Source organism: Kitasatospora sp. NPDC089509 (assembly GCF_044749365.1).
GTDB lineage: Bacteria > Actinomycetota > Actinomycetes > Streptomycetales > Streptomycetaceae > Kitasatospora.
The window spans coordinates 659,803-716,146 of sequence record NZ_JBIVHS010000001.1; the positions used below are offsets into that span (position 1 = coordinate 659,803).

General features: G+C 71.1%; 56 protein-coding genes and 1 pseudogene (2 of these 57 running past the window's edge). 40 read left to right on the forward strand and 17 right to left on the reverse strand.

The genetic code is table 11. The features are described 5' to 3' along the window. On the forward strand, positions 1 to 133 hold the end of the coding sequence (locus tag ACIP4P_RS02510; RefSeq protein WP_400914422.1) for a rhodanese-like domain-containing protein. 209 nt of this gene lie to the left of the window's left edge; 133 of the gene's 342 nt are visible here — the last part of the coding sequence; its start codon lies beyond the left edge, outside the window; its stop codon occupies positions 131 to 133. A gap of 249 nt (positions 134 to 382) precedes the next feature. Here the strand turns inward: ACIP4P_RS02510 and ACIP4P_RS02515 are convergent, their stop codons facing one another. Then, positions 383 to 574 carry a hypothetical protein gene (locus ACIP4P_RS02515; protein ID WP_400913923.1) on the reverse strand — a complete coding sequence of 64 codons (192 nt, stop codon included), beginning with the start codon at positions 572 to 574 and terminating at the stop codon, positions 383 to 385. Positions 575 to 642: 68 nt separating this feature from the next. Beyond that, a pseudogene (locus tag ACIP4P_RS02520) lies at positions 643 to 1,512 on the reverse strand (IS481 family transposase); the annotation flags it as partial. 311 nt (positions 1,513 to 1,823) lie between these two features. Here ACIP4P_RS02520 and ACIP4P_RS02525 point away from each other — a divergent pair. Then, positions 1,824 to 2,069, forward strand: a complete 246-nt coding sequence (locus ACIP4P_RS02525; RefSeq protein ID WP_400913924.1) for a DUF397 domain-containing protein — start codon at positions 1,824 to 1,826, stop codon at positions 2,067 to 2,069. Between the two features lie 206 nt (positions 2,070 to 2,275). Further along, entirely contained in the window at positions 2,276 to 3,118 is an 843-nt protein-coding gene (locus tag ACIP4P_RS02530) for a DUF5753 domain-containing protein (protein ID WP_400913925.1), read from the forward strand. Positions 3,119 to 3,130: 12 nt separating this feature from the next. Here the strand turns inward: ACIP4P_RS02530 and ACIP4P_RS02535 are convergent, their stop codons facing one another. Both ACIP4P_RS02535 and ACIP4P_RS02540 read right to left on the reverse strand, forming a co-directional pair. Beyond that, on the reverse strand, positions 3,131 to 3,952 hold the full coding sequence (locus ACIP4P_RS02535; protein ID WP_400913927.1) for an SAM-dependent methyltransferase: 822 nt from the start codon (positions 3,950 to 3,952) through the stop codon (positions 3,131 to 3,133). A 228-nt stretch (positions 3,953 to 4,180) separates the two neighbouring features. Next, positions 4,181 to 4,549, reverse strand: coding sequence for a hypothetical protein (locus ACIP4P_RS02540; protein ID WP_400913928.1), 369 nt, complete (start codon positions 4,547 to 4,549; stop codon positions 4,181 to 4,183). A gap of 906 nt (positions 4,550 to 5,455) precedes the next feature. On the opposite strand from ACIP4P_RS02540, the gene ACIP4P_RS02545 reads away from it, so the two are divergent. Then, positions 5,456 to 7,129 (forward strand): hypothetical protein, encoded by a 1,674-nt coding sequence (locus tag ACIP4P_RS02545; protein ID WP_400913930.1) that lies wholly within the window; start codon positions 5,456 to 5,458, stop codon positions 7,127 to 7,129. Positions 7,130 to 7,416: 287 nt separating this feature from the next. On the opposite strand, the gene ACIP4P_RS02550 is transcribed toward ACIP4P_RS02545, so the two are convergent. Beyond that, positions 7,417 to 7,641 carry a helix-turn-helix domain-containing protein gene (locus tag ACIP4P_RS02550; protein ID WP_400913933.1) on the reverse strand — a complete coding sequence of 75 codons (225 nt, stop codon included), beginning with the start codon at positions 7,639 to 7,641 and terminating at the stop codon, positions 7,417 to 7,419. Between the two features lie 196 nt (positions 7,642 to 7,837). On the opposite strand from ACIP4P_RS02550, the gene ACIP4P_RS02555 reads away from it, so the two are divergent. From ACIP4P_RS02555 to ACIP4P_RS02565, 3 genes are all read left to right on the forward strand, one after another. Beyond that, positions 7,838 to 9,118 (forward strand): IS110 family transposase, encoded by a 1,281-nt coding sequence (locus tag ACIP4P_RS02555; RefSeq protein WP_400913935.1) that lies wholly within the window; start codon positions 7,838 to 7,840, stop codon positions 9,116 to 9,118. Positions 9,119 to 10,040: 922 nt separating this feature from the next. After that, positions 10,041 to 11,774 (forward strand): phosphatidylinositol-specific phospholipase C domain-containing protein, encoded by a 1,734-nt coding sequence (locus tag ACIP4P_RS02560; RefSeq protein ID WP_400913938.1) that lies wholly within the window; start codon positions 10,041 to 10,043, stop codon positions 11,772 to 11,774. 345 nt (positions 11,775 to 12,119) lie between these two features. Further along, complete coding sequence (locus ACIP4P_RS02565; RefSeq protein WP_400913940.1) at positions 12,120 to 12,548, forward strand: BrxA/BrxB family bacilliredoxin; 429 nt, start codon at positions 12,120 to 12,122, stop codon at positions 12,546 to 12,548. 221 nt (positions 12,549 to 12,769) lie between these two features. On the opposite strand, the gene ACIP4P_RS02570 is transcribed toward ACIP4P_RS02565, so the two are convergent. Next, on the reverse strand, positions 12,770 to 13,198 hold the full coding sequence (locus tag ACIP4P_RS02570) for a hypothetical protein (RefSeq protein ID WP_400913942.1): 429 nt from the start codon (positions 13,196 to 13,198) through the stop codon (positions 12,770 to 12,772). A 586-nt stretch (positions 13,199 to 13,784) separates the two neighbouring features. On the opposite strand from ACIP4P_RS02570, the gene ACIP4P_RS02575 reads away from it, so the two are divergent. Both ACIP4P_RS02575 and ACIP4P_RS02580 read left to right on the forward strand, forming a co-directional pair. Continuing rightward, positions 13,785 to 14,117 carry a hypothetical protein gene (locus ACIP4P_RS02575; RefSeq protein ID WP_400913944.1) on the forward strand — a complete coding sequence of 111 codons (333 nt, stop codon included), beginning with the start codon at positions 13,785 to 13,787 and terminating at the stop codon, positions 14,115 to 14,117. Then, positions 14,114 to 14,353, forward strand: a complete 240-nt coding sequence (locus ACIP4P_RS02580) for a hypothetical protein (RefSeq protein ID WP_400913945.1) — start codon at positions 14,114 to 14,116, stop codon at positions 14,351 to 14,353. The genes ACIP4P_RS02575 and ACIP4P_RS02580 overlap by 4 nt, the downstream gene beginning before the upstream one ends. A 24-nt stretch (positions 14,354 to 14,377) precedes the next feature. Here the strand turns inward: ACIP4P_RS02580 and ACIP4P_RS02585 are convergent, their stop codons facing one another. The 5 genes from ACIP4P_RS02585 to ACIP4P_RS02605 all read right to left on the reverse strand — a co-directional run bounded on the left by ACIP4P_RS02585 (position 14,378) and on the right by ACIP4P_RS02605 (position 21,501). Next, complete coding sequence (locus tag ACIP4P_RS02585) at positions 14,378 to 15,451, reverse strand: terpene synthase family protein (protein WP_400913947.1); 1,074 nt, start codon at positions 15,449 to 15,451, stop codon at positions 14,378 to 14,380. Between the two features lie 173 nt (positions 15,452 to 15,624). After that, a complete protein-coding gene (locus ACIP4P_RS02590; protein ID WP_400913948.1) occupies positions 15,625 to 16,059 on the reverse strand; it encodes a hypothetical protein in 435 nt (144 codons plus the stop codon). Further along, positions 16,056 to 18,173, reverse strand: coding sequence for an integrase (locus ACIP4P_RS02595; protein WP_400913950.1), 2,118 nt, complete (start codon positions 18,171 to 18,173; stop codon positions 16,056 to 16,058). The genes ACIP4P_RS02590 and ACIP4P_RS02595 overlap by 4 nt, the downstream gene beginning before the upstream one ends. Continuing rightward, positions 18,170 to 19,924, reverse strand: coding sequence for a hypothetical protein (locus tag ACIP4P_RS02600; protein ID WP_400913952.1), 1,755 nt, complete (start codon positions 19,922 to 19,924; stop codon positions 18,170 to 18,172). The genes ACIP4P_RS02595 and ACIP4P_RS02600 overlap by 4 nt, the downstream gene beginning before the upstream one ends. Continuing rightward, on the reverse strand, positions 19,921 to 21,501 hold the full coding sequence (locus ACIP4P_RS02605) for an integrase (protein ID WP_400913954.1): 1,581 nt from the start codon (positions 21,499 to 21,501) through the stop codon (positions 19,921 to 19,923). Before ACIP4P_RS02605 ends, ACIP4P_RS02600 begins: the two co-directional genes overlap by 4 nt. A gap of 112 nt (positions 21,502 to 21,613) precedes the next feature. On the opposite strand from ACIP4P_RS02605, the gene ACIP4P_RS02610 reads away from it, so the two are divergent. The 7 genes from ACIP4P_RS02610 (at position 21,614) to ACIP4P_RS02640 (ending at position 26,265) form a co-directional block, all read left to right on the forward strand. Further along, entirely contained in the window at positions 21,614 to 22,027 is a 414-nt protein-coding gene (locus ACIP4P_RS02610) for a hypothetical protein (protein ID WP_400913955.1), read from the forward strand. Positions 22,028 to 22,126: 99 nt separating this feature from the next. Then, entirely contained in the window at positions 22,127 to 22,753 is a 627-nt protein-coding gene (locus ACIP4P_RS02615; protein ID WP_400913956.1) for a hypothetical protein, read from the forward strand. A 126-nt stretch (positions 22,754 to 22,879) separates the two neighbouring features. Beyond that, positions 22,880 to 23,302: a head decoration protein gene (locus tag ACIP4P_RS02620; protein ID WP_400913957.1), complete on the forward strand. Its 423-nt coding sequence runs from the start codon at positions 22,880 to 22,882 to the stop codon at positions 23,300 to 23,302. Positions 23,303 to 23,316: 14 nt separating this feature from the next. Next, a complete protein-coding gene (locus tag ACIP4P_RS02625; RefSeq protein ID WP_400913959.1) occupies positions 23,317 to 24,366 on the forward strand; it encodes a major capsid protein in 1,050 nt (349 codons plus the stop codon). Continuing rightward, positions 24,366 to 24,596: a hypothetical protein gene (locus tag ACIP4P_RS02630; RefSeq protein WP_400913960.1), complete on the forward strand. Its 231-nt coding sequence runs from the start codon at positions 24,366 to 24,368 to the stop codon at positions 24,594 to 24,596. The genes ACIP4P_RS02625 and ACIP4P_RS02630 overlap by 1 nt, the downstream gene beginning before the upstream one ends. A gap of 74 nt (positions 24,597 to 24,670) precedes the next feature. Beyond that, positions 24,671 to 25,000 carry a hypothetical protein gene (locus tag ACIP4P_RS02635; protein WP_400913961.1) on the forward strand — a complete coding sequence of 110 codons (330 nt, stop codon included), beginning with the start codon at positions 24,671 to 24,673 and terminating at the stop codon, positions 24,998 to 25,000. A gap of 242 nt (positions 25,001 to 25,242) precedes the next feature. Continuing rightward, the gene (locus ACIP4P_RS02640; protein WP_400913962.1) at positions 25,243 to 26,265 is read left to right on the forward strand and encodes an NAD-dependent epimerase/dehydratase family protein; all 1,023 of its coding nucleotides are present in this window, start codon (positions 25,243 to 25,245) and stop codon (positions 26,263 to 26,265) included. On the opposite strand, the gene ACIP4P_RS02645 is transcribed toward ACIP4P_RS02640, so the two are convergent. Then, complete coding sequence (locus ACIP4P_RS02645; protein ID WP_400913963.1) at positions 26,266 to 27,603, reverse strand: hypothetical protein; 1,338 nt, start codon at positions 27,601 to 27,603, stop codon at positions 26,266 to 26,268. A 302-nt stretch (positions 27,604 to 27,905) separates the two neighbouring features. Between ACIP4P_RS02645 and ACIP4P_RS02650 the strand changes: the two genes are divergently transcribed. From ACIP4P_RS02650 to ACIP4P_RS02685, 8 genes are all read left to right on the forward strand, one after another. After that, positions 27,906 to 28,502, forward strand: coding sequence for an ATP-binding protein (locus ACIP4P_RS02650; protein ID WP_400913964.1), 597 nt, complete (start codon positions 27,906 to 27,908; stop codon positions 28,500 to 28,502). A gap of 193 nt (positions 28,503 to 28,695) precedes the next feature. Then, positions 28,696 to 29,229 (forward strand): hypothetical protein, encoded by a 534-nt coding sequence (locus ACIP4P_RS02655; protein ID WP_400913966.1) that lies wholly within the window; start codon positions 28,696 to 28,698, stop codon positions 29,227 to 29,229. A 17-nt stretch (positions 29,230 to 29,246) separates the two neighbouring features. Next, positions 29,247 to 29,735 carry a hypothetical protein gene (locus ACIP4P_RS02660; RefSeq protein WP_400913967.1) on the forward strand — a complete coding sequence of 163 codons (489 nt, stop codon included), beginning with the start codon at positions 29,247 to 29,249 and terminating at the stop codon, positions 29,733 to 29,735. Between the two features lie 153 nt (positions 29,736 to 29,888). Next, positions 29,889 to 31,373, forward strand: coding sequence for a Scr1 family TA system antitoxin-like transcriptional regulator (locus tag ACIP4P_RS02665; protein ID WP_400913969.1), 1,485 nt, complete (start codon positions 29,889 to 29,891; stop codon positions 31,371 to 31,373). Continuing rightward, positions 31,370 to 33,436 carry a hypothetical protein gene (locus tag ACIP4P_RS02670; RefSeq protein WP_400913971.1) on the forward strand — a complete coding sequence of 689 codons (2,067 nt, stop codon included), beginning with the start codon at positions 31,370 to 31,372 and terminating at the stop codon, positions 33,434 to 33,436. Before ACIP4P_RS02665 ends, ACIP4P_RS02670 begins: the two co-directional genes overlap by 4 nt. A gap of 145 nt (positions 33,437 to 33,581) precedes the next feature. Beyond that, on the forward strand, positions 33,582 to 34,532 hold the full coding sequence (locus ACIP4P_RS02675) for a phosphotransferase family protein (RefSeq protein ID WP_400913973.1): 951 nt from the start codon (positions 33,582 to 33,584) through the stop codon (positions 34,530 to 34,532). Continuing rightward, the gene (locus ACIP4P_RS02680; RefSeq protein WP_400913975.1) at positions 34,529 to 34,996 is read left to right on the forward strand and encodes a hypothetical protein; all 468 of its coding nucleotides are present in this window, start codon (positions 34,529 to 34,531) and stop codon (positions 34,994 to 34,996) included. The genes ACIP4P_RS02675 and ACIP4P_RS02680 overlap by 4 nt, the downstream gene beginning before the upstream one ends. A gap of 37 nt (positions 34,997 to 35,033) precedes the next feature. After that, positions 35,034 to 35,921, forward strand: coding sequence for a hypothetical protein (locus tag ACIP4P_RS02685; RefSeq protein ID WP_400913977.1), 888 nt, complete (start codon positions 35,034 to 35,036; stop codon positions 35,919 to 35,921). A gap of 169 nt (positions 35,922 to 36,090) precedes the next feature. Here ACIP4P_RS02685 and ACIP4P_RS02690 read toward each other — a convergent pair whose 3' ends face one another. Then, a complete protein-coding gene (locus ACIP4P_RS02690) occupies positions 36,091 to 37,236 on the reverse strand; it encodes a helix-turn-helix domain-containing protein (protein ID WP_400913978.1) in 1,146 nt (381 codons plus the stop codon). A 3-nt stretch (positions 37,237 to 37,239) separates the two neighbouring features. Continuing rightward, the gene (locus tag ACIP4P_RS02695) at positions 37,240 to 37,668 is read right to left on the reverse strand and encodes an NUDIX domain-containing protein (RefSeq protein WP_400913980.1); all 429 of its coding nucleotides are present in this window, start codon (positions 37,666 to 37,668) and stop codon (positions 37,240 to 37,242) included. A 174-nt stretch (positions 37,669 to 37,842) separates the two neighbouring features. On the opposite strand from ACIP4P_RS02695, the gene ACIP4P_RS02700 reads away from it, so the two are divergent. The 8 genes from ACIP4P_RS02700 to ACIP4P_RS02735 all read left to right on the forward strand — a co-directional run bounded on the left by ACIP4P_RS02700 (position 37,843) and on the right by ACIP4P_RS02735 (position 46,207). Further along, entirely contained in the window at positions 37,843 to 38,685 is an 843-nt protein-coding gene (locus ACIP4P_RS02700) for a TauD/TfdA family dioxygenase (protein WP_400913983.1), read from the forward strand. Between the two features lie 162 nt (positions 38,686 to 38,847). Further along, positions 38,848 to 40,065, forward strand: a complete 1,218-nt coding sequence (locus ACIP4P_RS02705) for a radical SAM protein (RefSeq protein ID WP_400913985.1) — start codon at positions 38,848 to 38,850, stop codon at positions 40,063 to 40,065. Positions 40,066 to 40,095: 30 nt separating this feature from the next. Then, positions 40,096 to 41,298, forward strand: a complete 1,203-nt coding sequence (locus ACIP4P_RS02710) for a radical SAM protein (RefSeq protein ID WP_400913987.1) — start codon at positions 40,096 to 40,098, stop codon at positions 41,296 to 41,298. Next, a complete protein-coding gene (locus ACIP4P_RS02715) occupies positions 41,286 to 42,458 on the forward strand; it encodes a UDP-galactopyranose mutase (RefSeq protein ID WP_400913990.1) in 1,173 nt (390 codons plus the stop codon). Before ACIP4P_RS02710 ends, ACIP4P_RS02715 begins: the two co-directional genes overlap by 13 nt. Positions 42,459 to 42,483: 25 nt before the next feature. Beyond that, a complete protein-coding gene (locus ACIP4P_RS02720) occupies positions 42,484 to 43,191 on the forward strand; it encodes a WbqC family protein (RefSeq protein WP_400913991.1) in 708 nt (235 codons plus the stop codon). Beyond that, positions 43,188 to 44,309 (forward strand): DegT/DnrJ/EryC1/StrS family aminotransferase, encoded by a 1,122-nt coding sequence (locus ACIP4P_RS02725; protein ID WP_400913993.1) that lies wholly within the window; start codon positions 43,188 to 43,190, stop codon positions 44,307 to 44,309. The genes ACIP4P_RS02720 and ACIP4P_RS02725 overlap by 4 nt, the downstream gene beginning before the upstream one ends. Beyond that, the gene (locus ACIP4P_RS02730; protein ID WP_400913995.1) at positions 44,309 to 45,028 is read left to right on the forward strand and encodes an NTP transferase domain-containing protein; all 720 of its coding nucleotides are present in this window, start codon (positions 44,309 to 44,311) and stop codon (positions 45,026 to 45,028) included. Before ACIP4P_RS02725 ends, ACIP4P_RS02730 begins: the two co-directional genes overlap by 1 nt. A gap of 18 nt (positions 45,029 to 45,046) precedes the next feature. Then, on the forward strand, positions 45,047 to 46,207 hold the full coding sequence (locus tag ACIP4P_RS02735; RefSeq protein ID WP_400913996.1) for a UDP-N-acetylglucosamine--N-acetylmuramyl-(pentapeptide) pyrophosphoryl-undecaprenol N-acetylglucosamine transferase: 1,161 nt from the start codon (positions 45,047 to 45,049) through the stop codon (positions 46,205 to 46,207). A 13-nt stretch (positions 46,208 to 46,220) separates the two neighbouring features. On the opposite strand, the gene ACIP4P_RS02740 is transcribed toward ACIP4P_RS02735, so the two are convergent. Next, the gene (locus ACIP4P_RS02740) at positions 46,221 to 46,739 is read right to left on the reverse strand and encodes an NUDIX domain-containing protein (RefSeq protein ID WP_400913998.1); all 519 of its coding nucleotides are present in this window, start codon (positions 46,737 to 46,739) and stop codon (positions 46,221 to 46,223) included. Positions 46,740 to 47,216: 477 nt separating this feature from the next. Between ACIP4P_RS02740 and ACIP4P_RS02745 the strand changes: the two genes are divergently transcribed. Further along, positions 47,217 to 48,632, forward strand: a complete 1,416-nt coding sequence (locus ACIP4P_RS02745; protein ID WP_400914000.1) for a hypothetical protein — start codon at positions 47,217 to 47,219, stop codon at positions 48,630 to 48,632. Here ACIP4P_RS02745 and ACIP4P_RS02750 read toward each other — a convergent pair. Beyond that, entirely contained in the window at positions 48,624 to 49,487 is an 864-nt protein-coding gene (locus ACIP4P_RS02750; protein WP_400914002.1) for an IclR family transcriptional regulator, read from the reverse strand. The two genes, ACIP4P_RS02745 and ACIP4P_RS02750, sit on opposite strands and share 9 nt — an antisense overlap. Before the next feature lie 105 nt (positions 49,488 to 49,592). Next, positions 49,593 to 50,540 carry a zinc-binding alcohol dehydrogenase family protein gene (locus tag ACIP4P_RS02755; protein ID WP_400914004.1) on the reverse strand — a complete coding sequence of 316 codons (948 nt, stop codon included), beginning with the start codon at positions 50,538 to 50,540 and terminating at the stop codon, positions 49,593 to 49,595. Positions 50,541 to 51,340: 800 nt separating this feature from the next. On the opposite strand from ACIP4P_RS02755, the gene ACIP4P_RS02760 reads away from it, so the two are divergent. The 7 genes from ACIP4P_RS02760 to ACIP4P_RS02790 form a co-directional block, all read left to right on the forward strand. Continuing rightward, positions 51,341 to 52,390: a hypothetical protein gene (locus ACIP4P_RS02760; RefSeq protein ID WP_400914006.1), complete on the forward strand. Its 1,050-nt coding sequence runs from the start codon at positions 51,341 to 51,343 to the stop codon at positions 52,388 to 52,390. Continuing rightward, complete coding sequence (locus ACIP4P_RS02765) at positions 52,390 to 53,097, forward strand: ATP-binding protein (protein WP_400914008.1); 708 nt, start codon at positions 52,390 to 52,392, stop codon at positions 53,095 to 53,097. The genes ACIP4P_RS02760 and ACIP4P_RS02765 overlap by 1 nt, the downstream gene beginning before the upstream one ends. Before the next feature lie 109 nt (positions 53,098 to 53,206). Continuing rightward, entirely contained in the window at positions 53,207 to 53,779 is a 573-nt protein-coding gene (locus ACIP4P_RS02770) for a WhiB family transcriptional regulator (RefSeq protein ID WP_400914009.1), read from the forward strand. After that, positions 53,776 to 54,768, forward strand: coding sequence for a DUF2637 domain-containing protein (locus tag ACIP4P_RS02775; RefSeq protein WP_400914011.1), 993 nt, complete (start codon positions 53,776 to 53,778; stop codon positions 54,766 to 54,768). Before ACIP4P_RS02770 ends, ACIP4P_RS02775 begins: the two co-directional genes overlap by 4 nt. Before the next feature lie 85 nt (positions 54,769 to 54,853). Further along, the gene (locus ACIP4P_RS02780; RefSeq protein ID WP_400914014.1) at positions 54,854 to 55,078 is read left to right on the forward strand and encodes a hypothetical protein; all 225 of its coding nucleotides are present in this window, start codon (positions 54,854 to 54,856) and stop codon (positions 55,076 to 55,078) included. 179 nt (positions 55,079 to 55,257) lie between these two features. Then, positions 55,258 to 55,683 (forward strand): MobC family plasmid mobilization relaxosome protein, encoded by a 426-nt coding sequence (locus ACIP4P_RS02785; protein ID WP_400914017.1) that lies wholly within the window; start codon positions 55,258 to 55,260, stop codon positions 55,681 to 55,683. Continuing rightward, positions 55,680 to 56,344, forward strand: the beginning of a protein-coding gene (locus tag ACIP4P_RS02790; RefSeq protein WP_400914020.1) for a mobilization protein. 1,081 nt of this gene lie beyond the right edge of the window; only the first 665 of its 1,746 coding nucleotides appear in the window; its start codon is at positions 55,680 to 55,682; the stop codon falls past the right edge of the window. Before ACIP4P_RS02785 ends, ACIP4P_RS02790 begins: the two co-directional genes overlap by 4 nt.

Sequence of the window (56,344 nt, forward strand, 5' to 3'; positions counted from 1 at the left end):
CGTCCACTGCGCCGGCGGCCACCGCTCCTCCATCGCCGCCAGCCTGCTCTGCCACCACGGCCACCCCGACGTCTCCGACCTCCTGGGCGGCTACGCCGCCTGGCACACCCTCACCCACCCTGCCCGCGACTGACCCCAGCACCCTCCACCCAGGCTTCGGGCCCTCCCGGAGACTACGCCCCGGCCTTGGAGTGACGTGTCGATCGAGCGTCGTTCACCACGTCGGAGGGGCTGGCAGGAGAGCTGTCCCGGCCCAGTCCGGCAGCCATCGCTCGGAGTGGGACCCCGGCAGCTTCTTCGACGGCGAGCGCACCGGGCGCCGCCCAGTCGCCCGCCGGAGGCAGAGGGACTCAGGTGAGGGCGACGGACAGCTGGCCGGGCATCAGCGGGCGAGGGCGTCCTCGACGGCCGCGAGCGCGGCGTCCCACGGGTATGCCTCCGGTCGTCCCTGCCCGGGGGCGTTGGGGACGAAGCCGCCCTCGCCGAGCAGCACCTGGACGCCGGCGTCGCGCAGGGTGGCGACGCTCTGGGGGAACTGGGGGTGCCCGGTGAGCGAGGTGTTCGTGCAGGGCATGACGGTCAGGGGGATGCCCTTGCCGATGGCCTCGGCCGCGAACCCTATGACCCAGGAGGTCGTGAGCCCTAGGTGTTCTGTCCCGTGAGGTTGGGGACGCGGCTGGCGGGTGGCGTGCCTGCGAGTGCGGTGTGTCCGCGGTGGTGATTGTAGGTGTGGAGCCAGTCGGGGTAGGCGTCGCGGCGTTCCTGGTCGGTTCTGTAGGGCCTGGCGTAGGCCCATTCGTCGAGCAGGGTGCGGTTGAAGCGTTCGACCTTGCCGTTGGTTTGGGGTCGGTAGGGACGGGTGCGCTTGTGCGTGATGCCCTCGGCTGCAAGGGCATCACGCCAGGGGTGGGAGCGGTAGGCGCCGTTGTCGGTCAGCACGCGTTGGACGGTGATCCCGGCGCGGGCGAAGAAGGCGTTCGCCCGGGCCCAGAAGGCTGCTGCGGTCTCCTTGCGTTCGTCGGGCAGGATCTCGCTGTAGGCGAGGCGGGAGTGGTCGTCGACGGCGTTGTGCAGGTAGCTGTAGCCCGCGCCGGATCGGGTCCTGCGGCCCGCTTCGCGGCCCAGGGCGTGGTGGCCGCCGCCGTCGGGGATGTTGCCGAGTTTCTTGATGTCGACGTGGACCAACTCGCCCGGTGCGGCGCGTTCGTAGCGCCGCACCGGGCGTCCGGTGGAGCGGTCGAGGTGTGCGAGGCGGGCAAGCCGGTAACGGGTCAGGACCCGGTGCACCGTGGCCGGGTTCAGGCGGAGCAGGTAAGCGATGCGGGCCGGGCCCCACCGCCGCAGGACGCGGACCTTGATGATCCGCCGCTCGGTGCGGACAGGCAGCCTGCGCGGGCTGTGGTGGGGCCGGCTGGAGAGGTCGCTCATGCCGGACTCGCCGAGGCCCAGGTAGCGGCCGGCCCAGCGCTTGGCCGTGGTGGGCGAGACCTGGAAGCGTTCGGCGGCCCGCCGGGCGGCGTCCTCTCAGTCAGGACTCCCGCGTGGACCGGCAGGAACAGCGACAACACCGTGGGCATGGTCACGTCCACCGTCCCTAGACCGGTTCGCCCCCTACCTCTCGCTCCTGCCTTCTCGCACTCGTGGTGATATCACCACAGTATTTCACTCACCCGTTTGGCGGGTCCGGCGTTCGAATTTCGGTGACTACGCTTCATTCTCACGCCCAGGAAATTTCCTGCGGGAAATTTCCCGACGCGCCCACCTGCACCTCCGGGGTTGCGGTCGTATTTTATCGGGCCCCAGTAAATCGAACGCTAGAGAGGATGGTCGAAATGACGGACTACTGGAACGGCATGCCGGCGAGTTCGATCGACGCCGTCTGGATCAAGAGCAGCGAGAGCGAAGCGAACGGGCAGTGCGTGGAGCTCGCGCTCACCGAGGACGGGGAGATCGCCGTCCGGAACTCCCGCGATGCGCAGGGCCCGGCGCTGCTCTTCACGACCGGAGAGTGGAAGGCGCTGCTGGCTGGCGCCAAGGGCGGGGAATTCGACTACCTGATCACCGCCTAGCAGGCGGGCGGAAATACTAGAAGTAAACGCGCGGGCCTCGATTGTGGGACCATGGGACCGTTTAACATCCGGTCCGTCTCGCCATTGGGGCCCGTGTGTCGATTTTTGATGGTTCTGGAAGTTTGCCCCATTTTGCTTCTAGTGGTCGCCCAGGGGCAGACCCCGAGCAGAACCCCGCTGTTGCGGCCGTACTACTCGGCGCGACCATGCTCGCACTGCGCCTCGACCTCGGCATGAAGCAGAACGAAGCCGCGGCACAAGCCTCCATGTCCGCTTCAAGGCTTTGCAAGCTTGAGCACGGAGACCTCCTCCCTCAGCAAAGGGACATTGAGATCCTCGCTGACCTCTACAGGGCCCTCCCCCGCGAGAGGACGTGGCTCCTGATGCTCACTACACTGGCCCACCAGCCGGCGCAGTGGAAACGGGAGGGCCTGACCCTCTCCGTTCCCTCCATGTCCCAGCTAGTGGGCCTGGAACCCGCCGCAGAGAGGCTGTGGACCTATGAGGCCAAGCTGATCTCCGGCCTTCTCCAGACCGAGGCCTACATGTGGGCCGTCATGCGTGGGAGCCAGCCACCGCTCGAGGCCGACGAGGCGGAGGAGCGAGTCGCCCTTCGCATGTACCGGCAGCGGAAGCTGTTCGGCAACCTCCCAGAGTGCGTTTTCATCCTCGATGAGAGCATGCTGCTCCGCCGCATCGGCGGCCGCGAGACGATGATCGGGCAGCTGGACCGTCTGATCGACATCGCGGGACATCCCCTGGTCCATATCCGCATCATCCCCCTGGACGGCAACCAGGTCCTAAGTGGAATGAGCTCCCTGACACAGCTTGACTTCGGCATGGTCACGACGAAATTGCCGTCCATGATCTACCTGGAGACCAGCGAGAAGGGCAAGTACTTCATCAAGGGCCCTGAGGAGCCGAAGGAAAAGAGCAAGCCGTCGTTCGACCGCCTCAGCACCACCATGACGATGCTTCTCAGCGAGGCTGCCGACCGTGACGAGAGCCTGGCGATGATGCAGCAGGCTCGCCAGCGGTTTGCCCGCTGACGGGCCCCGTCCTCACGGGATTCGGGCGACACCTCCGAACTCCACCCACTCGTGGGTTTGCTGAGCTCGGCGCTGGCGGAGTTCGTTGTCCGGTCGCCAATGGGTCACGTCGATCAAGTACGGTTCGAGAACGGTCAGACCGTCGAAGTATCGTCGCACATCCCGCTTCTCGCGGACCCGGCCCCACTGGTCGCCGGTGCCGTCCTTCATCAGCCTGGTGACTTCGTCCCTGACCGTCCTGTCGTCGCTCACGAGTTGGCAGATGACCATGTAGCTTCCGGGGGCAAGGCGCTCCCGCATGCGCCGGATCATCTCCTCGGGCCTCTCCGCGTCTTTCAGGCAGTGGATCACCGAGACATAGAGGGCGGCAACGGGCTGGGCGAAGTCTATGAAGCCGCCGCCGGAGGCCTGCTCGACGATCCGTTCGGTGTCGGTCATGCTGGCCTCAATGAAACGCGTGCCGCTGTTCACGTCCAGCGAGGTGCGGCCATGCGCGATCACGATCGGGTCGATGTCTATGTAGGCGACCCGGGCGTCCTTCGGGTGGACGTCCTGCACGATCTGGTGCACGTTGGGTCTGGTCGGCAGCCCGGAGCCGTGGTCGACAAACTGGGTGATCCCGCATTCGCGGGCGAGGAATCGGACTACGCGTTCCAGGAACCACCTGTTGTTCACGGCTAGTTCGCGACTGCTGGGAGCGATCCTCAGGAGGTCCTGGCAGGCCCTGCGGTCCGCTTCGAAATTGAGCTCTCCGCCCAGTAGCCAGTCGTACATGCGTGCTGCACTTGGGATCGAAGTGTCAATGGCATGCGCATGCCCATCCTCGGCATCCACGGCGCCCCTTCCGTGGTCGGACAACCCAGGGGGTTCCCCGGGGAGTTGGACACCAATCGTAGGGAGCCGCACACGGCTACGCCATGACGCCAACCGGGTGAGAGATGCACCTGGTGGCACGCCATAGCGAACAAGGCGCGAAAGCGCGCAGGTCGCACGCCACCCCGCCCCCAATGAGCATGTCTGATGGATCGTTAGAATCTTAGCGATGCCAGTCGGGACTGCGTGTCATGTCCGGGCAAGCATGCGAAGTGCCGCGCGCAGATCAACCTCCATGACGCCCTCGCGCACCCCCATAAGGTGCGCAGCATCTGAGAGTTCGAACCCCAGTCTGTACCGCAGAAGGACCGCGTCCGCGGCGGGCGCGGGCAGTACGGTGTGTAACCAATCACTGCCGCGCTGGCTCGGCGCGCTGAGCCGCGTCACCGCCTCACGCAGCAGAGCCCAGCTCACCGCCGTCGGCTCGGGGCTGGCCAGCACCGTGTCCCAGTCGGCCTCGACATAGCCCAGAGTCCAGGCCACCGCCTGCGCACCGAGCTCCGCGTCGTCCAGGCGGGCTCGCGCATACCGGCCATAGAGCTGGCCGTACAGCTGCACGAAGCCCTCGAAGCCGCTGCGTGCTCGGGAACTCCGTGCGCCCCCCTCGGGCGCCTGCGGGCAGCCCGACGACCTGGTCCATGGATACGTCCGCATGCCCTCCACCTCGCCGCTCCTCGATGACCCCGTGCATGCCGGCGGGGCGGCCCTCCCGTCTGGAGAAGGACCGCCCCTTCGGAACTCAGATCACCCGTACACGCCGGACTCGGACCACCACTTCCCGGGTGCACCGCAACAGGCACAGGAGCAGGGCGGCGCGGGAGGCGGCGACGGGGCCGTCGCCCAGGGCAACCCAGGCGAGCAACGGGACCGCAAGCACGCCGCTTAAACGTGCGGCAACGTCAATTACTTCGATCGAGCGCAGGGCCCGGCTGGGAAGGAAATTGCTGCTAGCTTGGGAGGAATCGGGACACGGCAGGTTGCGCTGCCGCCCGCCGTGAAATCGATCGAGCATGTCTATTCTCGTCGTTCTTGATCGAATCGGTGGGGACCCCGGGCGTGGTGGGGCAACCACGCCCGGGGCCATGCCGGTTGGCCGGCATGAACATCAACCTACCGGCGATTCGAGGCCTCAAGGCTCTTGAGGGCCTGACGCGCAATTTCCGATTGAGCTAGGGCTGCTGACCGATCGGGGAAGCCTGGCATCTGCCCGAAAGCGGGGCGTTCTGAATAGATCTGATCGCTTGCGTGCTCGGTTGCGCCATTCTGGATCGATGACTTCCGATTGTGTCCCCGCAGTGGGTTCCTCGGCTCGGCCAGAACGGTTTATGAGGAAGTGACGGCACAGGTGATGGCGTGGGCCGTAGGCTGGTGGCTGGCGTGGGGCCTGGTCGTGTTGGAGTGCGCTCTGTGGGTCTTCGCCAAGTTGTGATCGACGGTTGGTCGTGGCTGAACTACAAGCCGGCGATGGCTACTCCGCCGCGTCGCGGGTCCGGGCCGTTCGCCGAGCTGGCATCGGGCTGGGTACCGGACGATGACCTGCGGCGGCTCCAGGCGTACAAGCTGCTCGCGGCCTACGACAACAACCAGGCCGGGCAGCTGGCTGTGGCGAGCGGGGACGAGACCGGTCTCGATCGCCGTGAACTCGGCGACGCGTCGAAGGTCATCGAGTCGGCGCTCGGCTACCTCCTCGGCGCCGAGCAGACGATCGTCGTGCCCGGCGCGGAGCAGAAGGACGGCGCAGCACCCGACGTCGTGCGCAACGCCGCCGACGTACAGCAGCGCCTCAGGACGTGGGCCGAGCGGGAGCTGCTGCCGTTCCGGATGCAGCAGGCCGAGCGGTCGGCCATCCGTAGTGGGGACGCCGTGTACACCCTGGCGTGGGAGCCGTCCAAGGGCCGCCCGGTGCTCCGCACGATCGACGCCGGGTTCTACTTCCCGGAGATCACGGACGAGGACGTCGACACCGCCGAGTACCCGACGCGTGTGCACCTGGCGTGGGAGATCCCTGAGGACGAGCGCCGCGGGCTCAAGGCGAGGCTTCGCCGCATCACCTACGAGCTCGGGCCGATCGGCACCGAGAGTGCCCCGGGGCGGTCGAAGGACGGTTTCCCGGTGCGGGAGCCGATCACGGGATCGGACGGCGGCCCGGTCCTGATCGTCGGGGATACCGTCGACCCGGGGACCGGCGTGATCGTGCGCACCTACCCGTGGGCCCCGGGCCGGCCGTCCGCCGTCACCTGCTACCTCACCGACGCCGAATGGCTGCTCGACGACCTCAAGGCGGCCCACGACATCCACAACCTGCCGATGAACAAGGCCCGCTACCGGGTCCGCTCGGACGGCCAAACCCTCCAGGCCCTCGACCTGATGATCGACTTCCTGCCGGTCATCCATCTCACCAACACCATCCCGGACAGCGGCGAGCACTGGGGGCAGCCGTTGATCGCCAAGGTCATGCAGGTCTTGGACGAGCTCTCCGCGACCGACTCCGACTCGGCCGCCGCGAGCGACACCACCGGCTCGCCGATCATCGGCCTGTCCGGCATCCGGCTGCCCAAGGACCGCAAGACCGGGGTCACGCTGCCGCTCCAGGTGCGCGGCGGTACCGTCTGGGAGCTGTCCAAGGGCGGCTCCATGGACACCCTGGACACGTCTGCCCAGCTCGCCGAACTTCGGGCCCGCACCGATCACCTCCTCGACCGGCTGGCCGGCAACAGCAGGCTCACCTCCTCCGGGCTGGGCACCATCAACCCCGCCGCGGCCCCCTCCGGCTACGCCCTCCAGCTGGCCCTGGGTCCGCTGGACTCGCTGGTCGCCGCAATGCGCCTCGCCCGCGCCCACAAGTACGCGCTGCTGCTCAGGATGGTCCAGCGCCTCTACCAGGCCGGGCGCGCCGAAGGCTGGCCCGAGGGCGAGACGCTGCCGGTCCGGCTGGCCTGGGGGCCGCACACCCCGACCGACCGCGCCGGCGTACTCAACGAGGTCGTGAAGGGCTACACCGCGGGTGTCCTGTCGCTGGAGACCAGCGTGCGGATGCTGGCGGCCGCGGGGTACCCGATCGACGATGCCATCCAGGAGATCGACCGGATCACGGCCGCCGCGTCGAGGGTGCGGCCGGGCCCTGCCGTGGCTGCCTGATCCGTTGCGGACCGTTCGGGTTCCCTCGGGGAAACCCATGTCCACCGGGGCTTGCGTTCCCCCGGGGGAACCCAGAAGTTTCCCCGGGGGAACCCAGCACGTTTCGCCGGGGGAACCCTGTCCTTCCTTTGTCCCTTCCTACCTACTTCCTTCACCCCCCTACCCCCACGGCTGCGCCGCAGGGGAGAGCCCGCCCGAAGTCCTACAAGCCTGTCAGTGGGAGGCAGAGCAGGGTGATCCTGTCGCCCGAGGCGATGGCGACGGTCGTGATGGGCCGGACAGTGCCGCTACAGCTGCCTGTCGTCGCCCTGGGACAGCAGGGTCCGATGCCGGTCCGACGGCAGCAGGTCGGCGCACAGGGATGCCTCAAGGCGGGCGAGCGTCGAGACGTCGGGGTACACCTCGCCCCGCACGATCCGGCCCACTGCTGCCGGACCGAGTCCCGCGTTCGCGGAAACGGCCCGGTGGGACAGGCCCCGCTGGTCGGCGAGGTCATCGAGTTCGCGGGCCATGGCGAGTGCGTAGTGGACGCCGGGAGGTGCCTGAGGCAGCGGTCGTGCCCGGTGCGGCCAGTCACCGGCGGTGTAAGTGTTCGGGGCCCTGTCGCCGCGCACGCCGCCCCCTGGGACCGTCCTGATCACCGATGTCCCCTTCATGATTCCCCACCGGGCCCGCCGCAGCCGGGCACCCTCCAGGTATGATTCATATATGAATCACCAGGTGGGGGAGGGGCGGCGGATGCGCGGGCGCCGGTGGTGGGCGGGGATCGACTGGTCGGCCGACAGCCAGCACGTCGTGATCGTCGACGACGACGGTGCGATCGTCACGCACCTGGTCGTCGAGGAGTCCAAGAAGGGCGTCGACGAGATCCTCGCCGCCCTGCGAGCCCTCAACCCCACCTCGCACACTTTTTCGCGCCGACAGGTGCCCATCGCGATCGAGGACGGCAACCGCCTCCTGGTCGCCGAACTGCGTCGCCGCAACCAGCCGGTGGTGCTCGTCCCGCCCACAGTCACCGCCCGGTACCGGGGCCGCCACGCGGCCGCCGTCTCCAAGAGCGACCGAGGCGACGCCGCACTGCTGGCCAACATCCTGCGCCAGACCCCCGGCCGCCGCACCCCGCTGCCCGACACCACCGACGAGGCCGCCGCCATAGCCGTCCTCGCCCGCGCCCAGTGCACAGCAGCCGCCGACGCCCGCGAACTCGCAACACGCCTACGCTCCCACCTCGCGCTCTACTACCCGGCCGCCGCGCACGCTTGGGCGCAGATGGACCACGGCCTGCGCCGCCCCGAAGCCCTCGCCGTACTCGCACTCGCCCCCACCCCGCGGCAGGCAGCAGCCCTGACCAAGCGCAAGATCTACGACACCCTCGCCACGGCCGGACGCATCCGCCTCCTCGACAGCGAGGCCGAACGGCTGCGCGACCTGTTCCAGAAGCCCCAGCTACGGCAGCGGCCCGCGACCGAGACGGTGATGGGCGAGCGCACCCGCCTGCACGTCACCGAACTCCAGCTCGCCCGCCACCACGCCGAGCAGCTCGCCGAGCTCACCGACCGCGCCTTCGCCCAGCACCCGCACTACCCGACCTACCGCAGCTTCCCCGGCGCCGGACCGCTCCTCGCCGCCCGAATCTTCGCCGAACTCGGCGACGATCCAGCCCGGTTCACCACCGCCCGCGCCCTGCGCTCCTACGCCGGCACCGCCCCCATCACCTGGTCCTCCGGCACCAGCCACACCGTCGTCCACCGCAAGGTCTGCAACCGAGCCCTGAAAACCGCCGTTCACCGCTGGGCGTTCAGCACCCTCACCCGCTCGCCCGGCTGCCGCGCCCTGTACGACGCACGCCGCGAACGAGGCGACCGCCACGCGGCCGCGCTGCGCCACGTCGGCAACCGCCTCCTCAGCGGGCTGCATCACTGCCTGCGCACCAACGAGCCCTACCAGGAGGACGGGATGTTCCCCGCTCCCGAGCAGGGGACGGACTGAGGGGCGGCCGGGACGCCTTCGTTCGCCTGGGGCCGTGAGCCCTTACGCGGAAGCGGTGCCCGGCCCACTCTCCACCCCATCGCCCGCCCCGGCCGAGCGGGTCGACGGGCTGTCGGAACCAACGCCTGACACGAACCCCTGGGCCGCGAGCCCTTTCGCGGGAACGGCGCCGACAGCCTCTCCGCCCGCTCGGCCAGACCGGCTGTGCCGAACCCTGGCAGCTGTCACCGGAAGTGCCAACTGACCTGGGCGAACCTGCCGGGCGGGTCGCGTTAGTTGTCACCGGCGGCTCGCGCTAGTTGTCACCAGCGCGGGGTTCTCACGCTTGTTGTCACTGTCTGGACCATGAGCGCCCCGAACACCCAGCCAAGCTCGACGGACCGTAACGAAACATGGAAGTTGGGAAGTTAGGACAAGTCCTGCCGCCCGTGGATACCTTGATTATCCGACCTTTTTGAGTTCGGAATCGCTGAGGGTACTTCAGCGGGAACTCAGGGGTCGTATTGGCCGCCGATCAGGTGTGATGTTCTGGGGTTCGCTTGCTGGTCGGTGGGGTCGTAGAGGAGTCGGTGGGCAAGCTCTGTGACCTCACGGCGGTGCTCGGGGAGAGGTCGAGGAGCACGGTCAGGTGTAGGGGGGTCGGCTCCGGTGGCCAGGGCCTCGCCCAGTACCCGGTCGGCGCGAACGCGCTGCAGGCTGACCCCGTGGTGGGTGCGGGCCTGCTGCCCGGCTGCGTTTCCCGATTGCTGGGTGGGGCTGTTTCCCGATGGGTCGGAGGGGGCGGGATGGTCCGCCATTGCTGGCGGCCGGTTGCTGCGGTTGTTCACACCATTGGGTTCTGAGCCGGGCGGGACCCCGTGTCCGGGGAATGCCTGTGTGTACTGCCCGGCGGCGTGGCCGGGCCTGGGACGAAGGATTGACGATGTCCAAGGATGGGACGACGGCGAGCAGTGCGGCGGGCGAGCAGGCTGGGACGCAGGCACGGGCCGACGGAGCAGGGGCGGAGTCCGCGGGGCTCTTCGCGGCAGACGTCCTCGCGTTCAACCAGCAGCCGCTTGTGAACTGGATGGGCCGGGTTCCGGACAACACCAGGCTCAGTGACATGTCGATCCCCGGTACTCACCAGTCCTGCACGCGCCACGACGGTGTCAGCTTCGGCTACACCCGTTGTCAGGACGGTGAACGGACGCTCTACGACCAGCTCGCCTGCGGAACCCGCTACGTGGACATCCGGTGCCGTGTCGCAGGGTTCGGGTCCAACTGGAGCTGGGCCATCCATCACGGTCCCGTGTACCAGGAGATGATGTTCGGTGACGCCGTGGGCAGCTGCAGGCTTTTCCTCAGCAACCACCCCAGCGAGACCATCGTGATGCGCATTCAGTCGAACGATGGCGACCACCCGCGTTACCGGGAGATCTGGAACAGTTACAAGGAGGACCTGTTCTACATCGCCACCAGCCCGACCGGTATCCCGACCCTGGGGCAGGTACGCGGAAAGATCGTGCTGATCTCGGGCAATCCCTACCTGGGTGAGGGCCTCCACTGGCCGAACGCCCTCGACGTCCAGGACAACTACAGCAAGCCCAGCATGGACTCGAAGAAGTCGTCCATCCTGAACCATCTCAACAAGGCCATCAACGCCGGCCCCTCGAAGTCGCGCCTGTTCGTGAACCACATCAGCGCCAACGGGCAGGGCAACGGCACCACCCCGTGGGGCTACGCCGACGCCCTCAATCCCTACACCCGCAACCGGCTCAACGACCTGTACGCCCCGGGCAAGAGCGTGGGCGTGATCGCCATGGACTACTGGAACCGCCCCTACGGAGACGTCACCAGCGCCCGGTACGTGGCCAACGCCTACGCCGTGGTGATCTCCAACCCGCGCAAGCCGGCGGCCGGCGTCCACGACGGCCGGTCGTACCTGATCTGGAACAAGGGCAACGGGAAAGCCCTGAACCCGACCGGCTCCGGCGTGAACGCGCTGCACCCCCAGGCCGGACATCAGCGTTGGACCGTCTCCGGCTCCAAACTCATCGCCGGGAGCAAGCAACTGCGGGTATCGGGCAACCAGCTGAGCCTGGTCAGCAGCGGCGGCACCGACTGGGCGTTCCACCCCGTCGCGAACGGCACGTTCAGGATCACGCCCCTCTCCAGCGGCACCAACGGGGCCGGCCTCTACAGCAACGGCCGCGTGGACGGCGTCGCGGTGACCATGAGCACGTCCACAGACCACTTCTCGGAGTGGTACTTCGACCCGTACGCGCCCGGGGTACTGGCCGAGGACATCGAGGAACAGACGGTCCGAGCGTGCGCGGAGATCCTCTCCGTCGACGATGCGGACAACCACACCGTCCAGGTGACCGTCACCAACAACACCGCCGGCCCGGTCACGCACTGGTCCGTGTTCGCGGTCCTCCCCGAGGGCGTCACCCTCGACCCCCACGCCACCCGCACCGCGGATGCCGGCACCACGATCACCGCTGACATCTTCCCCGCCGACACCGGGTCCCCCTCCGTCGTCTTCGCCCCCGCCCCCGGTACGCCGCCGCTGCAGCCCGGGGACAGCGCCGGCTTCACCTACACCGGCCACGCCCCCTCACGTGAGGTCGAACCCATCCCCATCGTCAGCGTCGACATCAAGACCACCACACCGTAGCCACCGCGGCCTTCCCATCGCGTGCGTTCTACGGTGACCGGGGTGTCCGGGTGGCGGCCCTACCACGGGGCCCTACCACGGGGCCCTGGCCGGGCCCGGCCAGGCCCGTGGCCGCGTGTGGGGTCGGGCCCGCGCCTCCTCGCGGAGGCGAGCGCGCAGTCAGCCAAAGTCGGCCCCGGGATCCCCGGGGCCGACTGCCTGGTCCTGTGCCCCGCCCGCGCCGCCGGTGGGCAGGCTGGGGCGGCGTACGACTCCGACACGTCGATGTGTGAGGAGGCGGAGCGCACCACCTTCCCTGGAACTACTCTTCGTATGCAAGATCTTCCGCTGAGTGAAGGAGTCGATGTGCCGTACAGCCCGCTGCTGGTGCGCCCGCTGAAGGAAGAGCTGACCAAGGTCGGGTTCAGGGACTTGCAGACCGCCGCCGAGGTGGATGCCGCCATGAAGGAAGCCGCGAGCGGCCTGACCCTGGTGGTCGTCAACGCCGCAGACGGGGAAGCAGCCAGGGTTGCCCGTCCCGCGGCCAGGAAGATCGTCGAGAACGCATCCCCCCGCTTCGACCTGCTGCTCACCGTCTTCGCGGGGCATGACGAGGAGGCGACCGCCCAGATGCTCGTCGGCTACACGGACGACATCCTCAAGGAAGGGCCCGCGTTCGCCGTGTTCAAGGACGGCGAACTCCTCTACGCCATGCCGCGCTACTACATGAGCGACAGGAGCGCAGAGTGGGCGGTCACCGAGGTCACGGAGAGGCTCCAAAAGGCTCTTGGCTAGTCGCCGACCTGCTGCCTCCCCGGAAGCCCCGCCCCGCCGGGTGGTGACCGGGCGTCGTCATTCCGGCCACCTGACGCTGCACACCGACGGCGTGACGGGTAGTCCGCTGCATGGGTGGCCGGTGGCCCCGCTTCGCGGCGCCACCGGCCAGGAGGAGGAGCGAGCAGGAGGGAGGGTGGCCGGGACGTCCGGCGGGCCGCCTTGTGGCTCCCGCTCGTCGCCTACAGCTCCGTCCAGCCGCACGCCCGCCCACCATGAGCACCGAGCGGGTGCCAGACTGGGGCGGCCGGGCCGCGCTGGATGAGGCCCTCGATCCGGGCGGCGCCGGCCGGGATGGCGGTGAGCATCTTGGCGACGGCCGGGTTCTCCTCGGCGGCCAGCCGCAGGTCCGCCACCGCCGACCGCACTGCGGCCGCGCCGGTACCGACCAGGACGACCAGCAGCCGGGGGAAGGAGCGCCAGCGCCGTTCCCACGCCCGGCTCGCCCCGTCCTCGCCCGCCTGCTCCCACACCCAGGCGCAGGCCGCCAGCTGCGCCGCGGTCTGCTCGTCGCCGGTGCCGGGGCGGTGGCGTGCGATGAACGCGCGAAGCCGGTGCCGGTCGTCGCCGGTGCCGGCGGTGTAGGCGAGGTGGGCGGCGGGCCGGTACATCTCGGCGCCGCCGGCGGGCAGCTCCGGGTGGGGCAGGAGGTCGAGCGGGCCGCTCGCCGCGGGTGTGGGCGTCGGTGACGAAGGCGGCGTGGATCCGGCCGACGTCGAGCAGGTGCTCGCGTCCGTGCCGCACCGCCGGCTTCGCCGAGCCCGGCACCGGGACGCCCGGGCGCAGGGCCTCGGGGAAGGTGGCGGTGACGGCGGAGTCGGCCGTGGTGAGGTGCCAGGCCTTCGCCCGGCCGACCTGCGGCAGGGGCACGAACTTGGCCAGGCCCTCAGTGTGCAGGCGGGCCATGCGCTTCTGGGCCTGCTTGATCCCGGCTGCGCCGCCGTGGAGCTGGTGGAGCTGCTCGGCGGTCGCCAGTGTGAAGCGGTGGAGCGTCACCAGGACGTCATGGTCAGTCTCCAGATCCCCGTGCACGAATGTGCTCCCTCATTCCGAGGACGCTCTGCAGGCACAGCGACGATCTTGGTGACAGTCTGCGTGGCGAGGTGACAACTAGCGCGGCTCGGCACACCGGCTGTGCCGAGCCGGGAACAACACCCGACGTTGCAAGAAATCGTACACACGTTCGACAATGGAGAGGTGAGCACCACCGCACCGCCCCGACGCATGCCTGCGCCCCGCCCCGCCGGGGCCCTGCCGACCCTGCTGCGCAGTGCGGCCCCGGTGCCGTCGGAGATGCTGCTCGGACCCGGCCGGACCTGGGCCGCGGAAGCGCGCTGGGCCCAGGTCGAGGTCCTCCTCGACGGCCAGTGGCTGCCCGCCCGGGTAGAGCGGTGGCACCTGCGCCAGGGCGACCTGCGGTGGATGGCCCAGATCAGGTGGGCGCCCGACGCCGATGCCCACGCCTGGGTGTTCTACGAGCCCAGCGCCGTCCGGCAGGCACTCGCACGTCCCGGCCAGCCACCGCGGTGACCCGGCCCACCCTCGAACAGCTCCTCGACGCGACGTCGCCCGAGACCCGGGCGCGCGAGCGCGCGGCGACGACCGCGCCGGTGCCGGAGCCGCTCGTCCGACTCCTGCCCGACAGAGGTCTGCCACTCGGCGCGGTCGCCAACGTCGCGGACCTCGGGCTCCTGATCCAGCTCGGTGCCCGACTCGCAGCCTCCGAGTGGGCGGCGGTCGTCTTCCCCGTCAAGTTGGCGTGTTGAGTGTTGCTGGCAGGGGCCGACGGGTCAGGGGGAGGTGGGAGGAAAGAGCTCCTCAAGGTAGGCAGGGGCGGCACCGGGAGCGGTGTACTCGATCTTGTGATAGCGGACGTTGTCCTGGTACCAGCGGGGACAGCCGGCGAGCCACAGTTTCATGGTGGCGATGTTGCTGTGCAGGATCGCCCGCTCGTCGGTGGTCACGGCAAGCGAGTCGGGCAGGGTGGAGAGTGCCCGTTCGGCCGTCAGGAGGTCCTCGCAGCGGGAGAGGATCATGTGCTGGGTGCGGGCGGCGCAGGCTGTCCACGATTCGTCGCTGTCGTGGCGCAGGATGTACACGATGTTGTGCACGTCGCCGCGGGCGTCTTCCTTTCCGGCGGAGACCATGTCGTTGGTCCAGTTGGTGATGTCGTTGGTCGCGGTGCGCAGGGCCTGATACTGGGGGCTCGCGTAGATCTCCGGGCGGATCGTGTAGCCGCCGCCGAACTCCATCAGGTCGAGGCAGACGTCCGATGCCGATGCGTCGCGGCGGAGCTCGATGTAGTGGTCGAGGTCGGGCACCTGGGCGTCGTGGCGGTGCAGTACTTCCTGGTAGTAGCCGTTGAGGTAGGCGCGGAAGTGGGAGACGAACCGCTCTCGCCACGGTGGTGGCATTCGGTGCGCGGTGCGCCGCCAAAGGTCCAGCAGGGACGCGGCGATCCCGTTGGTGGGTGGCTCGGGGGTGGAGTCGGTGGAGAGCAGCGCCGCGAGTTCCTCCAGGATCGTTCGGGCGCGGTCCGGATCCCAGCCGAGTGCACCGTCGTCGAACTGGTCGTCGAAGACGAACAGCCAGGTGGTCCATTCGGCGAGTGTGGGAAGATCGTTCAGCTCGGGGTAGGCCCAGGCCGCGAAGGACCCGTAGCGGGCCGCTTGGTAGCGGGCGGCGGCTGCGGGAGCCTGCGCCAGGCCGAAGCGGGCGGCCCAGTTCTGGACGTGCAGGTCCAGGGGCCTCGCGGCGTCGGTGTTGAAGGCGGCGGTGAACGGGACCGCCACGTCCGGTACGTTGCCGCTCCCTTCTGCCGTGGGGATCGAGGTCTGCTCGGTGATCTTCCTGTGCGCTGTCATTGGGCGGTCCTCCTGCTTTCCGGTCGGTCCGCGGGGGAAACCGTTGCGGCGCCGGGGATCCCAACGGAGTTCCTGTTTCGGCGGCAGTGTCCCACTGCCGCCCCTCCCGGTACAGGGGCCGTTAGCGGGATGCTTTGGGGGAGAACCGAGCGGGTGGGACGGCCTCAGGCCGGCTACGCGTGATTACCGGGTTGCGGGGCCCGGTTGGACCGGCGGTCCGGGAACGGGATCAGGGAAGGGCCGGGGCCGGGTCGTTCACGCAGATGCTGGTTCTCCAGGGTGAGCTGGTTGACGGCCCGGATGAGGGCGTCACGGTCGGTACGGAGCTGGGCGATCTCCTCGTTCTTGTTTGCGATGGTGGTTCTGAGCTTGACGGTGGTGGCCCGCAGGCGGGCTTCGGCGTCGGGGACAGCGCCCAGCGCCGAGACCTTCTCGTAGAACTCGTTCTTCAGGTCCGGGTGGCGTTGGGTGAGGGCGTTGCGGGGAACGTCGGCCTCGATGGCGAGGGCGACGATGGTCAGGGCGCCGTTGGAGTGGGTGGCGGTGTCGGTGAGGATACGGTCCATGGCGGCGCGGATGCGCGCTCGTTCGTCGTGGGTGGGGCTCACTGCAGGTCCTGGTGGGTGGTGCGGGTGCGGGTGCGGTCGTGGTGGTCGGCCTGGGCGTTGAGCCGTTGCGCGTTGGCACGCAGGCGCTCGGCCACGGGGCCGGGGACGTGATCGGCCTGGCGGTCGAGGGCTTCGGCGCGCTGGCGCAGTTGGGTGGCGTGGCGGTCGGTACGGGCGATGTTGGCGCAGGCGGGCCGGCAGTGGTCGAGGCGAGGGGCTTGTCCGGGGTGGTCGCGGTGGCACAGGGCCTGGGCGGGTTTGTAGTGGCAGAGCACGAGCGCGTGGGGGTTGTCGTAGAGCGTGGCGTGGGGGAGGGCGAGCAGGCGCCGGGCGGCGATCGTGGTCAGGGTGGTGCCTTCGAAGCGCGGGACGGTGGCGGCCGTGGTGACGGCGTGGCGGGCGGCGGGGCCGGAGATGCCGATGCCGGCGGCGAGGTCGTCGTGGAGGCGGGCGGCGGTGTCGGCGACGGCGCGGGCGGTTTCGACGTCGAGCAGGTCGTGGATTCCGCCGCGGCTGCGGGAGGCGTAGCCCTCGGAGACGAGGGTGCGCAGGTGGCCGTACTGGACGGCGAGGGCGACCAGGCCGCCGGGGCGGCGGGCGATGTGCCAGGCGAGGGTGCGGCGCAGGCGGGCGCTGGTGATGCGGCCGTGCGGGTCGGGCGGGATGTGTGCGCGGTCGAGGCGGTGGCGGGTCTGTTCGGCGTTGGCCCAGGTGATGAAGCCGTCGATGCGAATGGCCATGGCGCCGAGTTTGATGGTGCCGGTCTCGGCGGGGCCGGCACCGGGGTGGTGGCCGTGGCGGTCGAAGAGCAGGGCGTGCTCGGGGACCATCCGTTCCAGGACGCGTACGGCTCGCACGACCGGGGCGATCGCGACCCAGGGGACGTCGCGTTCGGCGCCGGCGGAGAGGTGGTTGCCGTCCGGGTCGGTGGCGTTCTTGAACTCGTGGCCGCGGATCAGGTGTCGTCCGGCTGGCCCGCCGGGGTCGGGGTCGGGGCAGCAGCCTGATCGCAGGCCCAGGACCTCGCCCGGGCGCATGCCGGTCAGGTAGGCGATGACGATGAAGCAGGCCGTGCCGAGGTGGCGCCGCAGCACGGGTGCCTCGTGGAAGCCGATCGCCGTCTGCCAGGGCCGGCCGTCGATGCGTCCGGTCACCTCGGTGGGCAGTGGGCACGGTCCGGGGCGCTCGGCGGCGAGGCGGGCCAGGCCGTGCTCGTCGGCGTAGGCCCTGATCTGCTCGGGTGTGGCTCCGGTGACGGCTTGCAGGTAAGTGGTCGACAGGCGCACGGTGCCCTTGCGGACGTTGGTGGGCAGGGGCGAGCGGGCGGCGAGGAGCGGGGCGAGATAGTCGTGCAGGGCCTTCTCACGGGTCCCGGTGCTGCCGGTCGTGGTTCGGGTGCGGGCCTGCAGGAGGTCGCGCTCGGCGTTGGCCGCGAGGATGTCGTCGGCGAAGTCCTCCACGACAAGCAGGGCCCAGTCGAGCAGGGGCGCCATGGTCTGCTCGGCGATCGGTTCGGTGCCGTTCTCGCCCCGGGCGGCGCGGGCGGCAGGCAGGTAGTCGTCGAGGCCGCGCTCTTCCCAGGGCGGCCGGGCGATGCCGGCGGGGCGGGCGCTGGCCTGGTCGAACAGCCACAGGCGGGTGAGCGCGCTCAGGATCTTCTGGACCCGGCCGCGGCTGGGCGCCGCGTCGCGCACGTGCGTCCCGTAGGCGTCGAGCACGGCGCGGTCGCAGGCAGCCAGGGTGTGGATGCCGTGGTCCCGCAGCCAGAGGGCGAAGCGGATCCAGTCGGTCACGGCGCCGTTGAGGTGGCTGGCCGACCAGCGGGCGCGGGCCGCGGCGCCGCTGGTCTTGAGGAAGGAGGGCCGCGCGCTGCCGTTGATCATCGTCCAGGCCGCCAGCCTCAGCTCGTCGCGCAGGCCGGGCGGGCAGCGGTCCCAGTAGACGGCGAGCCGGCGGGCACTGGGGTTGTCCGACAGCGGGCTCAGCGGCCATACCGGGTCCGCGTAGCGGGCGTTGGCCCCGGCGTGCAGGGTGCCGAGGAAGGCCGGCAGCACGACGGGGGTGTCCGGGCCGGGAAGCACCGCACGGTCGAGGTCGGGGGCGGGGGTGTTCACGGGTCGAGGCTTCCGGTCAGCAGGGCGTGGACGATGGTGCGGTCGGTGTCGCCGACCGCGGCGCGGGCCGCCGCCCACAGGCCCGGGCCGAGGCGCTCGCGCAGGTCGTCCAGGCGCCCGTGCGCATCGGCCCAGTCCCTGGCCCACACGGTGGGGGCCAGGGCCGAGCGCAGGTTCTCCAGCGCGTCGTGCAGGTGGGCGAGGCGGGGGTGGTGGCCGGGATGGATGCGGGCGTTCGCGCAGCCCAGGCACAGCAGGAACGGCGCCGCGCAGCCTCCGCCCGGCGCCGGGACGAGGCCGTGAGCGAAGTCGGAGCAGTCCGCGATCGCGACCTGGTTGTCGTCCGTGTCCGGACCGGGGGCCAGGCGGGCCGCCAGGACGGCGGCCCGGGCGCGGTCGGCGGCGTCCTGGGCGCCGGCCGCGATCACCTCGATGGCCTGCTCCTGGACCCGGCGGTCGGTCAGGACGTAGTGCCGGTCGTGGGTGTCCTGGCTGTTCTGCCCAGGCTCGCGCCGGTGCAGGGCGTTGACGGTGCGCCGGGCACGCCGAAACGGCGAGCCCGGAAACCCGTGGCGGCGGGCCCACTCGGCGCCGTCGGAGGACTGCAGGCCGAAGCGGAACGGACCTACCGGCGGGTGGCGGTCCAGCCCGTGCCCGGCGCGGGCCTCGGCCTTGTGCGCGGCCGCGCGCCAGACGACCAGCAGGTCCGTTCCCGGCGAGCGTTCATCCACGAGCGCGCGGGCGAAGCGGGTGGCCTCCAGCGCCCGGGTGATCAGCCGTCCCTTCGACGTCGGGCCGTCGTCGGTCATGTTGCGCGTCTCCCACTGGCGTCCCGGTGCCCGGCGCCGCTTGAGCAGCTCGATCCGGTAGGTGGGCCGACCGTCCTCCCCCGGGTCCGCCGACGCGCGCGGGGCGCGCGCCGTATCGATCACCGACAGGTTCCAGCCGTGCTCGGCCACCAGCAGCACCCCCAGGGCCACCGCCTCCGTCCGGGACAGGAAGAGCCGACGCCACGTCGCCTCCGCCGACCTGCCGCCCAGTGCCTCCCGGTACTTCTTGTGGATCGTGCGGTAGCCCTTCCGGTCGGTCCAGCAGGGGATCTCCCCGGTCCGGGCCAGGAAATCCAGCGCCTCGCCGGCCACCCACGGTCGGGTGCCCTCGGCGAAGGCGCCCGCCCGCCACCGCTCCAGGTGCGTGCCGCTGTCCTGGATGCGCTGCCAGGCCGCCCGGAACTCCTTGCGCGCCGCAGCCGTGATCTGGGCGAACTCCTCCTCGGCGTAGGACTGCGTCGCGCTCACCGCGGCGGGAAGGCGCCGTGACAGCTCCTCGGCGAGCACACCACCGTGCAGCCGGGGATCCTCCAACAGCAGCGCGCAGACCCTGCGCACGGTATCCGGGTCGCCGTGCGCGAGGTACCGCTCGCGCCAGCCCCGCACCACCAGCGGGGCCAGGGCATCCAGATCGGGCAGAGCGGGCTGGTGCTCGGAGACGAACCGCACGAACGCCTCCACCCGGCGCCACACACCGGTGGACGTCCCGTGGCTCGACCACCGGCCGTCCACGCAGTGCGGGGCGAACAGCGCCGCCAGGGACCGCTGAATGCCCTCAGCCACCGGCAGCCGCCCGAAGTCGTACTCCCTCACCAGGCCGTGGACGTTGACGTGACGCACCACCAGGCCGCCCGCGTCCAGCGGCTCCGGCCGCGCGTGCCCGGCCGGGGGCAGCGCCGCCCGGCGCCCGTGCCCGCTCACGCCCCCGCCCCTTCCGCCGACGACTCTCCGATGTCCTGAACGCCGTCGGCGTGCAGGGCGATACGGGTGAAGACCGCGTCCAGCTCCGCGACCGGCATCGCCGCCGAGCCCGCAGGAGCGTCGGTACCGCCGGCGTCGGCTGCCGCGAGCATCGCCCACAACTGCAGGTCCGCCACCGGCGCCAGATAGTGCGCGATGGTTGTCTCCCGGCTCGCGTGCCCCAGCAGGATCTGGACCATGAACCACGGATCCCCGTACAGCAGCCGGAAGTCCCGCCGCTCCTGTGGCGTCAGTCCGAACCGCCGGTCCATCAGGTGGTTCAGCACCACCAGCATGTAGAGCGCGAACGAGTGCCGGGCCGAGTGCACGGTCGCGTAGGGCGCGTACGCCTTGTGCGGGTCCAGCTTCCGGCGCCCCTGCGGGGCCAGCACCCGCGCGCACCGCTGGTTCGCCGTACGGAACACCCCGTCCCAGGAGTCCACGGCGAACGGCAGGCCCTGCTCGTTCAGCCACAGCCACAACGGCTCCGGCCCGCCAGGCCCCTCGGTGAACAGCAGCATCCGCTCCCGCGCCGACAGCCGGTTCAGCGCGAGCCGCCCAGGACGTCCCCGCCGGTCCGTCCAGTGCACCACCGGATCGCGGCCGGCCGTCACCTCCCGCACCAGCCGCATCTCATCCAGCCGCTCGTAGCGGCCCACCTCCTGGGCCCGTGTCACTGCCCAGGCGCGCGAAGACTCGACGTATGCCTCCACCTCGCCCACCGCACCGCACTCCGCATAGAACGTGCGCGGCCTCTTCGAGCGGGTCACCTCCGCCGCCACGAGCCCCCGGCAGTACCGCCCGCCCCCAGCCTGCCGCTGCGGGACCTCGAACGTCAGCAGCGAACCACCCTCACCCCGGCGCAGCCCCGACGACGTCAGCAGCCGCACGAACGCGACGTTACGGTCCTCCAGCCGCCCCACCCACCCGCACTGCGGCACACCCGCCCGGCCATGGCCCCGAAGCCCGACCTCCGTCCACCGCCGCCAGGTTCGTGGCGTCAGCCAGTGCACGTTGCTCGCCCGCGTGTCCGCCGCCCGCGCCGCGGGCACCGACACCGCCCCGAACCGGCCGGCCGTCCGCCGCAGGGCGATCGGACTCGACTCCACGATCCGCTGGCTGGCCGCCCAGGTGAACAGCGCCGTGAACGCCGCCAGCTCCCGGTTCCACTTCGCCCCACCCACCCGCCGCGGATTCTCCTCCGCGAACCGCCGCCAGTGCTCGAAGTCCTCCAGATCCCGGCTCGTCGCCTCCGGCCACACCCGCCCCCGCCCCCACAGGAACGTCAGCAGCATCACCAGATCCGTCGCGTAGTTGCGCCGGGTCTCGGTGGTGTAGCCACGGAAGACCCGCGACTGCCCGAAGAGAGCGAGCAGCGGATCGACCCGGTAGTCAGGCGACAGGAAGATCGGATCACCCGCGCGGACCCCGACGGCTTCTTCGCGTTGAGCAAGGTCTTCCCAGCCCTCCACGAGTGTGGGCCGGACACCATGGTGCCGCGTTGCATCTCGGGGCACCCAGAACACCCGCCAGCTCATCGGCCACCCCTCTTGAACGGCTCAGACATGCCGATTCAACAGGGAAGTCGTCGACATCGATGAGTTCGGGTACGCTGCCGCGCAGGCCGCCGGGTGGCCGCTCCACCGCATCGTGGACGCCGGACCCACTGGCGAGCACCTCGGGGACGTACTGGTCGCCCTCGCCCCGGCCTGCCCCCTGATCGTGTTCCGCCCGCCGACGAACGTGTCCGCCAAGTTCGCCGCCCGCCTGGACTCCCACTTCCGCACGAACAACACCGTCGTCCTCGCCTACGACAACCCGTGGCCCAGCGCGCAGCTGCACCTGGCCGTCGTCGAACAGCGATGGTCCGGACTCGGCGACGGCTACGGGATCCTCGACGAGTGCCAGGTCCGCGTGGAGTGCACCGGCCGCCGCACACGAGGGCGCACCCGAACCGCGGAGCTGCTCCTACCCGATAGGGAAGGCACGGTCAGCCAGCCAACCAGGCTGCTATTCGACGGCCACCGTTCCGTTCCCCGGCAGGGCGCGATCCACGCCGTCTGACCCGCCGCCCGCTGCGGAACGACCACGAACGCCAACGCGCCTCGGCAGCCGTGGCCTACACTGATCATCGGCGCGGGGGCGCTGCTCCGGAGGTTCACTGTGACCGCCCCCCTGCCCTCTCAGCCCGCGGGCGACCCGACCGGCCAGCCGCCGGCCCCGTCCGCGCCGGACTCCGGCAGCACGCTGATCACCCAGGACACCCTGACCCGTCTCCTTGCCCGCGAGAAGAGCCAGGGCGAGCGCGGCGCCGTCAAGAAGCTCGTGGCCGACCTGGGCTTCGCGGACAGCGCCGCCCTCGCCGCGTGGGTCGAGGCGCAGCGCGCTGCCGAACAGGCGTCGCTGACCGAGGTCGAGCGCCGCGAACAGGCCGCCGAGCAGCGCGAGCGAGCAGCGGCCGAGCGTGAGGCGGAGGCGTTCGCCCGCCTTCGTGCCGCCGTCCGGCAGACCGCCCTTGCCCGGCTGGGCGCCCACGGCGACGACCTCGCCGACGCCGAACGCCTCCTCGACCTGCCCGACGACGCCGACGAGCAGGCCGTCGCCACCGCCGCCGCCTCCCTCAAGCAGCGCCGCCCCGAGCTGTTCGCCTCGGCCGCGCCCGCCACGGCGCCGCCCGCGCCGGGTGGCTCCCCGGCCGGAGGCCCGCCGCCGCGCGGCCAGGCCCCGGCGACGCCCGGCTCCGCAGGCCTGGACATGGCCCGCCGACGCGGCTTCCTGCCCACCAGCTGACAGCCACCTGACCCGGCAGCAACCCGGGACTTCTGGGGACCACGCCCCCTCTTTCCCGTGGACAGCACCACCGCGCGGTGAGTGCCCGAAGCCCGCCGCCCGCCCGACCCCCGAGGAGGGGCCGCCTTGACCGTTCAGCCGATCTCCACGTCGGCGTCGTACACCGCCGACCGCAGCTGGCTCGGCTCGCTGCATGGCATCGACTCCACCGAGACCATCACCCTCGACATCACCAAGTTCACCAAGGACGTCCACTACCAGGCGTCCACCGACCCCATCCAGCCGTACAGCCGCGTCCTGTCCGGCGTCCCCGTCGCCCGGATCACCGCCTCCGGCCTCTACGGCCCCTACGACCCGGCCGCCACGGACGGCCGCCAGCAGCTGGCCGGCCTGGTCTTCGCCGACGCCGTGTTCTCCCCGGGCCAGACCAAGGTCGCCGCCGCGATGCTGTGGCACGGAGTCGTGCGCGCCGCGAAGGTCCCCGGCGGCGGCATCGACCCCACCAAGATCCTCCCGTCCTCCACCGGCCCGCTGATCCGCTTCGTCTGAAAGGAGGTTGACCTGTGACCATCCAGGACCTGCTGACCGGCGTCAGCGCCAACGACCTGACCACGTTCGCCCGATCGATCCCCACCCCGGCCGACTTCCTGCTCACCCAGAGCATCCTGCCCACCGTCGTCGCCCACGACGTGAAGTGGCGCATCCGCCAGACCGGCCGCTACGTCAACACCGCCAAGTTCCGCGCCTACGACAGCTCGGTCCCGTTCGCCGAGCGCCAGGCCTGGCAGAACACCCGCGAGGGCATGCTCCCCGCCCTGGGCCAGAAGCTGATCGTTGGAGAACAGGAGCAGCTGCTCCTGGAGCAGTCCCGCGGCGCCGACCAGGACCGCCTGATCGAGCTGCTCTACGACGACGTCGAGCGACACGTCGAGGCCATCCGCAGCCGACTGGAACTCGCCGCCGGCGACGTCCTCCTCGACGGCCGCTTCACCCTCGCCAACGAGAACGGCCTCACCACCGAGATCGACTTCGGCGTGCCAAGCGCCAACATGCCCACCGCGCCCAAGCCCTGGTCCGACCCGGCCTCCGACCCGATCACCGACGAGCTCGGCTGGATCCAGTACCTCGACGACCTCGGCCTGCCCGAGCCGGAGATGGTCCTCACCTCCCGCCGCGCGCTGTCCTACCTCGGCAAGAACGCGGCGTACCGGGCCGCCTACTACGGCTCCGTCAACCCCTCGACCACGCCGACCGCCACGCTCACCCCGCAGCAGGTCAACGTCGTACGCGGCAACTACAACCTGCCGCCGGTCACCATCTACAAGGCCCAGGTCCGCGTCGACGGCACCCCGACCCGGGTCCTGCCGGACGACCGGTGGATCCTCCTGCCCCCGGACCGCCAGAAGTGGGCCGAGACCATGTACGGGACGACCGCCGAGTCCCTGGTCCTGTCCCGCGGCACCAACCCCGAGATCGACAAGACCGACGCCCCCGGCATCATCATCACCCGAGGCGCCCAGGACGACCCCGTCCAGCTCTGGACCAAGGGCGCCGCCGTCGGCATGCCGATCATCCACACCCCGGACGCCCACATCGTCGCAAAGGTCCTGTGATGCCGCGCCGACTCGCCACCGCCATCCACATCGACCACCCCACCACCGGGGAACGGCTCCTCCTCCAGCCCGGAGACGAACCCGCCCCCGACGTCGCCGAACTCATCACCCACCCCGACGCCTGGGTACCCGACAACGACGCCGAGCAAGACGACGACGACCCGGACGACGACAGCCCCGAGGACGAGCCCGCCCCCCGTCGCCGAACCAAGACCACCACCAGCGAGTAACCCCGGCCGACACCGGCCAAGGCCCGGCACCCACAACCAGGTGCCGGGCCTCACCACACCCGAAGGACAAACCGATGGACGAAGCAGCCAAGGCCTGGCTCCTCGCACAACTCGGCCCCGCCACCGACCCCGCCGACCTCCACGCCCGCTACCAGCGCCTCCACACCGCCCGCGCCGTCGCCCTGGAAGTCCTCGCCGAACGGCGCGCCCGCCTCCTCACCGACCCGCTACGCCTCGTGGTCGACGGCGTGGTGACCATGGACAACACCGCCAACCTCAGCGGCATCGAACGTCAACTCGCCCAGCTCCAGGACATCCTGGGGCCAGACGAAGTCGGGCCCGGCGATGACGGCCTTCCCCACCTCGTCACCGGCTACCTGCGCCCTGCACGGCGCATCCGGTAACCCAGCTACCAAGCGGCCGCCACACGGAGCGGTAGGCCCGGAGCAACAGGGTGTCGGCCGAGCCCGGGCCCGCCGTCGCCTGGGCCAGCCGGTCGATAGTGATCTCGGTGAACCCGGCCTCATCCAGCACCTTCGTCCAGACGTGGCCCTGTGTCGGAGCCCCGGTTCCGGCACGACGGCGATTGGAGGAAACGGCACGGGAAGGTGGCGAGGGCATCTGCCGACCAGGCAGGATCGGATCCATGCGACTTCTGGTGCTGGGCGGTACGTGGTTTCTGGGGCGGGCAGTTGTGGATGGTGCTATCGCCCGCGGATGGGAGGTGACCACTTTCAGCAGAGGGCTGTCCGGCGCCCCGTCGGCCGGGGTGCACCATGTTCGTGGTGACCGGACCGAATCCGCCGACCTCCAGCGGCTGGCGGCAAACGGGCCATGGGACGCCGTGATCGACACCAGTTCGACCGAGTTGTCCCCGCAGCACGTGCTGCTTGGGGCCCAGCTTCTTCAAGCCCAAGTCAGGCACTGGGTACACGTGTCAACGGTGTCCGTCTACCAGGACTGGCCGCACGCAGAGCTGACCGAGGCAGCATCGATCCTTGAATGCCCGCCAGACGCCGACGAGACGTACGGCTATACCGGCGAGGACGGGTCACCTACCCGCTATGGATTCCAGAAGGCCGGGGGCGAGCACGCGATCACCGCGGTCTTCGGCAGCGAAGCGACCTTCCTCCGTCCGGGCGTGATCCTCGGGCCCGGCGAGTACGTCGGCCGACTTCCGTGGTGGCTGAACCGGGCTGCCAGAGGCGGCCGAATCCTGGCGCCCGCGCCAGCGGCTCGGACCATTCAGCCGGTCGACGTTCGTGACGTCGCGGTCTTCGCCCTCGACCGCGCCGTCGCGGCGGAAGGACGGGTTTTCAACGTCACGCACCCCCATGGCATCACCTTCGAAGGCTTCATCGACACCTGCTTGCACGTGACCGGTGGTGTCGGCGAAGCCGTGTGGGTGGGAGGCGACATACTGGCGGCCCATGGCGTGACCGAATGGACGGAGCTACCTCTGTGGCGCACGCACGCCGGCGTGTGGAGCGTTCGATCTGACCTGGCGGTGGCTGCCGGTGCCAGGTTCCGCCCGATCGAGGAGACGGTCGAGCAGACGTGGACGTGGCTTCGCGACGGCGGCCGACTTGTCGACCACCCGCGTCGCCACGTCCACGGAATTGCCCAGGAGAAAGAGGAGCAGCTCCTTGCCGGCCTCGTTGGGGGCTGATCAGCCTATGGCTGGCAGTGTGCCGAGCTGCGAGCGAGCTACGACCCTGGTGTAGTCCTCGATCTTCTCGGCGAGTTCGACCCGGCCGCGCTGCGGAAGAGCGAGGTCCGGACGGGCGAGGTCCTTACGCAGCGCCGCCGACCGATGGGTGACTCCTTCGACTCGCCACTCGGATCCCAGGTCGAAGACCGGTGACACGGCCTCGATCGCGCCGTCGAACTCGCTGGCCAGAAGCCGCGCGCGTCCCAGATCGATCGCGGCTTGCGCGAGGTCGGTCACTTCCTGTGGGGTCAGGCGACCGGCAGTCTGCTCCTGGAGCATGAGGTCGATCGCCTCCTGAGCGGCGGCGGCCGCGGCCTCACCGTCGTCGATCAGCAGGTGGGTCGTCGCGTTGCTCATCAGTGCCCGCCGGCGGGAGAACCCGAACTCGCCTCCGACTCCATCGTGGAGATCATCACGGGAGCCTGTGTCCACGATGAGTGCTTCCTCGGCCGCCAGGCGGGCGCTGCCAGCATCCCCGACGTGGGCATACGCACGAGCGGAGATCGCTGCCAGACGGCGGCACGCGGTGTCACCCAGGCCAGAAATTGACCGGGCCTCTTCTACGTGTCGAACTGCTTGTGCAGGGCGGCCTGACCAGTAGGCCAGGATGGCCAGGTTCCCGAGGGCGTAGGCACGCAGGGCGCCATCTTCGATGATCTTGGCGTACATGGCGGCCGTCCGGGCATAGCCGGTAGCTGCTCGCGTCGACCCGAGATCGAAACTGGCAGTAGCGAGAACCGCTGCCGCCTGCCCGGCCGCCCGGTAGAGGCGTTCCTGCTGGGTAAGGATCTTGGTCTGCTCCAGCAGACCCGTCGCCGTCGCGAGCAGCGTGTTAGCCCTCCCGTACACCGCGAAGGGGGGAGTCGTGTGGTAGTCGGAAGCGAGGGCGAAGGTGTCGTCCTCGATCTCGTCGATCGTCATGTCTTCGACGTTGCTGGCCGCGGCCTGTGAAGCGCGTTCGGCAGCCCTGCGTGCGTCCATTTCAAGATCGCCTTCATTGAGCGTGTACCCGGTGACCGGCGGCGGAGGAGCACAACGATCGGCCGAGGTGAGTAACTCCAGCACAGTTCGTCCGGGGAACATGCGCTGCAGCACCACCGGTGCGGGTCGGCGCGGGATGCCCTTCAGGCCGCCGTTGCGCCAGCGCGTCACCGTCATCGCGGACAGGTCGGGTGCATGAAAGTCCCGGTTGCCAGTCTCCTTCAGCAACACGGCGCAGGTCGATCGGTAGCGATCGATGAACTCTTCAGTGGTCTCCCCGTTTGAAGATAGAAGTACACCCAAGAGACTCTGCACGTCTGGCTCCTGTGACTGATGCCGCCCTGCCCGGTGTGGTGCCTAGCACCAGTTTCACCAACGAGAGCTCCGCGCGCGATAAGCGTTATGGAGTGGTGCCGAAGTGTTGCTGGTCGACGCTGAGCCAACATCAAGTGATGGGCTCCACGTTGTAGTTCTGAGCAGGACCGCGCCGTCATTGTGGATCACCGCAGCAACGCAGGTCAGGATCTGCCGGCCACTGGCCGTGTGAGGTCGATGGCCGGAGCGCCGCCCATCGAGGCGGCCCGGGAACACCTGCCCACATACAGCCCGGAGGATCCATGCACCGCGTTTTCGAGTACAGGGCCCCGCTGAGAACCGCCTCGGTGGGGGCCATTCGCAACCTGCTCGCGGCCCAGATCGTAAAGGCCGGAATCGTTCTGGACGAGGAACGAGCATACGTACTCCGACTCGGCTCGTCGGAGCTTGTCGACAACGCCACGAAGCACGGAGGTCGCGAACGCGACTCCCAGGACGCCGAGTTGCTGATCGAAGGGGATGTTGACCACGAACGCAGGCGACTGCGGATCACGGTCACAGATCCTGGCGTGACCGTCCCGCGCATGCTCGGGTGCGACGACGTGAGCGCGACCGGCGGTCGGGGCTTGGTCGTCGTAGCCGGCTACGCGGACGACATCGACTGGTGCCAGCGGTTCGACGGAGGAAGGCCGATTGGCTGGTCCGTCTGGTTTGAGCTGGACGTTCAGGAGCTTCCCTTGGACTTCGGTCAGGCCACCGCTGAGGCGGAAGTGCAGCCGGATGCCAAGGTCTTGGCGATACCGAGTCGGCGTTCCGTGGGGACATCCACCTACAGCCGCCGACGGATGACCGCCTGGGGGCGGCGGGTCCGCGGTGCCAAGGAGCACCGCGCCGCGTAGGACGCTGACCAACCCGAAGCGGGTGTGGCTCCGTTCGTCGGGAGCGGCGCCGCAGGGCCGATCAAGGGTCGGCCTTCACACCCGCCCCGTTGCCTTCCCCAACCCGCAGTGAGGGGAGGCAGCGGGCCGCCCGGCTGCCCCCGGCCGGGGGCAGCCGGGCAACGCCCTCGAACCCTCGGATGGGAAGGACAGGATGAGCACGCCCACCAGGGTTCCGCCCCACGTGGCCGGTGGCCGGTGGCTCGCCGGTGTCGCCAGCAGGCCCGGCCAGATCCGGGGCTACTGGCGGCGTGGCCAGCCCGCTCCGGTACAGGTGAGCTGCCGCTTCGACGTCGTGATGGTCGTCGGCTACACCCTGACCCAGGCGGTCCTGGACGAACTACGCAGCAGCGGGCAGATGATCGGTCCGGTCCTGTACGACCATGGCGCCGAGACCAGTTCCTGGCTGGTGCCGGTGCGGCCCGGAGCCGCCTGGCAGATGCCGTTCACGGTGCTGCTGACCGCTCCTGCGGACGGCCGCGAACCGCCACTGGTCGCCATGCCGGCACCCGGTGTTGGACGGGTCGGCTCCCTGGAGTGGCTTGTCCAACCGGACGGCAGCGGGACGCTGACCCGCCACTCCGACCTCGCGGTCGCGCTGCGCCTGGCGCGCCCCGCCCTGAATCGCTCAGGCCCGGCGGCCAGCCCGGGCCGTCTCTCGAACTCGCATGCATGGAGGACAAGTTGACCGCGATCGTTCCGACTGTGCTTCTCGCGCGGCAGGTGGTCGAGGGCATGCGCTGGATCGGTGCGCAGACCAGCGACCCGGACGCGACCCGCAGGGCGTGGGCGAGGGGACGGGCGGTGCCCGTCCCGGCCGGCCGGGCCTTCGCCGTGGTGAGGCTTCCGGAGCCGCTGGGCCGCGCGGCCGTTCGCGCGCTGCTCGACAGCGACCACAGCCTCGTCGGCCCGGCGCTCGTCAACCACACGGAGGACGTCGTCGAGATCTTCGTGCCCATCACCCCGGCCGTGTGGCAGGGCCCGAACGCCGAGTTGATCGACGGGAGTCGGGCCTCGTCCCGGATGATCAAAATTCCCCCGCCCAGCCGCCGCGCGGACGGACGGGAATGGCTGTGCCCGCCCCGGGCCCTTCCCGGCTGCTCGGCCGTCCTCACCGACCCGTACCGCCTCGCCGAGGTCGTGGCCGTCGCCCGCAACGCGCTCCTGGCCGGCGGCTACCGGCTCGGCCCCTGATACCTCCCGCTTCTGACCGTTGCCCCGGGCGCGGTCAGCAGCGGGGCACCACCGTGCCCGTCCCGCCGGGTCGACCGGCGGCACGGCTCGCCGCCGGTTCGGGCCGACGACTTCCCTTCCCTCCCGCACGATGACGACCCCCAGGAGCCAGTGATGGCCAACGGCACCGCCTACGAGGCCTTCCAGAGGCTGGCCGCGCCGAAGTTACGGCCCGAGACGCGGTTCGAGGACGGCGTTCCGCTGCTGTTCGTGGACGAGGCTGCCGACGCCATCGCGGCCGAGCTTCCCCCGCTCGGCGGACCCACGCTGACCAGTCCGGCGCTGGACCTGCTCGCCGCGTCCGTGACACGCACCGCCGTGCGCCTGCGGCGCGCCGACCCCATGGACCCCCGGGCCGCGCTGTTGGACCTGCTGGCCGACGAACTCCGCGACGCCGAGGCGGAGATGGAGGAGGGTGACCACGCGGCGGCGGTGGGCCGCGTGCGCCGGGTGTGCCTGATGGCGCTGTGCCTGGACGAGATCGCCAGCCACGTGCCGGTGGACGGCGGGCGACCCGCCGGGACGGCATCGCTGCCGCCGGGACGGCCCCGGTTACGAGCCCTGGAACCCGCCGTGCCGCGACTGGCCACGACCTTCTCGCCGGGGCCCGGACGGCCGGTGCCCGACGTGCCGTGGGCGGGCCCGCGCCTGGGCGACATCCTCCTCGGGGCGCACTTACAGCACCTGCGCGAATGCCAGGACCTCTCCTGGGCCCAGATCGCCGACCGCCTTCCCGCCGCCTTCCGTGCGCACGCCGGCACCATTGCCGACCTGGAGGCCGGTACCGGTACGGCTCTGCGCGAGGCCGCACACCGGGGTCGGCTCGGCGCCTACCTCCACGCCTACGGCGCGGGCGCGGTCGCCACCGCCGACTTCCACCAGCTCCTGGTGGACGCCGAACTGGCCCGGCCGGGCTACGCGATCGACCGGGGGCCGGGCCGCCCGCACCGCTACCAGCTCCTGGAGCAGAGCGCGGACACCGTGCTGCTCCTCGGGGCCGTCCTGGTCCCCGCCGCGCTGCGCACCCCCGCCTACGCGATCGCCGCGTCCCTCGACGCCCCCGCACTGCGCGTCCCGGGCAACGTTCCACCACCCCAGGTGGCGCCCGTGCTGGAGGCCGGGTGCCCCCTGTGCCGGATCTACCGGGCGGACCTGCTCCTGTACCCGGATGCCGCCAGCGCCTGGCAGCTGGGGGTGGCCAACGAGCAGGCCGTCGCGTTCGACGAGCGCCTGCGGCGCTCGAAGGCGCCGGAAACGACGGTGATCCTCGACTGGAGCGTGCTGGACCGCCGTTTCGGCGGCCCCAGAGTCCACGCCGAGCAGATGCTCCACCTCGTCGGCCTGGCCCGCACCACCGCGCTGAGGGTGCGCGTGCTGCCCCTCAACGACGGGTACCTCGCGCGGCACGACTTCGCCATCCTGCGCACCGGCGAGCAGACCCTGACCGCTTCCTGGGGGCTGTTCGACGTGACGTACCAGGAAGGCCCTGCCCACCCCCGAGCGGCAATGGCGCTGGAGCGGGCGCTGCCGCCGGACACCAGCATCGAGATGCTGGACCGCGCGGCGGCCGCAGACCTGCCGGGGCGGAGGCTGTGGTGATCAGCAACGCCATCTCCAGCGGCACGGTCGTGGGGGCCGCCGTGCAGGCGGGCACGATCAACGGCGGGATCACCCTTTACAACCCGCCCTCGCGGCCGGTTCCGCGTCAGCTTCCGCGCCACCGCGCCCTGGTCGACCGCCACGACGACACCGCACGCCTGGCCGCGCTGCTCGACGCGGAGGACCCCCGGCCCGTCCTGATCACCGGCCCGCCCGGCATCGGCACCACGATGCTGGCCCTGCACCTGCTCCACCAGCGCGACACCCCGCCCGGAGGGCAGCTGTACGCCGACCTCGGCGCCCACAGCACCACCGGCCCGGCCCGCCCCGAGGACGTCACCGCCCGCTGGCTGCGCGCCCTCGGCATCACCACACCGCCGCCAGACCTGGAGGAGGCGAGTGCCCTGCTGCGCAGCCTCACCACGGACAGGGCCGTGGCGGTGCTGCTGGACAACGCCGCCTGCGACGAACAGGTGCGGGCGCTGCTGCCCGCCGGCCGGTCCCTGGTCGTCGTCACCTCCCGTACCCCACTGACGGGGTTGCTCGCGGAGGGTGCCCACCACCACCGCCTCGGTGCGCTGCCGCCCGAGGCCGCCCGCGAGTTGCTCGCCGCCACCGCCGGACAAGCCGGGGAGGGACAGGACCTCGACGCCCTGGCCGCGCCGTGCCGCGGCGTGCCGCTCGCCCTCACCCTGACCGGCGCGCGCCTCGCCGCCGGCCACACCATTCCCACGGCCCCCGCGGCCGACCTACCGCTGGACGACCTCGTGACCCACGCCCTCGACCAGGCCTATGACGCCCTGGACGACCCCGCTGCCCGCTTCTACCGCGACCTCGGAACACAACCTCTCCCAGGGGCGAGCGTCGACGCCGCCATGGCGGGCGCCGTCTCCCGGACCGACCCGGCCGCCACCGCCGAGCACATCGCCACCCTCACGCAGAGCGGGCTCCTTCTCGACGTCGACGCCGGGGAGGGTCTCTTCCGGTTCGCGCTCTCCGACGGCCGCCTGCATGCCGCCGCCCTCGCGCGCCGGACCGACACCGCCGAACAGACCGACGCTGGCCGCCGCCGGGCCCTGGACTGGCTGCTCGCCGAAGCCTTCGCTGCCTCCCGTGCCGCGCACCCCTTCCGGCACCACGCCGAGCCGCGCCTGCTCTACCCGCCCCCGCACCGCGCCGCCCTCACCACCCCGGAGCAGGGCCTCGCCTGGCTGCGCACCCGCGGCCCCTACCTGCGCACCGCCCTGGAAGTCGCCGACGCCCACGGCCTCGACGACATCACCGCGCACCTCGCCCACGCCTACTGGCCCTGGCTCCTGCGCGAACGCAACTACCCACTGTGGACGGCGACGTACGACCTCGCCGTCCCGGCCGCCACCCGCCTCACCACGACGGCCCCCGGCCCCGCCAGCCGCTGGCTGCTGGCCGACCTGCTCGGCGCCCGCTCCAACGTCCGCCGCGCCACCGGCGACTACAGCGGCGCCACCGACGACCGCCGCGCCGCCCTCACCATCGCCACCGAAGACCACGACCGCGAAGGCCAGGCCCAGCACCTCCAGGGCCTGGGCCGCGTAGCCCTGGCGGCCGGCGAACACGGCCTCGCACGCGTCTACCTGACCGAGGCGCTGCGCCGATGCGCCGAGCTGGGCACCGGCCGCGACACCGGAGTCATCCGCGTGGCGCTCGCCGTCGCCCTGCACACCACCGGCGCCAACGACGCCGCTCTGGCTCACCTGCGCTTAGCGCACGAGGAACTGCGCGCGTGCGGCGACGATCTGAACGCCGGCCGGGCCCTCGCCTGGAAAGGTCGGGTCCTGGCCCAGAGCGGAGAGCACCGCCTCGCCGCCCACGATCTCGCCTCCGCCCACAACCTCTTCATCGCCCAGCACGCCCACGCCTGGCAGGGCCGGGTCCTGCTCTGGACGGCCGAGAGCCAGGGCGACCAGGGACACACGGACACCGCCGCCGACCTGCTCCGCCGCGCCCGCGACCTGTGCGCCGACAGCCCGGCCGACCTGGCCGACATCGCCACCGCCGCCAAGCGTCTGGGGGTCGACCTGTGATCGCCGTGCGCTCCGGTGAACCGCCGAGGCCGGGCACCGGCACCACATAACAGGCCCGATCCGCCTATGGCAGGTACCGGGCCGCGCCCCGGTACCTGCCGGCGCCATAGACATGATCCCAACTTCCCTTATTTATAGGAGACTTGTGACACCCGAGGAAAGTTGCGCGGCCGTCATCGCCACAGCTCGGCGCCAGGGGCTGGACGCGCGGCGCGCCGTCCTGCTCCAGGCCGGCGCCCATCACACCTGGCGCCTGCCCGCGTCCGGAGCCGTCGCGAAGGTCTGGCGCCCTGGCACCGCCGCCGAGACCGCCCTGCGCGAAACGCAGGTAGCGCGGTGGCTGCTGCGCAACGGCATCCAGGCCCCTCGCCCGGTCGGCACGTCCGGCTACCCGCTCGTGCACTCAGACCGCTACCACCTCCAGGTCACCTTCGCCGAGGACCTCGGTGATCGGGAACCCCGACCGGCCGACCTTGCGCACGTCCTGCACCGGCTGCACCAGCTCGGCATCCCCGCAGGTCTCGGGTTGCCGACGTTCAACCCGTTTCCGGCGCTGGCCCGGCGCATCAAAGACCTGCCGCCGGGCGCACTGCACCCCGACCAGGAGCGGCGCCTGCGCGCGCTGCTGGCCGAAGCCCGAGTCGCCTGGCTCGACGCGCACCCCGGCCCGATGTGCGTCATCCACGGCGACGCCGCACCCAGCAACTGCATCATCACTCCACGCGGGCCCGCCCTGATCGACTTCGAGCGCACAGCGATCGGGCCCCGGCCGTGGGACGTGGCCGCCGCAGGGTGGCGGCGCGATGTCTTCGCCACGCCGGGCGAGGAGTTCGAGGAGTTCACCACCACCTACGGCCACGACGCCACCGCCGACGACGGCCGCACCTACCGCGCGATGACTCCCGCCTTCGCTCTCAGCGCGTGGCTCTTCTTCGCCGAGCACACCCGCATCGAGCCCGACCTCCAGGACGAGGCCGACCGCCGGCTGGCCACCATCCTCACCTCCCCCCTGCCCCCCTTCCCCTGGTCCTGGCGCTCCGCCTCCCACGCCATAGCGGACGCTGCCCGGGCCGTGCAGCCGGAGCCCGCGACGTGAGCGCCAGCCCGTCGGCCGTGCCCGGCGAGCACGCCGCCGCCCTCGTCGCCCGCACCGGCGTCCCCGTCCTCCTGCTCGTCGCCCAGCTCACCCTGCCGACCCTGACCGCCGGGACCGGAGGCGACCCGCGCCGCTACACCTCCACCACCGCGCTGTACGACCACGGCGTGCGCACCGAGGTCCACGCCCCGGGAGGGCTGAACCCCGCACTGCTCGTCCGCCGGACCCTGCCCGGCGCCTCGAAGACCGTCAGCGCCTACCTCGCCACCCCAGGTGAGATGGCGCGGGGAGTCGAGGTCCGCCACGACGGCCTGATCGCCCGCGCCGCGACGTGGCACGGCTGGACCCTGCTCCAGCTCACCCGCGACCACCCGGACCACGGCGCCTTCCCGGCGCTGCGGCTCGTCGGCGCGGACTCCCTCCCGACCGGCCGCCCCGGCCACCCCTACCGCTCGACCTACTAACTCAAAACCATTGACCCGTAACCGAATTGGACGCCCATTGACCACCTTCGCCTTCCGCAATGACGCCTCCATCGACGTCGCTGAGTACGCCCGCTACTGCGGTCTCATGGAAGCCGCCGCCCCGCTGGTGGCGGATCTGTCCGGCCTCGCTCTGCCCCAGCGCATCGTCGCTTGCCCTGTCACCCCGGAGCAGTTCGTCAAGCGGCAGGTGGAGGACGCCGTGCTGCGCTTGCGCCGCGCTCTCGACGGGGTGCCGGAAGGGCTGCTGGCCGACACCATGGCCACCGCGATGCTCGACCAGAGCCGCATCACCGTCGAGCGGATGGTCTCCCGCTTCTACCCGACGTGCCGTGCCGCGGTCCTCGTGAGGGAGGACGGCCTTGAACTCACCTTCATGCCCGAGGTGTACGACCGGCACCTGCACCCGAGTGAGCGGCAGCTGACCACGATCTTCGCGCACGAGATCACACACCTGGCACAGCTCGCTCTCCGGCCCGAACTGGCCGTCACACCGCTCACGTTCAACATGATCGACGGTGGCGCCGGGCTTCCCCACACACACCACCGCGCCCTGGAAGCCCTCGTCGAGGGCCACGGCCAGTACGTCGAACGCCAGACCTCCAAGGCCCTCTGCGGACAGGCGGTCATCGGCGCCCTGCCCGGCGAGCCGGAACTCAGCGAGCACCTCCTCGAACTGCGGGCCGACCCGGCCATGTCCACGAACGCACCGTGCTACGACAAGGGCGAGCAGTTCATCGCGGCCGCGATCGAAGCCGGCGGACACGCGCTGCTGCGCCTCGTGCTCGAACGCGACGACCTGGTACCGACCAACGCCGACCTCGACGACCCGTCCCAGTGGCTCACCCGCAACCAGGCGGCCATCGAGTCTGCCACGACCAGGGGAATGTCCGTCGCCTCCGCGTAGGGGCCAACGCACCGCAGACGGCGAGGTCGGCCCGATGCCCGCGCGTCGGGCCGGCCTGGCCACTCACTGGTCAACGTCACACCCGTGGGACGAAATGGAGGGCTTCACGGTGATGAACCACCTTCTTTGTCGCGGCGTTCCTGTCGCGCGGTGGGGTGGGCGGCTGCGGTCAGGCCGCTATGGCCGCCCTCAGTTCTGCCAGGGCGGCTTGGGCCTCCTCGTGGACGTTCGGCAGATCTCGGCTTGCGCGCACCACTCGCTGGATCTGGTGCGGCAGCCGGTGTTCTACCGCTCCCCGTACGGCCGCGGTCAGGGTCTCCTGGGCGGCCTGGTGGTCGCCCCGCTGGGCGAGGACTTGGCCCGCGGTGATGGCGGAGATGATGCGCCACTGCGTGGTCGTGTGGAGCTGGGGAGCCGGTGCGTGCTCCAGGACGCGGACGGCTTCCCGGATCCGGCCAGTGGCGGCGAGGCCCCGGACGTGGACCTCATGGTGACTGAAGGGCGAGAACAAGGACGTCGTTCGCGCCACGTCCAGCAGCCGTTTGCCTTCGGTGACCGCGTCGTCGAACACGGCCTGGTGTCCGGCGCTGCCGGCGGCGCGGGCCAGCAGGATGACGGCCTCGGCCCGCTCGTCCGGGGTGCGGGCGCAGTCCCGGGCCCGGGTGAGCCGGTCGACGGCGGCCCCCAGGAGACGGGCCTTGCGCAGCTCGTTGCCGTGGTGGCGCAGGGCGTAGGTGTGCAGGGCCGGATCGCCGAGGCGCCGGGCGACGGTCAGTCCCTTACCCGTCCAGCGGGCCGCGGTGGCCAGGCGTTCGTCGGGCAGGACATGGCCCAAGGCGACACCCAGGCCGACGCGGGCACGGGCGAGCAGCCGCAGCACATCCAGCTCTGTGCGGCCGCCGGAGACGCGGGCCTCCAACCGGGCAACCAGCGGCCACAGCTCATCGACGGCGGCACTGGCCTGGCCGCCCTGGCGGGCGATCTCGGCCAGCCGCAGGACGCTCTCCCCGAACTGGATCACGGCGTGGTGGTCTGCGTCCGCGTTATCGGTGACGCCGAAGCAGTGCGGCGGGAGGCGGAGCCGGTCGGCGATGTGCCGCAGCGCGCCGATGTCGGTGATGGTGCGCGATCCGGTCTCCACCCGGGACACGTAGCTGGTGGAGTAGCCGAGGAGGTCCGCGAGTTCCTGCTGAGGCAGGCCGTGGAGCTCGCGGTAGAAGGCGAGAATTCCCGCCAGGCTTCTCTGGCGCAGGATGTGCTGGGCGCGGGGTGTGGTCCAGTGCCACTGGATGCCGTCGCGTGGCGCGGGCTCCACGGGTCAGTCCCGGTCGAGGAGTGCGTACCAGCGGGCGATGGAATCCTTGTAGCCCTGCGGCATGACGAGCGTGTCGACCTCGTGCCGGTGGTAGAGCCCAGCCTCCTTGTGCTCGTGGCTGATGACCGGGGGCTCCTGGGTGCCAGTGGAGACGCAGCCGTAGGTGACGATGAAGACGCGCCGGCCGGGCAACGGCTCGTACATCCAGGTGTCGAGCAGCGTGGTGGCGGTGGCCGTCCAGCCGCTCTCCTCGCGGATCTCGGTCTCCACCCGCTCGATGGGGGTCTCGTCGCCTTCGAGCTTGCCTCCGGGCAGTTCCCACTCCTGCCTCTCGTTCCGCAGGAGCAGCACGCGCCGCTCGTCGTCGAGGACGACCCCCTTGATCGAGATCGCGAACTTCGCTGGGACGTAAGGATGTTCGGTCTGGATCACGCTGTCCTCCATGATGAGCGGCCAGGCGCCGGTCTCCCGAACGTAGCAGCCCTGGGCCGCCCGGCCGCACTCGCACCCCGTGATCGCTGGTTGACAATTTGTCACTGTACGGCGGCGGTGGCCGCCGAGGACAGTGGTGCTCTCCCGTCCCAACTTCTGACCAGGGGGATCCCCATGTTCTCGATTGCCCTCGGGGTGGACTTCTTCGCGCTGGACTCGTCCACGGCGCCCCCTCATGAGCTGCGTGATCTTCTGGGGGCCGCGCTGCGGGAGCGCGGCGCGACCGGACTGGCTGGTCTGCGCGGCCGCGACGACGTTCTGGAAGCCGCCCGCCTGCTGTTGGCCGATCTGAGCTCTCACCGGCACAGCGGGCCGGACAGGCTGACCACGATCCGCGACACCGGTCTCCACGGCCGCCACGCGGGTCTGGCCGGGCTGGGCCGCAGCGACCTCGCAGTCCACACCGAGAGCGCCCAACTGCCGATCCCGCCTCGCCTGGTGATCCTCGCCTGCCTCCAGCCCGGCCGTGCCGGCGGGGAGAGCATCCTCGTCGACGGGCACGCCGTGCTCGGCGAGCTGGCCGCTTTTCGGCCCGCCGCGCTGGAGACACTGTCCGCGCCGAGGTCGGCCTACTTCGGCGGCGCCGACGGGCTGTTCGCTCCCATCTTGGAGAACCTTCCCTCTCGGCGGTGGCGCATCCGCTTGCGCCAGGACGAACTCGCCCGCTTCTCACCGCAGGCGCAGGCCCAGATGCCCGCGCTGCGGACCGCGATCGCCCGGCACACCGTCTCGGTGCGCTTGGCGGCCGGGCAGGCGATCATCCTCGACAACCACCGCCTGTTGCACGGTCGTGCAGCGTTCACCGGGGAGCGGCTGCTGCTGCGCGCACTCGGACCGGCTCACAGCGGACTCGGCCTGGAAGCCGGATTCACCGCGCCGTGGAGCACGGCCGAAGGCGCCGAGAACCCGGTGCGAACGGGCACGGCGCCCACCACCGGAGCGGCCCCGCAGCCGTAACACCCCGTCGAACGGGGGCGGTGCGGCGACGTCGCGTCCGTGTCGGGCAGGCAGGTCGAACCACGTCCCGGCACCCACCCTGACCATCGACAGCTGAACACCACCAAAGGCCAGCGGAGTTGCCATCCCGGCGGCCTTTCCTCTCGGAACCAGGAGGCCCCTGTGTCCAACACCCCCCAGGTCCACCGCACGCTGCCGCTGCTGAACAGGCAGGCAGGGGACGGCTGTGGCCCGCAGCCGGCCGTGATCGCCGAGGACGTCGCCACGATCACCTCCGGTGCCCGCACGAAGGCCGAACGCCTCGGCTACCTCTACGCCTCGATCGAGCGCGGCCACCGCTTCCGGCACATGTTCGACCCGCTGCGCCTGCTCCAGCAGCAGGGCGTGATCGAGGCCTACCACCGCGGGGAGAACCCGTTCCCCCGCAGCGTCGAGATCGACATGGCGAACACGTGCAACCACCACTGCTCGTTCTGCATCTACTCCTCGCTCCACTCCAAGGAACGCAGCGAACGCATGACGCCCGAGCGGCTGTTCACCCTGATCCGGGAACTCGGTGTGCTCGGCGTGACCTCGATCCTGTTCGTCGGCGGCGGCGAGCCGATGACCCATCCGAAGGCGACCGAGGCGATCGAACTCGCCGCGAGCCTGGGCATGTCGGTGGGACTGGTCACCAACGGCTCCCGCGTCCTTCCCGAACTCGCCCCGCGGATCAAGCAGGCCGCCACCTACGTGCGGTTCTCCCTGGACGCCGCCGACCCGGCTCTGCACAAGCGGCTGCACGGCAACGACGACCACCACCGGATCATCCGGAACCTGCGGGCCCTCGTGCAGGCGCAGGGGCCGTGCACGGTCGGCACCGGCTTCTTCATCAACGACGGCAACGTCCACGACCTCCTCGCCTGCGGCCGACTGGTGAAGGACAGTGGCGCCGACTACATCCAGTACAAGTCCTACTCCGGCGTGGCCATCGGCCCCGACCTGCACGAGCGGATGCTCGACAACCTGGAGCAGGCCCTTGCCCTGGACGATGAACGCTTCGACGTCCACATCGTCGACCGGATCTTCTCCAACGACACCCACCAGGTCCGGGGCTATACCCGGTGCCACTGGCAGCAGTTCAAGCCGGTGATCGGCGCTGACGGCAACGTGTTCCTGTGCGCGCAGAAGCGCACCCGCACCAAGGACGGAGAGGGCATCGCCGGCGTCATCGGCAACATCTACGAGAAGTCGTTCGAGGAGATCTGGACCGGCGAGCAGCGCCGCCGGGTCGTCGAGGAACTGCGGCTGAAGGACTGCCCTTTCTGCGTCCACCACCCGCAGAACGAGTTGATCGAGTTCCTGGGCACCTTCACCGCACCGCACCGCGCCTTCTTCTGACCACGCCCCACCCCGAATGGGGGACACACGGTGGACACCCCGAACGCGAATCCGGCCGGACCGGCGGGCTTCGAGCAGATCACCACTACCGCGGCGCCGGCCGCGTACTCTTCGGCCGCCAAGGTCCTGCATGCCGCACAGCGGCTCTTCCCCGACCGGCAGCCGCCGCGCGAGGTGCGGATCGCCCGCGCGCCCTGGTCGCTGGAGATGTACCTGACGATGCTCTGCAACGTCACCTGCGTGCACTGCTACGCCAAGAAGCGCAACGAGGAGTACGGCTTCGCGGACATGCCGTTGGAGATGGCCGACCGCCTTCACGCCTCGATCGAGCGGATGGGCGTGCGCGGCGTGCAGTACTGCGGCGGCGGGGAGCCGACGCTGTGGCACGGCGGCCTGGTCGCCGACTACATCGCCCGCCTGGACAAGGCGACCACCCGCGCCGGCATGGCCTCCAACCTGATCCGCGGCACCGCGCTGGCCCGCTCCGAGGTGCTGGAGCGGATGACCTTCATCGAGGCCGCCGTCTTCGCCTACGACGACGCCACCTATCGGCAGGTCGCCGGAGGGAAGAAGTCCCAGAGCGCGATGGAACGCGCCGTCCGGGAGATCCGTGCCGTGCGGGACGCGGCCGGGCTCCAAGGGCCGAAGGTCAACGCCAAGGTGCTGATCAACAACGTCAACTACACCTGGCTGGAGCGGATCTACGACTGGGCCGAGCGCACCGGCTTCGACAACATCCACATCCGGCTCGTCGACGACTACGAGAACCTCGGCGGCTTCACCCTCAACGCGGCACAGCGCGAGTCCTTCCGCGCCGACCTGGAGCACCTGGCCGACCAACGGGGCCTCGCCTCCTGGAAACGGCAGATCCCGCACATCATGGGCGAAGGGGCGAAGGGAGCCGCAGGGCCGCACCGCTGGTGCTGGACGGTGGCGGCCGGCCTGAACTGCTGGGTGCTCGCCAACGGCGAGGTCTACGCCTGCGGCCCGCAGTGGGGCCGGCAGGAGTACCTGATCGGGAACCTGAACGACGCCGACCTGGAGGACATCTGGGGGAGCGAGCGGCACCACGAGGTCGCCCGGCGGCTGATCGCCAACATGGGCCTGTCCGGCTGCTACAAGCTCGGCTGCCGCCACATCCACCAGACTCGCGCGATCGACGCCTGGACGGCGGGAGACCTGCCGACCCCGGGCCCGGAGGAGTTCGCGGACCAGCACGCGTGGTTCCTGTGACCGGCACGGGCATCGCGGACGTGGCGATCGTCGGCGCCGGGCTGTTCGGCCTGACCCTCGCGGAGCGGCTCACCGTCGCCCTGCCCGGGATCAGCGTCCTCGTCGTGGAGGCCACGGGGCGCATCGGCGGCCTGTGCTCCTCCCAGTGGCACGAACGCCTGGGCGTGCACGTCCACCCGCGCGGCACCCACGTCCTGGCCACCGACGATGCGAAGGTGTGGGCGTTCGCCGCCGCCCACACCCGCGTCATCCGCTACCGCCACCACGTGCACGCCGCCTACCGCGGCCGGCTCATCCCGCTGCCGCTCGGCCTCGAAGCCGTCGAAGCCGTCTTCGGCGGCCCTCTGGCCGCCGACGAGGCACGCCGCCTGGTCGACGCCGACCGTGCTCCCTACCGGCATCCGGCCCCGGCCACGGTCGAACAGGCCGCACTCGGCGAACTCGGCCCGCGCCTGTACGAGGCGTTCGTGCACCACCACGTCGCCAAGCAGTGGGGCGCCGACCCGGCGGACCTCGCCCCCGAGGTGTTCACCAGCCGCTTCGGCCTGCGCTACACCCGGGGCAACCGCTACCACCAGCACGCCCGATGGCAGGGCCTTCCCGCAGGAGGCTGGGGCAGCATGCTCCACCGCCTCGCCGACCGCTCCGGCATCCGCGTCCAGCTCGGCCACGAAGCCGACGCGAGCGACCCGCCGCCGTTTCGGCATGCCCTGGTCGTCACCAGCCCGATCGACGCGTGGTTCGGCCACCGGCTCGGCCGCCTGGAACGCCGCAGCCTCGCCGTCGACTGGCGACCCACCAGAACCAGGACGGCGCCCACCGCGCCCACCGTCACCTACCCCGACCCCGCCGTCCCTTACTACCGCACCCACACTCCCTCCCTGCTTCCCGGCGCGGCCCCCACCCTGACCAGCCGCCAGGTCCTCGTCGGCTACGAGCGCGCCGGCACCGGCGAGCGCCAGGTCGACTTCGTGCTGCGCAGCCCCGGCAACCTCGACCTCGCGGACGCCTACCGCACGCTCGGCCAACAGCTCAACGGCGACGGGCAGTTCTTCGCAGGCCGCGGCACCACCTTCTACGACGACATGGCCACCACCATCGCCGCCGCGATGCACCTCGCCCGCCGGCTCACCACCCGCCTGCGCACCGTCCACACCTGACCGCGAACGAGAAGGGGAGGAGCCGATGGTCACCGCGGCGATCCACCAACCCCACTACCTGCCCTACCCGGGCCTGCTCGACAAGATCGCCCGCGCCGACCTGGTGATCTGGCTCGACAACGCCGCGTTCGCCCGCGGCGGCTGGCACAACCGCAACCGCATCAAGACCGGCCACGGCCCGCTCACCCTCACCGCGCCCGTGCGCCGCGCCCCGCTCGGCACCCCGATCACCGACGTCCACCTCGCCACCACCCCCTGGCAGGCCAAACACGCCACCACCATCCGCCAGGCCTACGCCCACGCCCCCCACCTGGATGCCCTCACGCCCCTGCTCGACGACCTGTACAGCCGCCCCTACGCCACCCTCGGCGCGCTCAACGCCGCCAGCTGCGCCCACCTGCTCGCGGCCTTCGGCATCCGCACCCCCGCCCTCGCCGCCAGTGATCTCGGGCCGGTCGGCTCGGCGAAGTCCGCCCGCCTGGCCGAGCTGTGCCGCCGCGCCGGGGCGGACACCTACCTCGCCGGGGACGGCAGCGCCGCCTACCTCGACCCGCGTGCCTTCGCGGACGCCGGGATCACGCTGTGCTGGCAGGGCTACCGCCCGCCCGCCTACCGCCAACTCCACGGCCGCCACGGGCACATCGACCACCTCAGCGCCGCCGACCTGCTCGCCAACACCGGACCCGGCGCCCTGAACACACTCCTCGCCCGCGACGCCGGAGCCGCCACATGACCGCCCCCGACACGATCGCGCTGTGGCGCCCGCCCGCGCTGGACGAGGCCGGCCACCGGCAGCTGACGGACGCCTTCACCGCGACCCTGAGCACCGGCCGCCTGCGGGAAGGCCCACACACCGCCGCCCTGGAACACGCCCTCGCCCGGCACTTCACCCGCCACGCCGTCGCGGTCCGCTCCGGCATGGACGCCCTGGAACTCCTGCTGGAGCACTACGCCACCCCGGGGCGCACCGTCCTCGTCCCCGCGCACGCCTTCCAGGCGATCCCCGCGCTTGCGGCCCGCCTGGGCGCCCGGCCCGAGCCTGCCCCCGTCGACCCCGCCAGCCTCGCCCCTCTGCCCTCCCTCGCCGACCGCACCGACCGGCCGCTCGTCCTCTGGATCCACCACGGCGGCATCGTCGCCGTCCACGCCCGCGCCACCATCGCGGCCTTGCGCCGACGCGGCGCCACCGTCATCGAGGACGGCGCCTACCTCCTTCCCGACGACGCACCCGGTGGCCCGGGGACCTGGGGCGACGCCGCCACGCTCTCCTTCGCCCCGACCAAGCCGCTCTCCGGCACCGGAGGCGCCGCCGTCCTCACCGCCGACACCGGCCTCGCCGACCGACTCAGGCAACGCCGAACCCACTCCGGCACCGAAGACCTGTGGGCCGCGGGCGACCAGCTGCTGCGTTACCGGTCGGCCAGCGAGCTGGACGCCCTGCTCGCCACCGCACAGTGGCACCGCCGCCCGGTCACCGCCGGGGCACTGGCCGCCGTCGCCGACTGCTACACGGCGACACTGACCAGCCGCCGCCCCGAACTGCTGCCCCCGGGACGCGTCCCCCAGTCGACCTGGGGCCGCTACCTCGTCCACCTGCCCGCGACGCACCCGGCCGCACCCGTGCGTGCCCGGCTCGCCGAGCACGGCATCGCCTCCTCCGTCATGGCCCCGCGCCCCTGGTACGACTACCCGGCGCTCACCCCCTTCCGGCCCGCCGCCGAGCAGCCGGGCCTGCGCCACCTCCTCGACCACACCCTCGCCCTCCCGTACCACCCCGGCCTGACGCTCGGCCACATCCAGCGAACCGCCCGCGTCCTCCTGCACGTCCTCGATGCGAAGGAGACCCCCTGATGACCACCGCCATCCTGCTCGCCGCCGGCCACGGCACCCGCCTGGGCCGCGACAAGCCCACCCTCGACCTCGACGGTGAAACCCTGGTCGCCCGGCACATCCGCCAGGCCGCCGCCGGCGGCGCCGACGACTTCGTCGTGGTCACCAACCCCGGCAACGAGCGCCAGGTCCGCGCCCTCGCCACCCGCGCCGCCGCAGGCGCCCTGCTGACCGTCGCCCTCCAGGAAGGGCCCGATGCCCACGCCGCCGCCCTCACCGGCCTGCGCCTGCTGCCCGCCGACACCGCGGAGGTGTTCGTCGCCGGAATCACCGACATCGTCCCCGACGACGCCTACGCCCGTACCGCAGCCGAACTGCCCGCAGGTGGCATAGCCATCGCCTCCGCCGTCCTGGAGCGCACCTTCATCGGCGGCATGCTCGGCTTCCACCCCGGCACCCACCGCCTCCAGCAGATCATCGAGCGCCCGCCCGGCGGCTGCCCGCCCGGCCACCTCGTCAACATCTGGATCCACCACCTGCGCGGCCAGGCACTCATCACCGAGATCACCCGCCTCACCGCCCTGCACGGCGACTACGAGAGCGCGGTCAACCTGGCACTCGCCGCCGGCACACCCGGCGCCGCCGTCGTCCTGCCCTGGTGGGAAGCCGTCAAAGACCCCGCCAGCCTCGACCGCGCCCGCCAGCTGCTCGCCCCGGCCACCGAACACCCGGCCGCCTGAACCGAAGAGGAACACCCCATGGCCCGACACCGCACCACCGTCCGCCTCGCCGTCGCCGGAGGCGGCACCGGCGGCCACACCTACCCGGCCCTGACCACCATCACCGCAGTGCGCGAACAACTCGCCGAACACGGCATCGCCCTGGAAGTGACCTGGTACGGCACCAAGGCCGGGCTGGAGGCCAAGGTCGCCGCCCAGCACGGCATCGGCTTCCGGCCGCTCGCGGCCGGCAAGGTCCGCCGCTCCCTCAAGCCCGCCGCCCTCGCCCGCACCGCGCTCGACCTGCTCAAGGTCCCGTACGGCATCGCGCAGGCCGCCGCCTCCCTCGCCCGCCACCGTCCCCACGTCGTCCTGTCCACCGGCGGCTACGTGGCCGTGCCGGTCGGCCTCGCCGCCGCCCTCACCCGCCGCCGCCTGGTGATGCACGAGCAGATCACCACACTCGGCCTGGCCAACCGCCTCCTCGCCCGCGTCGCCACCGACGTCGCCCTCAGCCACCCCAGCTCCCTCACCGGCCTGCCCGCCCGGGCCCGGCGCCGCGCCACCGTCACCGGCAACCCGATCCGCCCCGTCCTCCTGACCGGCGACGCCGCCCGGGCGCGCGAACGCCACGGCCTGGAGGACGCACTGCCGACCGTCTACGTCACCGGCGGCGCGCAGGGCGCCGCCCAGATCAACCGGCTGCTCGCCGCCGTCCTGCCCGAGCTGCTGGAGCACTGCCAGATCCTGCACCAGACCGGCCCCGACCACCTCACCACCGCCCGGACCCGCGCCAGCGCCCTGCCGCCCGCGCTCGCCGCCCGCTACCACCCGGTGGGCTACGTCGCCGAACGCCTCGAAGACGTCTACGCCGCCGCCGACCTGGTGATCGCCCGCTCCGGCGCGGGAACCCTCGCCGAACTCACCGCGCTCGCCAAACCCGCGGTGCTCATCCCGCTGGTGCCCACCGCCGGACACGAGCAGCAGCGAGGCGCCGAGACCCTGGCCGACGCGGGCGCGGCCGTCGCCCTCGTCGCCGACCAGGCCACCGAAGCCCGACTCCTCGACGCGGTCCTGCCGCTCCTCAAAGACCCGGCGCGCAGGGCCGAGATGGCGGCCCGCTCCGCCTCCCTCGGGAAACCGGACGCCGCCCGCCGCCTCGCTGCCCTGGTCATCAACCGGGCGGGCATCACCCTGTAGCCGGCCGGGGTGCTCAGCGCGGGATGCGGCCCGACTCCAGGTACTCCGAGCCCGTCCCGCGCTCCAGCACCCCGTACGCCTCCCGCAACCGCCGGGCGTCCTGCCCGGCCAGCCGCTTGCAGGCCTCCTCCAACTCGAAGAACTCGAACCCGGAGAGCTCCTTCTCCGGCAGCCGGACGGCCGCCCGGGCCTGCTCGTCCAGCACACCGCAGTCGAAGACGTAGACCGTCTCCTCGAAGAACCGCCCCTCCTGCGGGATCCAGTCCACCACCAGCAGCCGCCCCACCGGGAGATCAAGCCCCAGCTCCTCCAGCAGCTCCCGGCGCAGCGTCTCCTTCGGGCTCAGCCCGTCCCGGTCCATCCCGCCGCCGGCCAGCAGCCACCGGTCCGCGTGATAGGTCGGGTTCACCAGCAGCACCCGGCCCAGCCCGTCCCGGATCAGTGCGCCCGCCGCCATCGGCCACACCGCCCGCACGTACCCCGGCCGCACCTCCGTGTGCCCGGCCGGCACCACCCTCGTCTCGTCGTCCACGCCCGCTCCCATCCTCGCCGCCTTCGGTCCGCATCATCTTCACCCACGCCCGCCCGACGACACGCCAAGAACCAGGACCTCGGTCGCGGCCAACTCACCTCACTGGACGAACAGTTGATCCACGCATGCCACCCTGCCGTCAAGGGCGACGACGCGCGCGCGAGGCCGAACGTAGTGCATGGCGAGCCCGCCGGTCGCGTGGTGCAGGCCTTCCAGGATCACGTGGATGGAGGTGGCACGGGGGGCGTGGGCCGTGCCCTAGACGGTGGCGCGTGCAGGAGTGCGGGCGGAGCGGTAGTCGTGCGGGCCGTGCTGGTCGGCTCTGGCGCGTTCGCTCGGCGGTGACTGTCCGTGATGCGGAACCGTGTCTGGGAGTAGTTGGGCCAAGGGGCCGGCGGGCCTTGTACTGGGGCGTCGGGGGAGGTGTGCCTTCGGGGGTGCCTTGTTGCGTGGTGGCGCTTGGGGGACGTGCCTAGGATGGGAGTGGTGACGGATCCGAGTTTCGTCGTCACGTTCCGATGGTTCCGAGGCAGTGCCGTGTCCAACCCGTTGATGATGTTGCGTGCGGGGATGGGCCTTTCGCAGCCCGAGTACGCCCGCCTGGTGGCGGAGCGGCACGTCGAGCTCGGCTTCGGGCAGATGGCTGCCCGCCGGGAGAAGGTGTCGCGGTGGGAGTCCGGGCGGATCGCGCCGGAGCACACCGCTCAGCTGGCCATGGCACACATCCACGGCGTCGCGGACGGCGATGTCGTTCGGCTCGGCTGGCCGCACTGGCTGTACATGGCTGTCGGTGACGGGCTGCTGAGCGGTGAGCAGCATGACTTCGAGAGCGCGGTCGCTGCGTTGCGTGGGTCTGTGCAGCTGGCCGGGGCTCCCGGTCCGCCGGGCCTGGTCGTGCGGGGAGCCGCGCTCGCTCGGCAGCTGAGAGCCGTGGGCGCGCGGGTCGCCGCGCCGGAGCACGCCTGTGGCCGGGAGGGCCCGCCGCTGGCACGAGACCTGGTGGAGTGGCTGGACGGTCGTATCTCGGCGCTGGAGCGGCAGCACAACCGCTCGTCCCTGGCGCCGACGGCCCTGTACACCGCGGCGCTGGCCGAACACCGGATCGCGGTGCGGCTGCTGACCACGGCGGGTTACGACGCGCGGACGGGTGGGCGGTTGATCGCGCTCGCGGCCCGGACCGGGCTGCGGTGCGGCTGGTTCAGTCACATGCTCGGTGAGTACGCGCGGGCCGAGCGGCAGGCCCTGGCCGCGATGCGGGCCGCAGCGGCGGCGGGGGAGCCTGCTCTGGTGTCCGAGGCCATGGTGCTGCTGGCCATCCGGCACCTGGAGGCCGGGGCCCCGGCCGATGCCCGCCTGCTGGTGCGGGCCGCACGCACCATCGATCCGCGTCTGCCGCCCGACTCCCAGGTCGTGCTGCACGCCGAGGACGCGATGGCCCGCGCTCGTGGAGGTGAAGAGTGCGGTGCTGTGCGGGAGTTGGACAAGGCGCTGGAGAAGACGACCGGTCTTGGCGGTGATCCGGAGGTTGAAGCGGGGTTCGATGTCATGGCTCAGGGCTTCGCCCTGTCCCTTGTGCAGGCCCGGGTCGCGCTCGGCTTCGGGTACCTGCACGAGGCCGGCCGGCACATCGACGCGGCCATGCCGTACTTGATCACACCGCAGGCCGGTCCGAGGTGCCCGCACACCGGGGTCTTCCTGCTCCAGGCGCTCGACGCCCGGATCGCCCTCGGGGAGCTGGACCGAGCGGTGACCGTCGTCCACCAGGCCCTCGCGGCCGTCGGGGCGTTGCCGCCCGGGCTCACGGTCCGGTACCGGAAGCGGCTCGTGCCCTTCCAGAGCGAGCCGCTCGTCCGCCATGCGCTGGACGAGCTGGCCGAAGCGGGTTCAGTCTGATCCCCCTGAGGTGGTTCGGGGAACCCGGTTCAGAGCGCTGAGGCTCTCGGCCGCCTTGCGGGTGTGGTAGATCAGCGGCCGCAGGTCAGCCGGCATGTCGGCCGCGGGCTTGAGCATGAGGACGGCGCCCATGATGGCGTCGTGCCACAGGACCGGCGCGGCGACGGAGTCCCAGCCGGGCATGCATTCCTGACGGCCGACGGCGAAGCCGAGCTGGCGGATCTCATCGAGGGAGGCGGCGAGGACATCGTTGTCGCGGATCGCGCCGGGACCCGCGGTGGGAGGCACCTCCTCGGCCAGGACCAGCTCCTGGATGGGCTGGGGCAGGTGCGCGAGGATGACGCGCCCCGATGCGCCGGTGCGCAGGGAACGGGAGACGGAGACGACGTCCTCGGCGGACATGCCGACGTCAGCGGGGTCCAGGTCGCCGATGACGTAGTCCGTGCAGAGCCGCTTCGCGCCGCCGAACGGGGAGAGTACGTAGAGAAGCGCGAGCCCTCCGGTGGCCTGGTGCAGGAGCTCCAGGATCCCGTTGGTCGACGCTGCGCCGGGGGAGTGGGCCATGGCCTGGACACCGGCGCGGGCGGTGCCGGTGCCGAGTCGGTAGCGGCCCCGGCCGACCTGTTCGAAGACGCCGTCGTCGACACCGGTCTGCAGGATCCGGTGGGTCGTGGCGTCGTCGAGGCCGGCGGTCTTGGCGATGACGCGCAGCGCGTGCACGTCGCCGGGGAGGCGGGTGAAGGCCTGTTGGACGGCAAACGCGCGGGCCGCGAGCGAGGATGCCGGCTTGCGGGGTGCGTCGTCGCGGCGCTGCCCTGACGCGGCGCCGGTTGTGGGCGTGGTGGTGATCTTCAATGAGGGTTCCGGTGGATGGTGCGGTGCACCGTTCGGTGGTGCGGTGAGGGTTTGCGGAGGCTGCCTGTCGGCGGCCGGAGGCCGACGAATCGGAGGAGCCGTCCGTTAGAGGCTGAGGTCGAGGACGACCTTGCCGCTGGTGAGGCGGGCGGCGAGGTCGTGATGGGCCAGGCGGGCCTGACCGAGCTTGTACACCTGGCCGTTGAGGGGTTTGAGCCAGCCCTCGGTGACCGCGGTGAACAGGGCGGACATCGAGTCGTTGAGGTGGGTGCGGGAGGGGTAGAGGTTCGGCAGCCAGAAGCCGCTGACGGCCTTGGACCCGGCCAGCAGGCTGGTGAGCGGCACGAGGCCGTCGGCCCCGGTGACGGCGCCGAAGATGGCGAGACGCCCGCGGGGGGTGAGCGCGGCGAGGGTGGAGTGGAAGACGTCGCCACCCGTCATCTCCAGGGCGGCTGTGACGCGGCCGCCGGCGGCGTCGAGGATCTGCTCGGTGAGGCCTTCGGTCGTGGAGGAATCGACGACGGCGTCGGCACCGAGCTCGGTGGCGGTGCGGCGCTTCGCGTCGCTGGAGGCCATGGCGACGACCTTGGCGCCGGCGTGCTTGGCGAGCTGGACGGCGAGCGAACCGACTCCGCCGGCGGCGGCCGGGACCAGCACGGTGTCCTCGGCCGTCACGCGCAGGTCGGTGAAGAGCAGGTGCCAGGCCGTGTTGCCCTGGAGCATGAGGGCGATGGCGTCGTGGTCCGCGATGCCGTCCGGGACCTCGAAGGCGAGCTTCCGGTGGACGACGGCCGTCTCGGCGTACCCGCCGCCGCGGCTGAGTGCCACGAACCGGCGGCCGTCCTCGCTGGTGCCGAGCACTTCGTTTCCCGGGATGAACGGCAGGGGCATCGGGGCCGGATAGGTGCCCTCGCGCAGGTGGACGTCCGCGTAGTTGACGCCGGCCAGGCGGGTTCGGAGCTTCAGGTGGCCGGGGCGGACCGAGGGTTCGGGAAGCTCGCAGAGCTCCAGCACCTCTGGGCCGCCGAACTGCCGCACGGTAATGGCCTGCATGTAGTTCAACCCTTAATTAGTTGTTCTTGGACAAAGCGATTGCTTTGTATCCGGCGGAGAAATATACCCAGGCGACGGAAGATCTTTTTCGGCCCGAGGGGGCGTTGTGGCGCCATGGGGGCACGTGAGGGAGCTGTGGTGGCATAGCTCACGTAACGTTCCGTAAGGCCTGAGAGCTGACTTCGTGTCAAATATTCGAGGGGGTGCCCAGTGGGGTGCCTCCACTTGGGAGGGAGCTAGTGTCAGGATCTAGAGATCATTTCTCGGTGTGTGAAAAATGACCACAGCTACGCGCGTAGATCACTGGCTTTGTTGACCGAATTTACGTGGAAATCTAGTGTCAGTTCTGCGGTTCAGTCGGCTGCGCGAATTCGCGTGGAGGTCGGATTGCACGCTGCTCCCGGCCCGGGGCGGCAGGGACGGCATCAACGCGCTGGATCTGTGCGCCCACTGGCCCTATGGTCGTGCTCCCGCCGGCCGGACGGCGGCGGAAACGGCGGAAGGCAATGGCACCGCCCGGCCCCTAAGGGCCTAAAAACCAAACGGCGCCCGGGAGTTACCAGCTCCTGGACGCCGGGCCGGAGCCCGCAGGGCACCGGTTCACAACTACGCAGCGGCGGGACTTCCTAGCACGAGAGAACCGCCGCGCGCTCCTACGAAACCGGAGTATCGCATGCGGGCCTCGCCCAGCCGAATCCCCGCCCGCCTTGTCACAGGCGGCCTCCGTCGCGCCGCAGTTCAGTTCGGCCCCGCTGTCGTGCGCGTCGCTGGTCCAGCCATGACGGCTCGGGGCCGCTGACATGGCGCGCATACGCTCCATCAAGCCCGAGACCTGGGTGAGCGAGACGCTCTCCGAGGTGTCCATCCCGGCGATGGTCACCTTCCTCGGCATGACCAACCACGCCGACGACCACGGTCGTCACCGCGACAACGCCGCGATCGTCTACGGCCTCATCTGGCCGATGCGCGACGAGATCAACAGGGCTGACGTCGAGGGCCACCTTCAGCAACTCGCCGCAGGCGGAGCCGTTTGCCGCTACACCGGCTGCGATGGCCGCCGGTACTTCCACTACCCGACCTGGCGCCTGCACCAGAAAATCGACAAGCCCAGCTTGTCCCGGCTGCCCGCGTGCCCGCACTGCGAGCCGGAGCGGTGCGGCGTCTGCAAGGGTCCCTGCATCCAGCGGGCCGCCCTCGCCGACACCCCGGGAACCGCAGCCGAGGACGCCGCGAACGCTCCCCGAGTGTTCGTCGAACCCTCGGCGAACACTCCGGAAGCCCTCCAACTGCCGAAGGAGCCCGTCACAGTCTCCGGCCCTCAGGCATCTCCGAGCGCTGCTGAAACGGTGAGCACGCAGATCGAAGCCGATCCCAAGCCGATCCCGGCCCACCGGAAAAGCACAGGTCAGACAGTATTCGCCGAAACCTCCCCGAAGGTTCGGCGGAGCCTCCCGGAGCCCTCGGCGCCTGGATCTAGGATCTTGGATCCTGGATCTTCTTTCCCTACGGGGCGCCAGGCGCCCGACGCGGACACCGTCTCCGCCGGCCAACTGGTCGGCGAGTACGTCGCCGCCTGCGCCGAGCGCCCGCCGAGCGGCGTCCGCGGCCACCTCGGCAAGGTCGTCAAAACCCTGCTGGACGAGGGCATCGCCGCTGACCACGTCCGGGCCGGGCTGCGGCGCTTCGCCGAGATCCAGGGCCACCCTTCCCGGCTGCCGAGCCTGGTCAACGACGCCATGAACGCACGAAGCGCCGGTTTGGCGCGGCCGGGAACCCGGTCTAGCGTGCCCGCGCACCAGGCGTGGACCAACCCGGTCGACGCTGCCGCCGCCTACGCCGAGGAGCTGTGATGCGCACCCACCACGACCCGCAGACGCTCGCCGACGCCCCCTCGGTGCTCAACCGGCTGGCCCGCATCCTGGCCGCCCGGGGCATCGACCAGCACACGGTCGACGCCCTCCCCGACGAGCCGGAGCCGCACGCGGCGGAGGCCGTGCTGCACGCCGTGCTGCCGCCGCGCTACCGCGACGCGCTCGCCACGAACCCGCAGGTCCTCACCTGGGCGCGGCAAGTCGCCGCCCAGGCCGCCGCGCCGAGCCCGGGCGCCCGCCGACAGGTCACCACCGGCCCCAGCCTGCTGATGGCCGGGGTCGTCGGCGCCGGGAAGACCCACGAGGCATACGGCGCCGTCCGCGCCCTCGTACAGGCCGGCATCGGGGTGCGCTGGCGCGCCACCACCGCCGCGGATCTCTACGCGGAGCTGCGGCCCAGCTCGGACACCGACGCCGAGCGGACGCTCGCCGCCTACGGCCGGGTGCCGCTGCTGATCCTCGACGACCTCGGCGCCGCCAAGAGCTCGGAGTTCGTCGAAGAGCAGACGTACCGGCTGATCAACCGCCGCTACAACCACCTGCTCCCGACCCTGATCACCACGAACCTGCCAATCAGGGATCTCAAGGCCCACCTCGGTGACCGCGTCACCTCCCGGCTCGCCCAGATGACCACGCGGGTCGCCTTCGAGCCGGTCGACCGCAGACGCCTCCAGCGCGCCGCCTGAGCCGCCGCCGCGCCCGGCCGCCACACGGCGAGCCGCCCGACCTTCACCGACCCAGCGCACCTCTTCGCCGACGCCGACCTCGCGCGGAGAGCGATCGGAGCAACCCCTCATGACCACCACGACCAGCCCTGCCCGCCACCGCACCCTCGGCGACCACACCTGGCAGGACCAGGCCGTCTGCACCCCGACCGAGTACCACCCCGTCGACCCGGAGGCCTTCTTCCCTGGCCCGGAGGACGCCGACAAGATCGCCACCGCCAAGGCGCTGTGCGCCCAGTGCCCGGTCGCCCGCGCCTGCCTGGACGCCGCCCTCGAGACAGGCGACACCCACGGCATCCGAGGTGGCCTCACCGAGGAGGAACGCGAGCCGCTGCACGCCAAGATCAACGACCGCCTCGACCACAGCCGGGTCAACGCCGTGTTGGCCGGACGCGACGTCCACCTCACCAAGGCGGAGCGCCGCGCGACCGTCCTCGCCGGCTACCGCCAGGGCGTCCCAGTCGAGCGCCTCGCCTGGCTCCTCAAGATCACCCCCGAGCACGCCCTCAAGCTCTACCGCGAAACCCGCCGCGCGATCCGCCACCGGCAGATCGCCGAGGAAGCCACCCGCGCTGCTGCGGCCGACCGCAGCAGCACCGGCACCGACCAACTGACCCGCGACGACTTCGGTCCGGCTGCGTGAGCACCACCACCGCGACCACCTCGGCCACCGCCCACGTCACCGGCTGGGACCGGGCCGTCGTCATCGCCCTCGGCGCCTCCGGCTGCGCGCTCAGCTTCTCCGCACTCCAGCAGATGGCCGTCGCCATCCACGTCCGAGACCTCCTCACCTACCTCTTCCCGGTCATCGTCGACGGCTTCATCGCCTACGGGGTGCGCGCCCTGCTGGTCCTGCGCGACGCACCGCTACGGGCTCGGATCTACGTGTGGACGCTCTTCGGCGCGGCCACCGGGACGAGTCTGTGGGCCAACGCCCTGCACGCCGTCCGGCTCAACGAGCAGAACGCTGCAACCGGCGGGCTTCGGTTGGGCGACACGGTGGTCGCGGTGCTCTCCACCATCGCCCCGCTCGCCCTGGCCGGCGCCGTCCACCTCTACATCCTCATCGCTCGGGGACCGGTCAGCGTCGCTGACCGGGTCGGTCACGGCGACCGAGCGGCCGAGGTTGACCGGGGTCAGGTCACGGCAGGGCAGACCGGTCTGACCAAGCGGTCGGTGGTGCCAGTCGCCGGTCAGGACAACGCCGGTCACCCCGCACCAGGTCAGCCGGACAGCGATCCGGTCACAACCCCAGTGCGACAACCGACCTCGGTCAGCATGGACAGCCTGACCACGTCTTCTGACCCGTACGGTCATTCGGACACCGAGCAGCCGCTCACCGACCGACCGCCGGTCGCCACCACGGAGGTCACCCGAACTGAATACGCCGGTCAGCCGGTTGCCGCCCCGCTGGTCACTGACCGGGACGGCGACCCCCACCCTGACCTGGACGTCGAGGGCCTGCTGGAGATCGCTCGGCAGGCGGTCAGGGAGGAGGACAAGCTGACCCGCAAGGTGGTCGGTCAGGCGATCCGAGGCCAGCAGATCCCTCTGTCCAGCGCCACCCTGACCCAGCTGATGGCCCAACTCAGGACCGAGGACGGTCAGCCGGTCACCGCCAGCCAGAGCTGACCAACCGCCTGACCGCCGGGGTGACCGACCAGGTCACCCCGGCGGGTCACACACCCGAACCACCACCATCCGGGAGCACCCCACTATGCGCACCACCCCCGCCACCTGGGCCGAGGCGGACTCCTGGCTTGCCGTCCTCACCCAGCACGGTCACCTCCACCGCGTCGACATCGGCCCGGACGGCGTCCGCAGCGTCCAGTACGGCCAGCACTCCCGCCCCTGGACCCTCCACCACCCCGTCCTCGCCATCGACTTCGTCGAAGACCTCCTCCTCGACCTCCGCCAGCGCGACGCCGAGGCCAGCCGGTGACCACCCTCGACCAGAACGGCGCCACACAGGGACCGGACAGTGACCCTGATCGGGCTCCTGGCGGAGCAAGTTGTGGGCTAAGCGATGCTTACCCCGCCCCTGCCCCGGAGGGGGCATGGGCACCCCGGTCGTCGGCGAACCCAGGGGGGCCCGCCGACGACCGGGGGGTCGACCCGGGGGTGTCGCCTACCGGGACAGAAACCGCGACCGCTTCCCAGCACGCCGCCTCCCGACGCCGCCGCCCCCGCCACGCCTCCCAGCGCCGCACCTGCGTCAGCCTGCGGTTCAGCGAACCCGAGTGGGCCGCCGTCCGGAAGGCCGCCGACCACGCCGACCTCGCCCCTGGCGGCTTCTGTGCCGCCGCCACACTGGCCGCGGCCACCAGCACCGACCCCAGCGCCGCGGTCGCCGACTACCGGCGCGGCATCCAGGAACTCATGGAGTCCAACCGCCAGCTCGCCGCCATCGGCAACAACGTCAACCAGGTGGCCCACTTCCTCAACACCGGCGGCCAACCCACTGCCGATCTCCGCGTGCTGCTGCAGCGCGTCGAGGCCTCCATCGACGCGGTCGACGACGCGGTCGCCTGGATGGTCCGCCGGTGATCCCCAAGATCCGCACCGGCACCGACCGCTCCTTCCCCCTCATCGACTACCTCTTCGGCCCCGGCAAACACGAGGAACACACCCACCAACACCTCGTCGCCTCCTGGAACGACTTCGCACCCGACCCCGGCCCCAACCCCGAACGGCACCAGGTCGCCAAACTCGCCAACCAGCTCGACCAGCCCGTCAGGGCCCTCGGCAAGCAGGCCCCGGCCAACAAGATCTGGCACTGCTCCGTCCGTACCGCCCCCGGCGACCGCCACCTCGACGACGCAGAGTGGGCCACCATCGCCCGCCGCATTGTCCACGCCACCGGCATCGCACCCGAAGGCGACACCACCGCTTGCCGCTGGGTCGCCGTCCGCCACGCACCCGACCACATCCACATCGCCGCCACCCTCGTGCGCCAGGACGGTCGCCTCGCCAACCTCTCCTACGACCGGCGCAAGGCGCAGGCCGAAGCCCGCCTCATCGAGACGGAATACGGCCTGCGCCAGCTCAACCCCGGCGACGGCACCGCGGCGAAGAACCCCACCAGCCAGGAGCACTTCAAGGCCGAACGCACCGGCCGCACCGAGCCCCCGCGCGAGACCCTGCGCGAAGCCGTCCGCCAAGCCGTCGCCGGAGCCGCCAGCGAGGAGGAGTTCCTCACCCGCCTGCG

Excerpts from the sequence above, each read along its gene's own strand:
- ACIP4P_RS02665 (WP_400913969.1), top strand. The coding sequence starts at position 29,889 with ATGGCCAACGGCACCGCCTACGAGGCCTTCCAGAGGCTGGCCGCGCCG.
- ACIP4P_RS02770 (WP_400914009.1), top strand. The coding sequence starts at position 53,207 with ATGACCACCACGACCAGCCCTGCCCGCCACCGCACCCTCGGCGACCAC.
- ACIP4P_RS02755 (WP_400914004.1), bottom strand. The coding sequence starts at position 50,540 with ATGCAGGCCATTACCGTGCGGCAGTTCGGCGGCCCAGAGGTGCTGGAG.
- ACIP4P_RS02525 (WP_400913924.1), top strand. The coding sequence starts at position 1,824 with ATGGTCGAAATGACGGACTACTGGAACGGCATGCCGGCGAGTTCGATC.
- ACIP4P_RS02515 (WP_400913923.1), bottom strand. The coding sequence starts at position 574 with ATGCCCTGCACGAACACCTCGCTCACCGGGCACCCCCAGTTCCCCCAG.
- ACIP4P_RS02570 (WP_400913942.1), bottom strand. The coding sequence starts at position 13,198 with ATGTACCGGCCCGCCGCCCACCTCGCCTACACCGCCGGCACCGGCGAC.
- ACIP4P_RS02630 (WP_400913960.1), top strand. The coding sequence starts at position 24,366 with ATGCCGCGCCGACTCGCCACCGCCATCCACATCGACCACCCCACCACC.
- ACIP4P_RS02735 (WP_400913996.1), top strand. The coding sequence starts at position 45,047 with ATGGCCCGACACCGCACCACCGTCCGCCTCGCCGTCGCCGGAGGCGGC.
- ACIP4P_RS02640 (WP_400913962.1), top strand. The coding sequence starts at position 25,243 with ATGCGACTTCTGGTGCTGGGCGGTACGTGGTTTCTGGGGCGGGCAGTT.
- ACIP4P_RS02745 (WP_400914000.1), top strand. The coding sequence starts at position 47,217 with ATGGGAGTGGTGACGGATCCGAGTTTCGTCGTCACGTTCCGATGGTTC.
- ACIP4P_RS02560 (WP_400913938.1), top strand. The coding sequence starts at position 10,041 with ATGTCCAAGGATGGGACGACGGCGAGCAGTGCGGCGGGCGAGCAGGCT.
- ACIP4P_RS02635 (WP_400913961.1), top strand. The coding sequence starts at position 24,671 with ATGGACGAAGCAGCCAAGGCCTGGCTCCTCGCACAACTCGGCCCCGCC.
- ACIP4P_RS02730 (WP_400913995.1), top strand. The coding sequence starts at position 44,309 with ATGACCACCGCCATCCTGCTCGCCGCCGGCCACGGCACCCGCCTGGGC.
- ACIP4P_RS02545 (WP_400913930.1), top strand. The coding sequence starts at position 5,456 with ATGGCTACTCCGCCGCGTCGCGGGTCCGGGCCGTTCGCCGAGCTGGCA.
- ACIP4P_RS02720 (WP_400913991.1), top strand. The coding sequence starts at position 42,484 with ATGGTCACCGCGGCGATCCACCAACCCCACTACCTGCCCTACCCGGGC.
- ACIP4P_RS02780 (WP_400914014.1), top strand. The coding sequence starts at position 54,854 with ATGCGCACCACCCCCGCCACCTGGGCCGAGGCGGACTCCTGGCTTGCC.
- ACIP4P_RS02655 (WP_400913966.1), top strand. The coding sequence starts at position 28,696 with ATGAGCACGCCCACCAGGGTTCCGCCCCACGTGGCCGGTGGCCGGTGG.
- ACIP4P_RS02650 (WP_400913964.1), top strand. The coding sequence starts at position 27,906 with ATGCACCGCGTTTTCGAGTACAGGGCCCCGCTGAGAACCGCCTCGGTG.
- ACIP4P_RS02605 (WP_400913954.1), bottom strand. The coding sequence starts at position 21,501 with ATGAGCTGGCGGGTGTTCTGGGTGCCCCGAGATGCAACGCGGCACCAT.
- ACIP4P_RS02530 (WP_400913925.1), top strand. The coding sequence starts at position 2,276 with ATGCTCGCACTGCGCCTCGACCTCGGCATGAAGCAGAACGAAGCCGCG.
- ACIP4P_RS02700 (WP_400913983.1), top strand. The coding sequence starts at position 37,843 with ATGTTCTCGATTGCCCTCGGGGTGGACTTCTTCGCGCTGGACTCGTCC.
- ACIP4P_RS02760 (WP_400914006.1), top strand. The coding sequence starts at position 51,341 with ATGGCGCGCATACGCTCCATCAAGCCCGAGACCTGGGTGAGCGAGACG.
- ACIP4P_RS02765 (WP_400914008.1), top strand. The coding sequence starts at position 52,390 with ATGCGCACCCACCACGACCCGCAGACGCTCGCCGACGCCCCCTCGGTG.
- ACIP4P_RS02555 (WP_400913935.1), top strand. The coding sequence starts at position 7,838 with ATGAATCACCAGGTGGGGGAGGGGCGGCGGATGCGCGGGCGCCGGTGG.
- ACIP4P_RS02550 (WP_400913933.1), bottom strand. The coding sequence starts at position 7,641 with ATGGCCCGCGAACTCGATGACCTCGCCGACCAGCGGGGCCTGTCCCAC.
- ACIP4P_RS02585 (WP_400913947.1), bottom strand. The coding sequence starts at position 15,451 with ATGACAGCGCACAGGAAGATCACCGAGCAGACCTCGATCCCCACGGCA.
- ACIP4P_RS02725 (WP_400913993.1), top strand. The coding sequence starts at position 43,188 with ATGACCGCCCCCGACACGATCGCGCTGTGGCGCCCGCCCGCGCTGGAC.